The following is a 57671-nucleotide window of genomic DNA, read 5'->3' on the forward strand; positions in this document are numbered from 1 at the left end:
GAAGAAACCTCACGGCGCACTTCTGTGGTCGTATTTGGTGTTTCTTCACGTTCTACTTGAACCTGAGTTGGAATGTCTTGTTGAGTTTCTGCACTATCAAGCGATTTAAACTCAGCAGGCTGTTGTTCTTGAGTGGTTGTCTCAACTTTTTCCTGTTCTTCTTCTTTAGGGGGTTCTTTTTTAACACATGCAGTTAAAAGAAGACCTGTTGCAATCACGCCACAAATTAAAAGTTTCTTATTCATACTTGCACAAATCTATGCTTAATCGAGGTGCAACCATTATAGCAGCAAATATAAGATTGAAAATCCTAGTCATGCCACCTAATTTTTTATCGAAAATGCTGATAGAATAGCCAATTGTTTATTGTTCTATGAATTGCGGCGGATTGACTTTGCTTTATAGGTACAGAGTAAAGTAAAATTGCCCAACATTGTAGGCCGATTTAGGCTCGATTGTACGAGAAACTCAATGACCCATTTTATTTTCGTGACTGGTGGTGTGGTTTCATCACTAGGTAAAGGTATTTCAGCTGCTTCAGTTGCTGCACTTTTAGAAGCCCGTGGTTTAAAAGTGACCATGGTAAAAATGGATCCATACATTAATGTCGATCCGGGAACAATGAGTCCCTTCCAGCATGGTGAAGTTTTTGTCACAGAGGATGGTGCCGAAACTGACCTAGATTTGGGTTATTACGAACGTTTCCTACGTCGTGCGAAAATGACCAAATTGAACAATTTTACCAGTGGCCGAGTTTACCAAGATGTTTTAAATAAAGAACGTCGTGGTGATTATCTTGGTGGTACGGTACAAGTGATTCCACATATTACCGACAATATTAAAGAACGCGTATTAGCCGCAGGTGAAGGCTATGACGTCGCCATTGTTGAAATTGGCGGTACTGTGGGTGATATCGAATCACTTCCTTTTATGGAATCTGTACGTCAGTTGATGGTTGAGCTGGGTCATAAGCGCACGATGTTGATGCATCTGACATTGCTTCCTTATATTAAATCTGCTGCTGAACTTAAGACCAAGCCAACTCAACATTCTGTAAAAGAGTTGTTGTCTATTGGTATTCAGCCAGATATTTTGATCTGTCGTACTGAACACGATGTCGACGCAGACACTAAACGTAAAATCGCATTGTTTACCAATGTTGAAGCACGTGCGGTTGTGGTGTGTAAAGATGCAAAAACCATTTACCAGATTCCACGTGATTTCTATGAGCAAAACGTTGACGATTTAATCTGTGAACGTTTTGGATTTAATGAATTACCTGAAGCAGATCTAACTGATTGGGATCAGGTGTGTGAAGCATTATTTAACCCTGAATACACGGTTCGTGTAGCAATGGTGGGTAAATATGTTGAGCTTCCAGATGCTTATAAATCGGTCAATGAAGCTTTATTGCATGCGGGTATTCAAAATCGTGTGAAAGTTCAGATTGACTATGTTGATGCTGAAAAATTTGAAGATTTAGACGCGTCTGTATTGGACAGCGCTGATGCAATATTAGTTCCTGGTGGTTTTGGTGAGCGTGGAACTGAAGGCAAAATGAAAGCCATTCAATATGCACGTGAAAAACAAGTTCCATTTTTAGGGATTTGTTTGGGTATGCAACTTGCAGTGGTGGAATATGCCCGCCATGTAGCAGGTATGGCCGATGCAACTTCAACTGAGTTTAATCGCACCACTAAATTTCCAGTGATTGGATTGATTACCGAGTGGTTAGATGAACGTGGTGAATTACAGCAACGTAGTCTTGAGTCGGATTTGGGTGGAACGATGCGTTTAGGCGCACAAAAATCCGAGTTGGTCGAAGGCACCAAAACACGTGAAGTGTATGGTAAAGCTGAAATTACTGAACGTCATCGCCATCGTTATGAAATGAATAACCGTTTCATTGAGCCACTTGAAAAAGCAGGTATGAAAATTTCGGGTTATTCAACCGCACAACATTTGGTAGAAACAGTGGAAATTCCTGAACATCCTTGGTTTATTGCTGTACAATTCCATCCGGAGTTTACAAGTTCACCTCGCGATGGACATCCATTATTTGCAAGCTTTATTGATGCTGCGAAAAAACAGTATCAAAAGAGCAAGTAATCGACGCATGAACTAGGAAGTTTAAATGTCACAATTAAAACCACAAGAAATTGTACGTTTAGGCGATATACAAATGGCAAATCATTTGCCATTTGTATTATTCGGCGGTATGAACGTATTAGAATCAAAAGACTTAGCCTTTGAAATTGCAGAAACCTATATCGATATCTGCAAACGTCTTGATATTCCTTATGTATTTAAAGCCAGCTTTGATAAAGCCAATCGTTCTAGCCTGCATTCATTTCGTGGTCCAGGACTAGAGAAAGGCATTGAATGGTTAGGTGAAATTAAAAAACAGTTTAATGTGCCGATTATTACCGATGTGCATGAACCATATCAGGCTGCACCAGTTGCTGAAGTCGCTGATATTATCCAGTTGCCTGCATTTTTAAGTCGTCAAACTGATCTGGTTGAAGCGATGGCAAAAACTCAAGCCATTATTAATATTAAAAAAGCCCAGTTTCTTGCCCCACATGAAATGCGTCATATTCTGCATAAATGTCTTGAAGCAGGAAATGACAAATTGATTTTGTGTGAACGTGGTTCGGCGTTTGGTTATAACAATCTGGTTGTCGATATGTTGGGCTTTGACATCATGAAAGACATGAATGTCCCTGTATTTTTCGATGTCACCCACGCTTTGCAAACCCCAGGTGGTCGTTCTGATTCTGCGGGTGGTCGTCGTGCACAAATCACGACTTTAGCACGTGCAGGCATGGCAACAGGTTTGGCTGGTTTGTTTTTGGAAGCGCATCCTGATCCAGACGTTGCCAAATGTGATGGGCCATCAGCTTTACATTTATCGCAACTAGAGCCATTTTTAGCACAAATTAAAGAATTGGATACCTTAGTAAAAGGTTTCAAAAAATTAGACACCCACTAAGTTTTTTACATCTAGATCGATTGATGACAATCATATTTTTATTATCGTTTAAGCTGTAAATCACTTATTTCATATTCATTTAACCGAGGAATTGTTCATGAGCCAAATCGTTGACATTCGTGCACGTGAAATTTTGGACTCTCGTGGTAACCCAACCATCGAGGCTGATGTCATTTTAGAATCTGGCGTTGTTGGCCGTGCATGTGCACCATCTGGTGCTTCAACTGGTTCTCGTGAAGCTTTAGAACTACGTGACGGTGATAAAGCACGTTATTTAGGCAAAGGCGTTAAAACTGCGGTGAATAACGTAAATACGATTATCCGTGACGCTTTAGTGGGTAAATCAGTATTTGAACAAAAAGACATCGATAACACGATGATCACGCTTGATGGTACTGAAAACAAAGAAAAATTAGGTGCTAACGCAACTTTAGCAGTTTCTTTGGCTGCTGCACGTGCGGCTGCTACTGAAAAGAAAATTCCTCTTTTCCAATATATCGCAGATTTACGTGGTCAAACCACTTTGACTATGCCTGTACCTATGATGAACATCATTAATGGTGGTTCACATGCAGACAACAACGTTGATATTCAAGAGTTTATGATTGAGCCAGTGGGTTTCACTTCATTTGCTGAAGCGTTACGTGCGGGCGCTGAAATCTTCCATTCCTTAAAATCAGTTTTAAACAAAAAAGGTTTAAACACTGCTGTAGGTGATGAAGGTGGTTTTGCGCCGAACTTGCGTTCAAATGAAGAAGCCATCACGGTGATTCTTGAAGCAATTGGTCAAACGGGTTACAAAGCAGGTTCTGACATTATGCTTGCACTTGACTGTGCATCGTCTGAATTCTACAAAAATGGTCAATATATTCTTGCAGGGGAAGGCAATAAAGCATTCACAAGCAACCAATTTTCTGATTATTTAGCAGGTCTTGTAAATCAATATCCAATTATCTCAATCGAAGATGGTTTAGATGAATCTGACTGGGAAGGTTGGAGCTATTTAACTTCGATTTTGGGTGATAAAATCCAATTGGTGGGTGACGATTTATTCGTTACTAATCCAAAGATTTTACAACGTGGTATTGATGAGAAAGTGGGTAATTCGATCCTGATCAAATATAACCAAATTGGTACTTTGACTGAAACTTTAGATGCGATCTATCTTGCTAAAGCGAATGGCTATAGTACCGTGATTTCACATCGTTCTGGTGAAACAGAAGATTCAACCATTGCTGATTTGGCAGTGGGTACCGCAGCTGGTCAAATCAAGACTGGTTCACTTTGCCGTTCTGACCGTGTAGCAAAATATAACCAATTACTTCGTATTGAAGAATTGACTCATGCTGCATATCGCGGTAAAGCTGAGTTCAAGGGTTTAAACTAATCTTTGGATGCTATGTTAGAAGTATTTAAATCGACTTCGAGCAAATTGATACTGTTACTCGCCATCGTTTTGGTGGCGAGTTTTCAGTACAGTTTCTGGTGGGGAGAAGGTGGTTACTTTGCTCACCAAACTTTACGTCAGCAAATTACACAACAAGCTGAAATAAACGAAGAATTGAAAGAAAGAAACCGTATTTTAGCGGCAGAAGTGTTTGATCTTAAAAATGGTAGTGAAGCCATTGAGGAACATGCGCGTTTGGATTTAGGTCTGATTAAGCCTCGTGAGACTTTTGTACAAATGAGTACCATCAGTACCCATTACAAACCGATTTATATTGATCCAAATGCCAAAGTCGACATGGAAACCAATGAAACCCCGCCAAATCCAGATGTCCCAGATTAAATTGTGGGCAGTGATTCCTGCTGCGGGTTCAGGAAGTCGTTTTTCTAAAACTGAGCTTAAACAATATCAAACGATTCAAGATCGAACGGTACTTGAGCATACGATTGATCGATTGAATGCATTACCTTTACAAGGTTATGTATTGGCGATTGGTGCACAAGATACAGTGGCTAAAAATTTAAACTTCGCTGCATCTGAAAAAGCACATTTTTGTCTGGGCGGTGCTGAGCGTGTGCATTCCGTTTTAAATGCTTTGTGTTATTTGGCTCAGATTGCATCGGATGATGATTATGTCTTGGTGCATGATGCTGCACGTCCATGTGTAAGTGCTGAAAATTTAAAAGAATTGGCAGATTACTGTGTTGAGCGTGATACTGCTGCTATCTTGGCAATTCCTGTACGTGACACTTTAAAGTTTGCCACAGATCAACATATTCAAAACACGGTGAGTCGTGATCATTTATGGCAAGCCCAAACACCACAAATGGCGAAACTGGGTGTGCTTCGTGATGCCATTGAAAAAGCATTAAATGAGGGCATCAATATCACAGATGAGGCCAGTGCACTTGAGCATGCGGGTATTTCAGTCGATGTGGTACAAGGACGCTCAGATAATATCAAAATCACTTATACAGATGACCTAGAATTGGCACGTTTGATACTGGCATCACAACACGTCTTGTAAGCTATCTAAATAAGAAACTGAATTGTAATCATGATTGACAAGCGTTCACACAACACGGCTTGTCATCTGCTTTATTCAGAATTAATTTAAAAATATTCTATATTTAAACTTTAACCACTTTATTGCCTTTTACTTATTAAAATATAGAACAACTGATTCCATTCAATTGATAAAAAAGCAGGCCTTGTATGCATATTATCGTGTTAGGTGCAGGCGTTATTGGAACTACTTCAGCATATTATTTGAAACAGGCAGGGCATGAAGTCACGGTGATTGACCGACAGCCGGGCGTAGCTTTGGAAACCAGCTTTGCCAACGCAGGACAAATTTCACCTGGCTATGCCTCACCGTGGGCTGCGCCGGGTGTGCCACTAAAAGCATTTAAATGGATGTTTCAGCATCACGCACCATTAACGATTAAAATCACAGGGGATATGTACCAGTATCACTGGATGGTACGGATGCTGGCGGAGTGTAATATCCATCGTTATCAAATTAATAAAGAACGCATGGTCAGAATTTCAGAATATAGCCGTGACTGTTTGGATGAGTTACGTCATGAAACAGGCATCCATTTTGATGAGCGCCAGTTGGGAACATTACAACTCTTTAGAAAACAACAACAATTGGATTCGGCCGAAAAAGATACTCAAGTCCTGAAAGAAGAAGGTGTACCTTATCAGTTGTTGGATAAACAGGGCGTGATTCAGGCTGAGCCTGCATTAGCCAAAGCAACCGTTGATTTTGTTGGTGGGTTGCGTTTACCTAATGATCAAACAGGTGATTGTCAAAAATTCACTGTAGAGCTGGCAGAACTTGCGCAAAAGCAAGGCGTACAGTTTTTGTTTAACCACAGCATAGATTATCTTAAAAAAGACGTTAATCAAATTAGTGCAGTTGTTTTACAAAATGGTCAGAGAATCAAAGGCGATGCCTATGTCATGGCTCTCGGAAGTTATAGTCATGAAATGCTAAAACAGATTGGGATTTTTGCGCCTGTTTATCCACTGAAAGGCTATTCGATTACCACGCCCATCATTGATGCAGCTATGTCTCCAGTCTCGACCATTTTAGATGAGAGTTATAAAATCGCTTTAACCCGTTTTGACGATCGTATTCGCGTAGGTGGCATGGCGGAAATTAATGGTTTTGATCGCTCTTTGGATACTTCTCGTGAAGATACGCTCAAGATGGTTTTACATCAATTATTTCCGTATGCCAGTGATTTGGATCAGGCAAGTTTCTGGACAGGACTGCGACCTGCAACACCAGATGGCACACCCATTGTAGGCAAAACTAAATATTCCAATTTATTTACCAATACTGGGCACGGCACACTTGGCTGGACGATGTCTTGTGGTTCTGCCAAACTTTTAGCCGATTTGATCTCAAATCGAATGCCACAGATTCAGGCAGATGATTTAAGTATTGAACGTTATGAAAAACATGCGCATATTTAGATCCTTTAAATTTTGGTCAGACAATCAAAAGTTCAAATCTTGATGTTGAGCTTTATGATCAATTTAGATTCGAGTTTTTACAACGTCAATCCAGCATCTATTCCATAAACTCGCGCTGATTTGGGGAAAAAAGCATGCGTGACTGCGTGATTCATCTAGCTAAAATAAGTTTTGTCATAGTGACAATGATAAGTTCAGGCTGTCAGTTGGTTCAATTACGTGAAAATCAACTGAGTCAGTCCTTAAATAACAAGATGACGAGTATATTAACCAGTCAGCATTTAAGTTCGGCAACGGCGAACATTATTTACTTGACGAATTTTAATCAAAAAAAATGTTTGGCGGAATTTGATCAGTGCTTAAAAGCAGTCGATGGCATTCACTCGCATGATAAAGATGCCTACCATGCGGCGTTAAGTGAGCTTTATTTAGCAAAAGCGCTTGAATTAGAGTCACAATGTCAGCTGACAAAAGCATCTCAATGTAGTGATCGAGAATTGCGCTATCTTGATCAAAGTTTAAGACATAGTTATCATTATTTATTTGCCTCAATAAATACACCTTCACATCGTGCTTTTGATTATCGTCAGAATCAGGTTCGTATTTTTTACAATGTTGCACTTTCAAGATTATTGTCTCGATATTATGAGCTTCATCCACAAATCTACATTCCTGATAGCATTTCGATTGCAGGTCACCAATACAAAATTGATACTTCACAGTTTCCACATCTAAAAAATCATCGTATTGCGAAACTAAAATCTAGCTATAATATGAATTTTTCAGGTTTTCATACCGTAAACCGTACAGATGGTTTAGGTGCGGAGTTTGTGATTGAATTTGCAGAACAGTATAAAAATAACGGTTTTATTTTAGATCCAGTCTCGTTTTATCAAAACTCACTTTCTCCTAATATTCATGCTCCCAAAGTATTGCCATTGAGCGCTTTGATGGTGCCTGAAGATGAGCGTATTGCTTACGATACTCAAAATACTAACTTTAAAATTCGCTTGATCGATCCTTATCTCTATCATCAAGTAGAGGTGAATCAGGCAGATTATACGTTAACAGCAAATTATTCTGCGCCATTTGGCTATTGGCTCGCGCAAAATCATTTGGGTAAAGCAGGTTATTGGACATTGCTTAATAAAGAAAATGACTTGTTAATGCCACATTTATACATGCTGGAACCATACAATCCAAATAAAAAAGTGATTGTTTTTATTCATGGTTTAGCCAGCAGTCCAGAGGCTTGGGTTTCTTTAACCAATGATATTATGGGTGATCAGGAGCTTCGTGATCACTATCAAGTCTGGCAGATTTTTTATTCAACCAATATGCCGATTTTTGAAAGTCGCTATCAGATTTATACCTTATTGACCCAAGCCTTTCAAAATATTGAGATAAATAATCCTCCTGTACAACATGCTGTGCTGATCGGGCACAGTATGGGCGGCGTGATCAGTCGATTACTGGTGAGTAATCAAGATATTTCGAATGCCGCGATTGCCAAAATGTCCAAATCACAATCTGCTATGTTAAATCGGCATCCAGTGATTCGTGAGCGATTTGTCTTTAAAGCAATTCCGAATTTTTCTCGTGCGATTTTTATTGCGGCTCCACATCGTGGAACAAATTATGCAGATCGTTGGTTCACCCGTTTAGCACGGAATATCATTAAAATTCCCAACGAATTTTTTGAAAATGTACAATCGGATTCTTTACTGGATAAAACCAAAACAGTACGGCATCGAGGTTTAATTGAAAATGGAGCAAGTAATCTCAGTGAAAACTCAGATTTTATGCTTCTCACTCAGAATGTAATGCCTGCACAGTCAGTCAAGTATCATTCTATTATGGGTAATGTAGCGCATTCAGAATTACCTTCATTTATGAATGACGGCATCGTGCCGTATCGCAGTTCACATCTAGAAGGTGCTAGCTCAGAAAAAATTATTCGCGGTGATCATTATGTACAAATGACCACTTCTGCAATCAATGAAATGCGACGGATTTTATTACTGCATTTAGAGCAAGACTAAATTTTAAATATATGCAAGTGCTCGTTGAAAGGTTGCATCATCGATACATTTTTGACTAAATTGTTTAATCAATGACTGATCCACCGTTGAATCATTCACTGGATGACTCCATTTGTACATCTGTTCAAAGAGCCAGACAAAGTGTTCAATATTAGGTGAAGCTGAGTCCTCTACAAAATGTCGAATAATGGATTCAATGGCATAATACTGATGGACATGAACCTGTGGTGAACATTCAAAACGGATAATATTAAATTCGCTTAATAACTGCCAAACGGGTTCAAAATTTTCTAAAGTTTCCAACTCTTTTTGCGCTTTAATCACGGCGGCAGTCAGTGCTGTTAAGCTATTTGGATATTTAAGTGCCCATTCTTCAGTCACGGCTAAAATTTTATCGGCAATAGCAGGAATAATGTCGCGACTTGATGCGACAATTTGACTAACACCTTCTATTTCACCTTGTGTGTTCCAAGGTTCTCCAACGCAGAAACCTTCAATATGACCAGATGAAAGCGCTTCTACCAAATAAGGCGGTGGCAGCGTTTTCAACATAATGTCATGTGCCAAGTTTTCATCAGCTAAAGCCAGCCATTCGCGTAGACAATAATGATGAATCGAGTGCTTAAATACATGTGCTAAGGAGACAGATCGTTGTTGATGTATATGCTTTACTAACTTTTGCGCCGTGATTTGAGCAGAATCAGTGCTCTGAATAGAAAGGGTATAACTTAAACTTTGACTTAAACTGATATATGCACGATTAATACTTAAAACCAAAGGCGTTTTGAGTGGTATGCCAATTTGATCATCCGCAATAGCAGCGGCAGGCAACATGGCTGATAAACAATGTGCTGCATCCAATACCCCAAAAGCAAGACGATCCCGTAAACTCGCCCATGACGCTTCTTTAACCAGTGTTACATCTAAGCCAAACTCTTCAAAAAAACCGCGTTGTTTGGCCCAAAGTAGTGCAATACAGTCCAAAAGAGGAATATAACCGAGCTGGATTTTAGTTTTTTCAAGCGGGTTCATTCAATCCTCCTTCAATGGGTGGTGAAGTAATTGTTGCGCATCAATCAACCGTCGTGCCATATCGCCCATCGTAATACGATGACTCATGGCATTTTTCCTGAGTAACTGAAAAGCAGTATCTTCAGCAAGATGATGTAATTGCATTAATAATACTTTGGCTTTTTCAATATCTTTGCGATCTGCCAATTTAAGTTTGGTTTCTTTAAGATCACTTTCAAGCTGCTTATGTTTTTTATATTGTTCGATCGAAATTTCTAAAATAGTGTCTAAACGAGCAGGATCAATACCATCTACAATATATGCGGTTACACCTGCTGCAATCGCCTGTTTGATCGTATCTTTATGGGTATTTTTGGTAAATAGAACAGTAGGCAAATCAAAATGACTGACGCAATTCTCGATCAAATCACGATGTGGATGATCCATGTCTAGAAGAATCACATCGGCTTGTAATTGTTCAAGTTGGAAGTCGTTTAAGTGTTCAAGTGTTAAACAGGCAACCACATCAAAATCATGCGCACGTAAATTCTGCTGAACAAATTCAGCACGTTCAAAATCATCATCAATCAGTGCAATTTTTAGTTTTGACATAAGATATCGAATATGAGGATTGATCGCTTAACATATTGTAAGCGAAATAGATTAAAAAATTGTTAGCAAAATCGATGCCATACATAAAAGAAGCGATTTAAAAACAATTTTATATAGTTTTTAAATCAGTTTGACCTTTTATAGCGCAAAACAGAATCATTTTGATGCAATAATCTGAGACACAATCTACTTAATGAAATTATTAAGCTTTTGAGTTTAACGTAATTCATAGTTTAAAAATTTAAATTTTGTTTATATATTTCAAATTCTTAAAACTATTTATACTTTTATTTTAAAAATTGGCACAACACTTGCTGTATCTTTAATGAGTCAAAGACGACTCAAATTGAAAATTTGTAAGACGGCCAACGACGTCCGTTCTGATCGATTGCCAATGCAGCGTTAGCTGTACAGCCCATATTACGTTCAGTTCAGGAGAGAAGGCGATGTCTTCAAATTTAGATTTAACAGCAAAAAAAGCGACTAAAATAAATCTATTCAATTTTAGTGTTCCAGCGATGCGAGCCTTCCATATGAGTTGGCTCGCTTTTTTTGTCTGCTTTTTTGCGTGGTTCGCTTGCGCACCGCTTATGCCAGTCATTGCAGGTGAATTTCATCTGACCAAAGACCAGATTGCCAATATTAATATTGCCGCTGTCGCAATTACGATTTTAGTGCGCTTAATTGTGGGGCCTTTATGTGATAAATACGGGCCACGTAAAACCTATACCGCTTTGTTATTGATCGGTAGTATTCCTGTGTTTGGGGTTGCCGCATCCAATAGTTATGAATCCTTTTTATTCTTTCGCTTACTGATTGGTGCCATTGGCGCAAGTTTCGTCATCACTCAATACCATACCAGTATTATGTTTGCACCGAATGTTGTTGGTACGGCCAATGCGGCTTCTGCGGGTTGGGGAAATGCAGGCGGCGGTGCAACTCAAGCGATTATGCCATTATTGCTCTCGGCTTTAGTGATGTTCGGCGTCGAGCAAGCAATGGGCTGGAGAATTGCCCTGTTGGTACCTGGCATTATGATGGTGATCGTCGGTATTTTGTATTGGAAACTTACACAAGATGCACCCCAAGGTAATTTTGCCGAACTGCGTGCGCAAGGTGTTCAAATTGGAAGTGATAAAAAAGGCGGTGTGGCAATTTTGATGCATGCAGCACGTAACTATCGGGTCTGGATTTTGTTTGGTGCCTACGCTGCTTGTTTCGGTATTGAAATTTTCATTCATAACATTATCGCGATGTATTACGTCAATAACTTTAGCTTTAGTCTAAAAGAGGCTGGTTTTGCCGCAGGGATCTTTGGTTTGCTGGCTTTATTTGCACGTGCTTTGGGTGGGATTGTCTCAGATAAAGTTGCCCTTAGAAAAGGTCTGGATGGTCGTACTAAAGTGTTATTTGTGATGATTTTAGGTGAAGGGTTATTTCTGATTTTATTCTCTCAAATGAATAGTGCAATGCTGGCGATTATCGCGATGACAGTATTTGCTTTATTTACACATATGGCTTGTGGTGCAACCTATGCGTTAGTGCCGTTTATAGATCGTGACGCTTTAGGTGGTGTAGCTGGAATTATTGGTGCAGGTGGCAATGTGGGTGCGGTTGCAGCAGGTTTTCTACTTAAAGGAATGTTGGATATTCAAACCTGTTTGATGGTGCTGGGTGGCTTGGTGGTTATTGCCGCAGGGTTTGTGATGCTGATTCGTTTCTCGACTGAGCATAAGGTCAAAGAACAACGCCTATTTGAACAGGCCGTTCTTGAACGTAACAACCTTGCTTCTTAAAGCATTTCAAACAAATTTGACATCATTCTCAGGAGACAGCCCATGAAACTCGTTATGATTGGTCACGGTATGGTCGGCCACAAATTCATCGAAGCCATTTTAGAAAAAGCAGATGACGAATTAGAAATTACTATTCTTGCTGAAGAACCACGTATTGCCTATGACCGTGTACATTTGACTGAATACTTCTCAGGAAAATCAGCGAAAGACTTATCATTGGCACGTTTTGACTTTGCTGATGCACATGGTATCGATTTACGACTCAATACTAAAGCTGTTGCTATTGATGCTGCTGAACAAACCATTACAACCAATTTGGGTGATGTGATTCACTACGATAAATTGGTTTTAGCAACTGGCTCATACGCTTTTGTACCGCCAATTTCGGGCAATGATCGTCAAAACTGTTTTGTTTATCGTACCATTGAAGATTTGGATGCGATTCGTGCTGCAAGCTTAAATGCCAAATCAGGCGTGGTAATCGGTGGTGGTTTGCTGGGTTTAGAAGCTGCCAAAGCCTTACGAGATTTAAACTTGGAAACCCATGTGGTCGAGTTTGCACCGCGTTTGATGGCGGTACAAATTGATGACTTAGGTGGCAAGGTTCTACGTCGTAAGATTGAAAATCTTGGGGTAAAAGTCCATACCCAAAAAGCCACTCAATGTATTGAAGATGGTACAACACATCATCACATCATGAAGTTTGCCGATGGGAGCGAGCTTGAAACCGATATTATTTTATTTTCTGCGGGGATTCGTCCGCGTGATGAACTGGCGCGTTTAAGTGGATTGGCGATTGGCGAACGTGGCGGGATCAAAATCAATGATTATTGTCAAACCTCAGATGACAATATTTATGCGATTGGTGAATGTGCGCTTTGGGACAATAAAATCTTTGGTTTAGTTGCACCGGGCTATGACATGGCACGCATTGCAGCAAAACATATTCTGGCGGAAGAAACTCATTGCTTTGCTGGTGCAGATATGAGCACCAAGTTGAAGTTAATGGGCGTCGATGTGGCATCGGTGGGTGACGCACATGGCATGACGCCTAATTCACTCAGCTATTTTTATGCTGACGAAGATGCCTTGATTTATAAAAAAATCGTGGTTGATGCAGATAAAAGCAAATTGTTGGGCGCAGTTTTAGTTGGTGACGCCAATGAATACAATGATCTGCTGCAAATGATGCTGAATGGTTTAACACTTCCAGAAATGCCTGAAAGTTTGATCATGCCGGGTTTTGCCGATTCAGGTGCAAAAGCAGGTGGGAGTGGTGTGGATTTATTGCCAGATAGCGCCACCATCTGTTCATGTAACAACGTCTCTAAAGCCGATATTTGTCAGGCAATTGCTGATGGTTCAACGTCTTTAGGTGCTTTGAAAAAATGTACCAAAGCTGCAACAGCTTGTGGGGGATGTGCGCCGCTAGTGACTCAAGTGTTAAAGTCTGAGTTACAGCGTCAAGGCGTAACCGTCAATAACCACATTTGTGAACATTTTCCATACTCGCGCCAAGAGTTGTATCACTTGGTTCGTGTCAATGAAATTAAAACCTTTGATGATCTCATTCAACAACATGGTCATGGTTTAGGCTGCGATATTTGTAAACCGACTGCTGCAAATATTTTAGCATCGTGCTGGAATGACTTTGTACTAAAACCAAGTCATGCGGGTCTACAGGACAGTAATGATTACTACTTGGGTAATATTCAAAAAGATGGTTCTTATTCTGTCGTACCACGTATGGCAGGCGGTGAAGTCACACCAGATGGTTTAATCGCCGTCGGTCAAATCGCCAAAAAATACAATCTGTATACCAAAATCACAGGCGGTCAACGTGTTGATTTATTTGGTGCGCAAATTCATCAATTACCGTTTATTTGGGAAGAACTCAATGCCGCAGGTTTTGAGTCAGGTCATGCTTACGGCAAATCATTACGTACCGTGAAATCATGTGTGGGTAGTACATGGTGTCGTTATGGTGTAGATGATTCTGTGGGTTTGGCGATTGAACTGGAAAATCGTTATAAAGGCTTACGTTCTCCACATAAGCTAAAAATGGCAGTTTCAGGTTGTACCCGTGAATGTGCTGAGGCGCAGGGCAAAGATGTGGGTGTCATTGCCACAGAAAAAGGTTGGAACTTGTATGTGTGTGGGAATGGTGGAATGAAACCACGCCATGCCGAATTATTGGCTTCTGATCTTGATACCGAAACCCTGATTCGTTATATCGACCGTTTCTTTATGTTCTATATCCAAACCGCAGATCGTTTACAACGTACCAGTGTATGGCGTGACAATATGGAAGGTGGTCTGGATTATCTCAAATCAGTGATTGTCAATGATTCATTAGGATTGGCTGAAGAGCTTGAACGCCGTATGAGCCACGTCGTAGGAACTTATCAGGATGAATGGCGTACTGCAGTTGAAGACCCTGAAATCCGTAAACGCTTCCAAACTTATATTAATGCCAGTGCAGATCAACAAGCCGATCCACATATTCAATTTACTAACGTTCGCGATCAGATTCGCCCTTTGAATGATGCAGAGCGTTCAGAAGATCGTATTCCAATGGTTGAAGCATAAGGAGAATAGAAATGACAAATCTAAAAGACATGAATATGCTTCCAGAAAATCAATGGGTCGATGTATGCAATCTGGATGACATTACACCTAATACAGGGGTAGGTGCCCTTGTTGAAGGTCAATCGGTAGCGCTATTTCGTGTAGGTCATGAAAAGCGGATCTATGCACTCAGCAACAAAGACCCATTCAGCCAAGCCAATGTCATGTGTCGTGGCATTATTGGTGACTTACAAGGTGAGCGGGTGATTGCATCGCCGATTTACAAACAACATTTTAGTTTAGCGACAGGACGCTGTCTGGAAGATAAAGACCAGAAACTTCTGGTTTTTCCTACTAAAATTGAAAGTGGTCGGGTTTGGGTCGGCACAGTTCCACAAAAAACCTATATTACCAATAATGGTATTTCTCAAGACAAACTGAAATTGGTATTGATTGGGAATGGTTTAGCAGGAATGCGTTGTCTCGAAGATTTATTGGACATGGCACCAGAGCGCTATGAAGTGACCGTGATTGGTGAAGAACCATGGGGAAATTATAACCGTATTATGCTATCGCCAGTGTTATCAGGCGAGAAAACTATCGAAGATATTATGCTGCATCCGCATGCATGGTATAGCGATAAGGGTATTAAATTTATTGCTCAGGATCCTGCGGTCAAGATTGATCGTACCCGAAAAGTCGTCCACACTGAGAAAGGTGAGCGTATTGATTATGATCGTTTGATCATTGCCACAGGTTCGAAACCTTTTATTCCGCCTGTTCAAGGGGCAGATTTGAACGGTGTGATCAGTTTCCGTGATATTTATGATGTAAATACCATGATTAAATATTGCGAAACCAAGAAAAATGCAGTGGTGATTGGTGGTGGACTGTTAGGGCTTGAAGCCGCTTATGGTTTGAAACAACGTGGCATGAATGTGACCGTATTACATTTGATGGATCGAATTATGGATCGTCAATTGGATAAACGTGCTAGTGAAATGTTACGTCATAGCATCGAACAAAAAGGGATCCAGATCATCACGCAAGCCAACACTGAAGCTTTACTTGGCAAGGATGGTCATGTCAATCAGGTTCGTTTAAAAGACGGAACAATTCTTGATGCAGATTTGGTGATTTTTGCGGTGGGGATTCGCCCCAATATTGCTTTGGCGCAAAGTGCGGGACTACGTTGTCATCGCGGGATTTTAGTCAATGACACCATGCAAACCTTTGACCCAAGTATTTATGCGGTAGGTGAATGTATCGAGCATCGTGGTCAAACTTTTGGTTTGGTGGAACCACTTTGGGGACAAGCATTTATTTGTGCAACTCATTTGGCTGAACATGGTAGTTTGACATTCAAATCGCCAACTGTTCCAACGCAGTTAAAAGTCAGTGGTGTGGATGTGTTCTCGGCAGGTCGTATTGATTTAGAACAGAGCGATGCATCTGCAATAAGCAAGGAAGATTATGAAGACATCATTTTGAATGATGATAAACGTCAAATTTATAAGCGTATTATCATCCAAAAAGACAAGGTAATTGGAGCAGTTCTGTTTGGTGACACCGAAGATGGCATGTGGTATGCCGAGTTGATTGCAGATCAAACACCTGTTTCTACCTTTAGAAACAAGCTGTTATTTGGTAAGGATTTTGCAATGAAAAAGGTGAGTTGATTCATCTTGGCTTAGGATCAATGGCTTCTAAGCCAAAATTAGTGTGTATGTGGTATAGGTAAATTGGGTAAAAGGAGCAGTCATGAACAGTATTCAAAATTTAGAACACAGTCGCTCCGATCAAGCAGAAACTATTATTACAAAAACAACATGTCCCTATTGCGGTGTTGGCTGCGGTGTAGATGTCAATGTCCAACATAAAGCGCATGGCACTATGGTAAAAGTGGCAGGTGATATCGATCACCCTTCAAATTTTGGACGTCTTTGCATTAAAGGCAGCAATCTGGCCGATACATTGGGTTTAGAAACTCGTGTATTGGAGCCTATGTTGGGTCGTAAAGATCATCGTCAAGTCACGACTTGGGAGGCCGCAATTGAGAAAATCGCCACACAGTTCCAACACTGTATAGATCAATATGGGCGTGACAGTATTGCCTTCTATGTCTCAGGGCAGTTACTGACAGAAGATTATTATGTGGTGAATAAATTCGTTAAAGGCTATTTAGGCACCGCCAATATTGATACCAATTCGCGCTTATGTATGTCTTCCGCCGTAGCTGCACATAAACGTGCTTTTGGTGAAGATATCGTTCCCGCTAGTTATAAAGACTTTGAACATACCGATATGGTGGTTTTAGTGGGTTCCAATACGGCATGGTGTCATCCCGTACTTTATCAACGCATCATGCAAGCCAAAAGTAAAAATCCAGATTTATTTGTAGTGGTCGTCGATCCTCGTTTTACCAGTACTTGTGAGCAAGCGGATTTACATTTGCCGATTTTACCCGGTCAGGATGTAGCGTTATTTAATGGTTTATTTCAGTATTTATATCAAAATAATCATATAGATCATGAGTTTGTTGAAAAAAATACCGAAGGTCTGGAAGCACTGTTAGCTGCCAGTGAAAGCGAACAAGATATTCATGAACTAGTAAAACGTACAGGAATTTCAGCAGAAAAATTACAATTATTTTTTGATAAGTTTGCCCAGACTGAAAAAGTGATGACGCTATTTTCAATGGGTGTCAATCAATCTTCTCAAGGGGTGAATAAAGCCAATAGCATTATCAATTGTCATTTACTCACTGGAAAAATTGGAAAATTAGGTGCAGCGCCGTTTTCAATGACAGGTCAACCCAATGCCATGGGCGGGCGTGAAGTGGGTGGTCTTGCAAATATGTTGGCGGCGCATCTGGATATTGATAACCCATCACATCAAAATTTAGTACAAAGCTTTTGGAAGAGTCCAACCATTGCAACACAAACGGGTTTAAAAGCGGTTGATTTATTTCAGGCCATAGAAAGTGGAAAGATCAAAGCCGTTTGGATTATGGCAACCAATCCAGTGGTAAGTTTACCTGATGCAGACCAAGTTAAACGTGCATTAGAAAAATGTGAGTTTGTGGTAATTTCTGATATTTGTGCCCAAACCGATACCACAGCATATGCAGATGTTTTGCTTCCTGCCTTAGGATGGGGCGAAAAAGATGGTACCGTCACCAATTCGGAACGCCGTATTTCACGGCAACGTGCATTTTTAGATTCACCTAAACAAGCTAAAGCGGATTGGTGGGCAGTCTGCGAAGTAGCCAAGAAACTCGGCTTTAATGGTTTTGATTTTAGCAATGCCTGTGACATTTTTAATGAACATGCCGCTTTGTCAGCTTATCAAAATGCCAGTATCGAACAACGTGATCAAGTTGAACATTTTCGTTATTTCAACTTAAAAGGTTTAATGAATTTAAGTGTAGAGGAATATCACCAACTGCCACCCACACAATGGCCAGTATGGGAAAAAGCTCAAAATTTTGCTGTTGAGCAATTATTTGATCGAGGTGATTTTAGCCATAAAAACAAAAAATCCAAACTGATCGCAACCCTTGCTATTGATCCTGTCCATACGATTTCAGAAGATTATCCTTTAATTTTGAATACAGGTCGTATTCGTGACCAATGGCATACCATGACCCGCACAGGTTTATCTGCCAATCTCACCACGCACCGTGCTGAACCATTTTGTGAAATCCATCCCAATGACGCCCTAAAATTTGGTATTCAAGATAAAGCCTTAGTTGAAGTCCGTTCAGAATGGGGCAGTTGCGTATTACGTGTAACACTTGATCAAGGTGTACGCCGTGGTCAAATTTTTGCACCGATTCATTGGACAGAACAAGTGGCTTCGGATGCCCGTATTGGTAAAGTCGTCAATCCAGTGGTCGATGCAATCTCTGGTGAGCCTGAATTTAAACATACCCCAGTTGCAATTCAAACATTTCATACTACTTGGCAGGGCGTGTTATACATCCGTGAAGGTGTTGAGCAACATATTCAGACTTCTTTACAACAATGCGCATGGTGGGCAAAAATTAAAACAGCAAAAGCCTTTCGTTATGAAATTGCGGCTCGTCAAAGTTTTGATCAAACGCAAAATAATTTAAAAAACTTTTTACCGTTCATTGATGAAACATATGAATGGTTAAGCCTTGAAGATCGATCATCACAACTTAGTCATAGTGTTATTTTGCAAGATGGCATCTTAATTGCTAGTTTATATATCGCACCAGCAGATTTGTTACCTGATCGGGATTGGGTGGCAGGTTTGTTTAAGCGTGAGCGTTTGAGTGCATTACACCGTAAGGCTTTATTGGCGGGTACGCCAATTTCAGCTACCAATAGCGATGGACCATTGGTATGTAGTTGCTTTAAAGTCGGTAAAAACAAGATTATTGAAGCCATTAAAACGCAAAATATTACTCATGAAAAACAAGTCACCGCCTGTTTAAAAGCGGGTGGAAACTGTGGTTCATGTTTACCTGAAATTCGTGGTTTGATTAAAAGTTGTCAGCAGGAGGCTGAAATATGAAAAAATATCCTCTTACAGACTTGGTCATTTTGGCGGGTGGTCAGGCAAGACGCATGAATGGCGTCAATAAGTTATTGCAAACTTTTGATGATCAAATGCAGCTTTTAAAAATCTACAACACGTTTAAAGATCAGGTGGGCGAAGTCTGGATTAACAGCCACCGAGATACTCGACTATATCAGCAGATTATTCCAAATATTCAATGCTATGCAGATGATCAGGCTGGTTTTTTAGGGCCATTGATGGGAATGAAAAGTGCGTGGTCGCATGTACAGGCGAATTATGTATTGTTTATTCCTTGCGATGTAACTTATATTCCCACTAAAGTACTGCAAACACTGCATGATACCTTACTTCAGGATCAACATGCTTTGATATCTTATGTGAATATCAATGGAGATGCGCTTTATCCGTTTTGTTTGATGAAACGAGAAAGTTGCACAGTTTTGCAACAGCATTTACTTGAAAATCAACTGAGTTTAAATAAATGTCGAAAAGATTTACATGCGCAGGTTGCATATTTCCGTAAACATCGATTATTTTTTCATAGTATTAATTCATTGGATGAATTACAGCAATATAAGCAATTGAATTATCTGGCATAACAATGGAATACTGTATTACTTATAGCGGTTTAAGTGACACAAAGTATAAACCTGATTTGTTAATCAATCATGAGATAATCAATGCGTTCACACGATGACAAGAGTATAAATACATGAATGGAATCGTTTCGTTAAACCCATCGATTTTTCAGGATCAATATGGGCGCAATAAACGGAAACTTCGAATTTCCGTTACGGATCGTTGCAATTTCAAATGTATGTATTGTATGCCTGAACATCCAGAGTGGATGAAAAAACAAGATTTACTGAGTTTCGAAGCACTCTATCAATTCTGTGATTTTATGGTGCAAAACGGAATCGAAAAAATCCGTATCACAGGGGGAGAACCCCTTATGCGTTTAGGGGTGGTTCACTTTATCCGTGATTTGCAAAAGCTCAGAGTTAAAGGTTTAAAACGAATTTCAATCACGACCAATGCGCACTACCTGAAGAAATATGCACATGAATTAAAACTAGCAGGTCTGGATGATCTCAATATCAGTCTGGACAGTCTTGATCCTGAACAATTCTTATTTCTAACCAAGAAAAAATTAAAACCCGTGTTAGATGGAATTGCAGCGGTACAAGACGTGGGTTTACCATTTAAAATTAATACTGTGTTGATGAAAGGTAAAAATGATGACCAAATTTTACCGATGGTCAACTGGGCAAAGCAGCATAAGATTCCACTTCGATTTATTGAATTTATGCCGTTAGATGGTGATCAAAACTGGACACAAGCCGATGTGGTTACCGAGCAGGATATTCTTAATACCTTATCCAGTCAGTTTCAAATTCAAGAATTACAACAAGAACATGAACCCGCCAGATTATATCGCCTAAATGATGAATATGATGTCGGAATTATTTCCACCATTAGCCATTCTTTTTGTGGTGAATGTGATCGTATCCGTCTAACGGCTCAAGGGGAGCTATATAACTGCTTATTTGCAAGGCAGGGTCTTATGCTTAAACCTTTACTGGATCAATTGGTTACTGAAAAGGATGAAGTGATCAGGCAGGTAGCGAATCAAGCGTTGTATCAGCAAACTTCAACTTATATCTGGCATAAAGCCAAAGGTTTTCATAGCCTCAACCAGCAAACACAAAATCAACAACCCCGCAAAATTAGTATGCACATGTTAGGAGGATAACCATGTCGGGTATTCAGGTCACAATTGACGCTTATGGTGCGATTGAGCGCCAACTTCCTCCGCAATTAGTATTGGATTATCCAACTGAAATTTTGGTCGGCGATGTGCTAGATCAAATTAGCCAGCAATACCCACAAGCAGAAAAGGCTTTGGAACGATGTGCCTGTGCAATTGGTGAGGATATTATTCCGCGTCAAACCACGTTAAAACATGATTGTACGTTAGTGCTTTTATCACCTGTGGCTGGAGGTTAAGATGAAAGAGTTTCAGCGGGTACAGTCACAAGATTTAAGTTTGGACAGTTTTGATTCGATTAGCGAGTTTCCTGAATGTGGCGGAATTGGTATTTTTCAGGGAACTGTACGTAATCATCATGAAGGGCAAGCAGTAACTGCCTTAAAATATACATCTTATACACCAGTTGCGGAAAAGATGATCCGTCAGATTGAGCAGGATATTATCCAAAAATACGGGGTGGCTTATGTGAGAGTCATTCACAGAATTGGTGCTTTGGATATTGGAGGAACAGCCATTATCGCAGTGGCCTACGCAGCGCATCGCCGTGAAGCCTTTCAAGCCTGTGAAGAAGCCGTAGAGCGAGTCAAACATGAAGTCCCCATCTGGAAGGAGGAGTTTTATACAGATGGGAGCAGTCAATTTATAGAAGGGTGTTGTATCCGTAAAGATCATGACTCAGTCGAGCATAATCATAACCATTCAGCGCATCATAAACATCATCAGCATTCACATTGACAACATTAGCATTAACGTTATTTACGGAAATTTAAATGAAAAACGTAGGCATGAAACCTGAAAGTTATCGAATTGCCGAAGCTCAAGCGATCCTATATGCACCACCACATTGTATTGAGTTATTACGTCAGGGAAATACTGAAAAGGGCGATGCATTGAAAACAGGTCGTATCGCAGGGATTTTAGCAGCAAAACGTACCGATGAATTGATTCCGCTATGTCATCCGTTACCTATTTATCGTGCCGAAGTTGAATATGAGTTACATGAAAACTTTGTAGAAATTTTAACAACGGTTGAAACCATCGGACCGACTGGGGTCGAAATGGAAGCATTAACGGCCGCTAGTATCGCAGGTTTAACGTTATACGATATGCTCAAACCACATTGTGAACCCGAAGATCTGGTGCTAGATCAATGTAAGTTACTGAAGAAAAAAGGCGGAAAATCACATTTCAAACGGACATTACGTCAGCCTGTTTCTGCTGCTGTGATTGTATTGTCTGATACCGTCGCTGCGGGTAAAAAACCTGATACCGCTGGCAAATCTGTTTTTGATACATTGACAGAGGCAGGATTTACTCCAGTTCATTACCAAATTTTGCCCGATGAGTCTGATCAGCTCAAAGATTTGGTTTTAGAATTAAGCAAATCTTATGCGTGTATTATTACAGTGGGGGGTACAGGCATTGGAAAACGAGATATTACCGTAGATACCTTAGAACCTCTGCTCGAACGTAGACTGGATGGATTAATGGAAGCAGCCCGTGCCTTTGGTCAGCGCCGTACTCCTTATGCTGCAATGTCTCGTGGCGTTGCAGGATTTATCGATCGTTCTTTGGTCATGACTTTACCGGGAAGTCGTGGTGGCGCTTCAGAATCTATGGCAGCACTTTTACCCGCAATTGTGCATATTTTTGATGTTTGCCGTGATTTACCACATCCTGGAGGTTATGAGTAATGTCGGCATGTGGCTATGAACAAGGTTTGATCACAATAGATGAGGCAATTCAATATATTTTGCATACGCCCAAAACTTTGCCTAAAGAATCTATTGCGCTAAAAAATAGCCTAAGCAGATATTTGGCTGAAGCCGTTTATTCTCCTGTGAATTTGCCCAGTTTTGATCAAAGCGCAGTCGATGGTTATGCTTTATGTTCAAATCAAACCGATGCAAAAGATCAGAGTTTTAAACTGATTGGTGAAGTTCGGGCAGGTGAGGAAAGCAGCTTAGCTTTGTCTGAGGGACAGGCATCTCGTATATTTACGGGTGGAAAAATTCCTGAAGGCACCACGACTATTGCTCGACAGGAAATTGTAAAAAAGATTGATGATCAAAATATCCAGATTGTAGAAAGTCTGCAAGCAGAAGTTGATATTCGCCGTAAAGGGGAAGAGGTTAAGCAAGGGCAATGTTTGGCGGATACTGGGCAGTATATGAATATCGGGAGTCTTGCTGCGCTCAGTATGGCGGGTGTTCAGAGTGTAACGGTATTTCAGCAACCAAAAGTTGCAGTGGTGGTTACAGGTGATGAGATTGCTCAATCACCAAATAGCCTAAGTAATGCTCAAGTCTTTGATGCCAATGGGCCTTTATTGGAAAATTGGCTTAAACAATATGGGATAGATGCACATTTGATTCATGTTGAAGATCAAGCAAGCTCTGTGACAGCGCTGTTTGAACGTTTGAAGTCTGAATATGATGTGATCATTACCACAGGTGGTGTCTCAGTCGGGGATTATGACTTTGTACGTCCATGTTCAATGGACGTCGGCTTTGAGCAAATTTTTTGGAAAGTCAAACAGAAACCAGGTAAACCACTTTTTTTTGCTAAATATGAACATCAACAAAAAAACTGCTACTTACTGGGCTTGCCGGGAAATCCTGCTGCGGTCTATGTGTGTATGCAGATCTATGGAAAACTATTGTTAGATGCCTTACAAAATAAACGTGAATCACCATCAGGATTTACAGCGCGGATTACACATGACCTAAAAGCAGATCACCGTGAGCGTTTTTTACGCATGCTTGCAACTTTTAATCAAAGCACACTTGAAGTCAGTGCTTTAAGCAAGCAACAATCACACATGCTAAGCAATCTGATGCAAACCAACTGCTTAGTGCGTATTCCAGCAGCGAAACAGATACAAGCAGGTGAGTTGGTAGATGGTCTATTTATTTAAAAATAAAGGTTAATCATGTTAAAACAATTTGGTCTATTTTGCTGCTTATGCACCACGGCATCCTTCACTTTGGCGGGTGAAGTAAACGTGTATGCAGCACCAAGTTTAACAAATGCACTTACTGATATTATAAAACTATATCAACAGCAATATCCTGACAGTAAAGTGACTCCCGTATTTGCAGATCCAGTGACAATGGCAAAACAAATGCAACAAGCAAGTCGTGCTGATCTTTATATATCAACGGATAAAAATAGCGTGCAGGCTTTAAATCAAAACAAGCTAGTGACCAAAAAGCGTGCCAAATACTTGATGAGTGATCAATTAGTTGCGATCACTTCTGTCAATATGGATATCCCATTTGGTCAGTCTAAACAGTTTAATTTTGCTCAAGTATTCAAAGGGAATCTGTGTACGGCTCAACTAGATACGAGTGCTTTGGGACTTTATACCAGACAAAGTTTGACTTATTTAGGCTGGCTTTCAAATTTACAGCAACGGATTAGTCAGAATACGGACAATACAAGCCTTTTAAATGCCGTTCAAAATGGAAAATGTGAGGTTGGCATTACTTTTCAGACAGATGCTCTAACTAGCAAAAAAGTAAAAATGATAGGGATTTTCCCTGCAAAATCACATGATCCCATTGATTACTATATAACTTTGACGACGCAGGGTGAAAAGAATAAAACCGCAACACAATTTGAGCGTTTTATTTTTACCAGTCCCAAAGTAAGAGCTTTATTGCTCAACTACGGTTTTAGCAACAAAAAATAGTCTGGTGAATTGATCGAACATATGATCATGACTAGCTATTTTTATGTAATGAGTCGTATGATTAAGGACAAGCTAAATATATTGGGGAGCAGTGATGAAATGGGATGATATTGGTGAACAGCCATGTTCAATCGCTCGAACGTTATCCATTATGGGTGATCGTTGGACGATGCTTATTTTGCGTAACTGCTTTTTAGGGACTCGCCGTTTTGATGATTTTCAGTCACATTTAGGGGTGACCCGACACGTATTATCAGAACGCTTAAAACGTTTAGTTGAACACGATATATTAGTCAAAACTCCTTATGTTGATCGACAGGAACGTTTTGAATATCGGTTGACTGAAAAAGGAATGGAGCTTTATCCTGTTCTCTTGTCTATGGCAAATTGGGCCGATAAATGGATGGATGATGGAGCAGGTGCGCCGATGTTATATCATCATAAAAATTGCGGGAAAATCTTTAAACCTATTTTGACATGTTCAGAATGTGGCGAAGAAATTCAAGCTAAACAAGTTTTGGCTAAACCAAGTCCATTATATGTTGATTACCTACGACAAGCCCAAAAGAAGAAGGCTTAACATCAGACTGGTTAAGAGCGGGCATTGTTCATCGCTTTTTCTAAAATAGCAAATATATCTGGGTGCATGCACTGTGCAACATTAAATCTTAAAAATTGCTGGAATCGATCTGATTGACTAAATGAGCTTCCTAAAGCCAGTATCACACCATTTTCATTGCAATCATCAGCCATTTTTTTTATATCAACATCAGCAGGTAATTCACACCAGAGAAAAATACCTGCTTTAGGTATGACCCATGGCTTTATTTCTAGTTTCTCAAGCATTTCGATGGTGATTCGCATGGATTCTGATAACTTAATTTTGAGTTGTTCCATATGCTTACGATAACCACCATCTGTTAACGCTTTATATAAAATTTGTGCTGAGAAATGACTATGACTGAAACTGGTGGCAACTTTTAAATCAACTAAATGATCAATCCATTCCGCTTTTGCCACTATATAGCCACAACGTACTGAAGCTGATAACGTTTTAGAAAAACTGCCAATATAGATACTGTGTTTAAGACCATCTAAAGCACTAAATCGTGGAGAATGCGCTGTTTCAAAATCCGAAAATATATCATCTTCAATCACAATCATATTGGCTTGTTCAATTAAAGAAGCCAGTTGATGTGCAGTTGGTTGAGATAGAGTGGCGCCAGTTGGGTTGTGAATACCCGAGTTAGTGATATAAAGGCGCGGATGATGTTGCTCAATCGCCTGCTTAAAAGCCTCTATATTAGGGCCTTGAGGCGTATAGGGAATACCAATAATTTTAACCTGATGGACTTTGAGTAAAGCCCGAAAATTAAAATAACAAGGGTCATCAACCAATACCACATCATCTGGCTTTAATAAAAATCGACAAATCAAGTCGATCGAATATGAACCAGAGTCGGTTAATAAAACTTGATCAGGTGTAACTTCAATACCTTTGCTATATAAGCGCCTTGCCAATAATTCACGTAATCCTAATAGACCTAAAGGTGAGGAATAATTTACAAGCTCATAGATTGGGCTTTTAGATGCATCCCGAATGGCTTTGCGTAAACTTTCATGGGGCATCCAATCGTCAGGTAACCAACCACATCCCAATTTTATCAAGTTAGGTGGAGCTTCCAGTAGCCGACGCGAGATCCATATCGGATCCAGATTTTTTTCTCGAACAGGTTCAATATTTGAAAGAATAAGCGGTTCAAGTGGCGCACAGACATAAAAACCAGCACCCGCCCGAGATTCAATAATGCCCATGGATGCCATACGTTCATAAGCTTCAACAATCGTTGACACTGAATAATGAAGCTGTTTGGCTAAAGTTCTGACTGATGGTAAACGCATACCGGGTGTCAAGCGACGACTTTTTAATTGCGTATCAATGTAATCAATTACCTGTTCAATTTTGGTCATGGCTTATCACACTTTCACATTTTGGCTGTACTGGAATTTTATCCAATACAGTTACTTAAAATTGTATTGGATTGTCTATATGCAAAAACATAACACAGAATTATAAATACAGTCATGAAAATAAGAGTAAATAGGATATGAATCCGCAAGTTTTGGCTTGGTGCAGTGGTTTAGTTGGCGTTATTATTTTTTCTGGCTCATTGCCTGCGACCCGTATTGCTGTTATGGATATGAATCCGTGGTTCTTAACAGGCAGTCGCGCTGTGATTGCGGGTGTGATTGCTGTCATTTTATTAAAATATCTCAAGGTCAATCGACCCGATCGACAGGATCGTATCGGACTTGTCTATGTGGCTTTAGGTGTGGTGATTGGTTTTCCATTATTCACTGCACTGGCATTGCAATATATCAATGCATCCTACTCAATTGTTTTTGTGGGATTATTGCCTTTAAGTACCGCAATTTTTGCTGTGATTCGCGGTGGCGAAAAACCCAAAGCTATTTTTTGGGTTTTTTCATTATTGGGAAGTACATTGGTACTCCTTTATATCTTTTTGCAAGCTACGCCAAACTCTGAATATCACTCTAACCAGTTGCTTGGTATTTTATTTATGTTTGTAGCAATTATTCTCTGTGGATTAGGGTATGCAGAAGGAGCAAAGTTATCTCGAAAAATAGGCGGTTGGCAGGTGATCTGTTGGGCTTTGGCGATTGCTTTACCCGTCATGTTCATCATTATGATTTTGAGTTATTCAGCCGAAACCCTTAATCATCTTTCTTTTTCAGCGCTGTTTTCATTACTTTATGTATCGCTATTTAGTATGCTCATCGGATTTTTCTTTTGGTATTATGGTTTGGCTCATGGTGGGATCGCAACCGTGGGTCAATTACAACTGTTACAACCTTTATTTGGACTGGGGTTAGCGGCATTGTTATTACATGAATCTATCAGTTGGATCATGCTTATCATTACGCTTGGCATCATTGTTTGTGTGGCATTTGCCAAAAAGTTTGCCTGAACAGAGCTAGCAAGTTATAAACAATTTGCAGGTTTAGGTATGCCAGCCAAGCGACTTAGATGGCGGGCAACCAAACCTGTATGAAATCGTTGTTGCAGCATGGCATTATCAATTTCAGGGCCAACCGTTTTCATTAAGTATTTAATCAAAGGACGAGTGGCAGGGGAATGCCCAAACTGTTGATAAAACTGGCGTACAGCGTGTAAAACCTGAAAATGCCAATCTGTTAATTCTAAATCCAAAGAGCCCGCGAGTTGTTGGGCAACTTGATTATTCCAAATTGTATAATCGAGCAGATGTCCATCTTGATCAAGTTCTAACTGCATAAAATAGCCTAAGCAAAAATCAATTATTTAAGAGAAATACAACGTTGAAACTGTAAAACTAAATCCGCAAATTGCGCATAGTCTAATATAGTCAAATTGGAAACTAAATCAGGATTTAACAATACTTGTTCAGTCTCTAGGCAATAACATGAAGAAAAATGTTCTATATCTGTTTGATTTAAAATGGCAACAGCTTCACCTAAAAAAACAACATGGTCATGCGGACTATATATCTGCTTAAGTTTGGCTAAAATACTGTGTGTTGCAGCGGCAGAAGATTGAATTAAATAGAGTGTACGATTCATTGTGCCATTTCCTTACCAATACAAAACATAGTTAAAAGATTGAATAAACTCTGCATTAAATTCAATAAATTCAATGCCCTGTTGGCTTTTCCTAACTAACGGATGATCCTGCAATCTGGACTCAATCAAAATGGGACTAAGATCATAAAATTCAAAACTTTCAACCATATTGGAAGCGGGTTTAAAGGCATGTTTGAGTTGATCAAATACAACATTTGAATTTAACAGACTTAAAGCAGCATCTTGTAAAAGTACTTTTACTGGGCTGCCAAATGTCGCTAAAACCATCGTCGCCGATAGGCTTTCATTAATCTGTAAAGCACCTAAGTTTGCCTGTGTTAAAATCACGAGTACAGTTTTCACACAATATACCTTTTAAAAGCAACACTCTAACAATACAAAACGTGTTTAAAATTGAACAATACGTGCAGATGATTGTAAGGCATCAGCAAGTTCACCAAGTCCAACCAATTCAAAACCCTGTGCGAGGTTGGAGTTAGATAATTGATGCCGTTTCGCATTTTCTTGATCTGTAATCCCGCGGTTCAGTGCGGCGCTTACACAAACGGGCAAACGAATCGATAGTTTTTGCCATTCATGGGTTAAATGGCGTTGATCATCGGGAAACCATTGCAAACTGTTTGCAACTTGCACAGCATCTTGGTAAAAGAAAACATGAAGTGTTTCACCTTTTGTGTGGAGTGCTTGAGCTAATTCAAAAGCATGCCATGCATGAATAGATGTAGGAGCAGAAGTAATTAACAGTAATGTACTCATTGAAATTTCACTTTGGTCATGAGTCTGGTCAGGAATTGAGTCATACACATCGTAATAAGTAGGTAAGTATACAATGATTTTGGTGACAGGTGGTTTAGGCTTTCTCGGTTCACATATTGCTTTGAGTCTGATGGCACAAGGTCAAGAGGTTATTTTAGTCGATAATCTGGCCAATGCATCCTTACAAACATTAGAACGGCTGGAATATATTTCAGGAATGTATGTTCCCTTTGTAAAAGTGGATGTACGAAATACACCTGCACTAAATAAAGTATTTGAGCAATATTCGATAGATGCTGTGATTCATACTGCGGGTTTTAAATCTTTGGAAGAGTCCAGATTGAAACCGCTTGAATATTATAATGATAATGTTAGTTGTATTATGAGTTTGCTGCGTTCGATGCAACGTACAGGTGTACGTAGATTTGTTCATCTTTCAAGTGCCGCAGTCTACGGCAAAAGTGGAACAGCATTAACTGAAGATGAATTCTTTAATTTCAGTTACGATAATCCTTATATCAAGTCGCAGCAAATGATTGAGGAAATCATTCGGGACACCATCAAGACGGATAATGAATGGAAAGTTGCCATACTCCGTCTAAGCAATGTGGTTGGTGCATTTGAACATGGGGTTCTGGGTGAAAATGTAGCACCATTACCGAAGAATATTGTGCCTTTGGCATTGCAAGTGGCTGCCATGCAGCGAGATTCTTTGGAACTATATAAAAATGTCGAGACACAGGACAAAAAGGTAGAGCGAAGTTTTATTCATGTACTGGATGTTTGTGAAGCAGTATTTGCAAGTTTATATTGGTTAAATCATCAGGATCATTGTTGTGAAAGTTTCAATATTGGTCATAAACATCTGACTTCAATTGAAGCTTTAATTAAGGTGATCAGTGAAGTCACCCATGCTCCGATCGAAACGCATGACGCTTCATATACTTATGATGAACTTGCACAGTTAGGTGTTGATATTTCAAAAGCAGAAAAAACACTCAACTGGAAACCAAAACGCAATTTAGAAAAGATGATCGAAGATGAATGGCGGTTTTATCAAAATACATTAAAAGGTCAATAAGAAAATGATTCTTATTTACAAAAATGCGAAGGTTGATTACTATCTTGCCACCAGCCAAGCAATGTAAACGTAATTGCTCCAGCCCGTATTGTCTTAAACAACATGAAAGAGGTTTTTATGCAAACTCGAATTGAACATGACACCATGGGTGACGTTGAAGTCCCAAATGATGCACTTTGGGGTGCCCAGACGCAACGTAGTTTGCAAAACTTTAAAATTGGTCAGGAACGATTACCACGCGCGATGATTCGTGCAATGGGTTTAGTCAAAAAAGCAGCTGCAATTACCAATGCAGAATTAGGACAACTTCCTCAAGATTTGAGTCAATATATTGTGGGCGCTGCTGAAGAGGTGATTGCAGGGCAGTGGGATTCTCAATTTCCCTTAGTGGTTTGGCAGACAGGTTCTGGTACGCAAAGTAATATGAACTGTAATGAAGTGATCGCCAATATTGCCAATCAAAAATTGGGGAATGCACTGGGTTCTCAGTCACCTGTCCATCCGAATGATCATGTCAATCGTGCGCAATCGACCAATGATTCATTTCCAACAGCAATTCATGTGGCAGCTTCTCTGCAAATCAATGAACTGTTAATTCCAGCAGTAAAAAGTTTAAGAGAGACGCTTCAAAACAAATCAGATGAATTTGCTGATATCGTAAAAATTGGTCGTACTCACTTACAGGATGCGACGCCTTTGACTTTGGGGCAGGAATTTAGTGGTTATGTTTCTCAGCTGGATCATGGCTTGAAACGGTTACAACAAGCACTCGAAGGTCTTTATGAGCTTCCTCTTGGTGGTACGGCTGTTGGGACAGGTTTAAATGCGCATCCTGATTATGCGGTTAAAGCTGCTGCGCAATTAGCGAATTTGACTGGTCTGCCGTTTGTGACTGCTCCGAATAAGTTTGAAGCTCTGGCGGGTCGTGATGCCGCTGTATTTGCATCAGGGGCATTAAAAACTCTGGCTGCAAGCTTAAATAAAATTGCTAACGATATTCGCTGGTTAGCCAGTGGCCCGCGTTGTGGTTTTGGTGAAATTCGCATTCCTGAAAATGAGCCTGGTTCAAGTATCATGCCAGGTAAGGTCAATCCTACTCAAAGTGAAGCCATGACCATGGTGGTGGCGCAAGTATTAGGTAACGATACCACCATCAATGTTGCGGGTGCGTCAGGTAACTTTGAACTAAACGTCTTTATGCCTGTGATTGCCTTTAACTTATTACAGTCGATTCAGCTATTGGGCGATGCATGTAATAGTTTCAATGAGCATTGCGCAGTGGGCATTGAGCCAAATAAAGAAAAAATTGATTATTTCTTACACAACTCTTTGATGCTCGTGACCGCTTTAAACCCTGTTATTGGTTATGAAAATTCTGCAAAAGTGGCTAAAACTGCTTATAAGGAAAATAAAACCCTGAAACAGGTTGCTGTAGAGCTAGGCTTAGTGACTGCACAGCAGTTTGACGATGTCGTGAAACCTGAACAAATGGTATTTCCTAACGCGAAATAAGTTGAAATAAACACATCAGCAGTTTGTATCTGATCTCGATGTGCGTACAATATATGCCTCTTGATATTAACTGCTGATGAAATTTACTATGATCGATGTCTATTTAACAGATGTTCAAAAACATATTCAATTTAATGACTATCCAAGTGAACAACCTGTTAAATTCCTCATTAATCTCAAAAAAATCTTTCCAAGTACCGCAGAATTATTGTTACCTGTTTTACCTGAAGATAATAATCTGGAAGATGTCACATGGGAATCGACTTCGACAGACTTCGAAACTTTTAAAAAGTTGTTGGAAGCTTGGGGTATTATCGAGCTACGTTTAAATGCTATTACTGCATTTAAAGATAAAGAATTTGCCAATCAACTGGTTAAAAAAGCACAGATTAGACGTAAACAAGTCTCTATAAAACAAGCCCAGCTTTCACTGGTTGATCTTGATTACATTTTTATTCATGAGGTACATAGTTTGCTGGATGCAGAACTGATTGAAATCGGTGAAAGCTTTTATTTACCCACATTGCGCCAACTTTGGAAAAATGAAGTTTCTGAACAGGTTTTATTTAGTAAATTTTAATTATTATTAATAAATCAAAGCATTATTGAATTTTTTCTAATGAAATAATACGACGAAATGGTATAAAAAGTGCTATAAAGAAAGTGAAACATGGTTTTCACTTTCTTAAAATTTTGTTGTATCTCATTAGGAAAATATACAATGTCAAATACTTTTCTTCCTTTATTGCAAAATCGTCGTACGATTTACGCGATTGGTAAAAATCTCTCTCAAACACCAGAACAACTGACTGATTTAATTCAGGAAGCAATTCGTCAAAGCCCATCATCTTTTAATTCCCAATCATCGCGTGCCGTTATTTTGTTGAATGATGAACATGAAAAATTTTGGAATTTTGTCAAAGAAAAATTACGTGAATATGCAACTGATGATGCAGCCGCAGCTAAAACTGATGCAAAAATGGATAGCTTTGCTGCGGGCGTTGGCACAGTTTTATTTTTTGAGGATCAAGACGTAATCAAAGGCTTACAAGAGCAGTTTGCATTGTATGCAGATAATTTTCCAGTTTGGTCTGAACATTCAACGGCAATGGCACAACTCGCAGTGTGGACAGCTTTGGCTGCTGAGAATGTTGGGGCTTCTTTGCAGCACTACAATCCGATTGTAGATGATAAAGTACATGCGGAATGGGAAGTTCCAAGCAGTTGGAAACTTCGCGCTCAATTGGTATTTGGTTCGATCGAAGCGCCAGCAGGTGAAAAATCATATATTGATGATGCAGCACGTTTCAAAGTATTTAAATAAAACCTTTAGTGAACCGAATTTAGAATTATCTAAATTCGGTTCATAATTTATAAGTTAGTCCTGAAAGACCTGACACTGATCCAGCATATTAAATTTAGAATCAATTACACTGGTTTTGATATCCAGTAATGACAGAAGGGTTGGGAATAAATTATCCTGACTTAAGTTATGATTTTTCTGAGACTTTAGGCATTCAACCTGATTATTTTGTGTAGATTTCCAATCATTTGAAAACCACATTAACATTGGAATATGTGTTTGCTGTGATGGTGCAAGCGCGTAAACCGTACCATGCAGATAAATCCCATTTTCACCAGTCGATTCCCCATGATCGGATAAATACCAAAGCGCTGTCTGATAATGTTTGTTTTTATCAAGACTTTGAATTATTTTACTTAAAATATGGTCAGTATAAACAATGGTATTATCGTAACTATTGATGAGCATCTGGCGATCACAAGTTTGAATTGCACTGGTTTTACAAGTCGGCTGAAATGGAGAAAACTCAGGCGTGGTGCGGTTATAATAAGCAGGGCCATGACTACCACGCTGATGCAACACGATCAACTGTGGGGTTTTATCTTGATGTGGGATGGATGCCAAGTAGCGTTGTAAGCTCATGAGCAAGACATCATCCAGACAAAAACCATCACCGCGACAATATTGCTTCTTGAGTTTTTTACTAATTTTAATGTTATTAACTCGATCACAAGCACCTTTACAACCAGAATCATTATCAATCCACGTCACTTTATAGCCTGCACGTTGCGCGATATCGAGTAAACCTTCACGATGAACCGCTAGATTTGCATCATATTGTTCTTTAGTCATGCCTGAAAACATGCAGGGGACGGACACTGCTGTAGCTGTACCACAGGAAGTTACCTGACTAAAATTAAGTAGATTTTCTATTTGTGCTAATTGGGGAGTGGTATTACGCGTATAACCATTGAGTGAAAAACTTTCTGCACGTGCGGCTTCACCGACCACTAAAACCATTAATTTGGGTTTTAACGTTTCAGTTTGCGATACAATGATTTTTGCATCTTCACCAAATCTAACCAAAGGTAAGTTTTTTTTATGTAAATGATGAAAATATTTATAACTTGAAGTCAAAATATTATCAGGGGAAATTAACTGGCGAATATCTTTATGTTGCCGAAAAATATTAGTAAAATTTAAATAGTTACTTAATACTAAAACCAATAATATGATAAAAGAAACAATAACATAAGATGATTTTTGAATTAGATTCTTTTTTAAAGAAGGGTATTCAATAGGTATCAAACAAACTACTAAAATCGGTAAAATAACCATTCCTATACTCCAGAGCGAGAAAGGAAGGGTCATCAGTTGTTTGGTTTCAGCCAAATCTGTCTGCATGACATTTTGAATTTGTTCAGGAGAGATATAAGCTCCTAATTCATTACTAAAATAAGCACTGAGCCCACCTAATAAAATCAACACAATAGCAATGGGTTTTGCTGTCCATTTCCAGCCAAAAAACTGAAGATACAGGTTGTAATAAGCGCTCAAACAGACGGCTACGATGCCTAGCCATACACAAGCCAACCAGCTAGTAAAACCTGAGAAAGAATGAACCTGTTGGTAAAAACGAAAATTTAAAGCGAGTGCCAACCACAAGGCTATGATTAAATTAAAGCAGGCAAGTGAGATTTTGGGGAGAGATGCTTTAATTCGGTGTAGAAAATGCAACATAAATCAGCACCAAATGTGAATCATGCAATTTAGGAAATACATCTTAAAATTTTCTTAATTTAACTCGATCAAAACGGATATAGCACGATAAATAGGGTACAAATTAAAACGAGATAATATTAAATAGCCTAAGCAAATAAATTGATAATCTCTTGTTTTAAAAACTCATATCTTAAATTTTCCTGTAAATCATAATTAAAAAACATTCCAATATTTATCAGTGGAAAATGAAAAGGCAATTCATGAATATTCAAGTTTTTTGCATAAAACAAATGCTCCAAAAGAGTCTTAGGCAAGGTCAACATAGCCAATGGATTTTGCTTAAGAATTTGTAAAGCAGTGGAATAATGCTGGCAACGTAAAAAGATGTGTCTCGAAATATTATTTTGGCTCAAATAGACATCTTCAAGTAATACACCCGTACGTCTCGACGAAACCCCTATATGCAGCGCAGATTGATACGATTGTTTAGTCACTTCAAGTTGTTGGGTACAAATCACATAACGGTCTGTGACTAAGCGCTGAAACCCAATGTGTTGCGCAAGATTATTTTCAAGGTCAATTACAAAATCTAGTTGTTGGGTCGAAAGATCATTTTGTATGGTTTTTCGATTCAGTTTAATACTACTGAACTGAATGTCTGGAGCAATACGTTGAAAATGATCGATTAATTTGGGAAAAATTAAGGGTTCAATTTCGTCATGAATTGCTATTTTAAGAGTCTTGATGAGACTTGGGTCAAAATTCTGTTTTTGTTGACTAATACTTTGAATTGAAAGTAACGCAGCCTTAATAACAGGGTAAACCCGCTCAGCAAAAGGCGTCGGTAGCATTTTATTGCCATGACGCACAAAAATTTCATCGTTTAATTGTAATCTTAGACGTTGTAATGCATGGCTTGCCGCTGATTGGCTAACAGATAGACTCGATGCTGCATGAGAAATACTTTTTTGTTCAAAAATTGCAACAAACAGTGGATATAAATTGATATCAATGCGATGAAATAACCCAAGATCTAAAAAAGAATTGTGAGGATTAGAGTTATGAATAGGATTCATAGTTTGATATTCAATAAAATCATTTCATGCATAATAAATTTGAGCGTATGTTCAAGTAAAGCGAAATAACACACTCATTTTAAGGAATCATCATGTTTGAGCTATCCGAACGTGCACAGGATTTTATTTCAAAAACAAAAAACTTTATTGAAAATGAAATTGAGCCCATTGAGGCTGATTTTTGGCATGAAGTACATACTCTTAATCCAGATGGGAACTGGAAAAATTGGACGTGGCCTGCACAGCTTGAAATATTAAAAGATAAAGCCAAGCAAGCGGGTTTATGGAATATGTTTCTACCTGACCCTGAACTTGGTGTGGGGCTCTCTGTACAAGAATATGCCCATATTGCCGAGCTTTCAGGACGTAGCTTACTTGCTCCGACAGTATTTAACTGTAATGCGCCAGATAGTGGCAATATGGAAGTTTTATGGCGTTACGGTTCTGAGCAACAAAAACAGCAATGGTTAATGCCTTTACTCGCAGGAAAAATTCGTTCAGTCTTTTGTATGACTGAGCCAGCGGTTGCTTCTAGTGATGCGACCAATATGCAAGCGACTGCGGTGGTTGATGGCGATGAAATTGTTTTAAATGGTCGTAAATGGTGGTCATCAGGTTTGGGTGATCCAAATGCCAAAATCATTATTTTTATGGCGCATACGCCTGATGAAAATAAAGATCGTCATCATCAGCATTCCATGGTACTGGTTCCAGTCGATACCAAAGGCGTTACAATAGAGCGGATGCTACCGGTATTTAGTGATTATGACGCACCACATGGCCACGGCGAAATTAGTTTTGATGATGTACGTGTGCCTGTTGAAAATTTTATTGGTGGGGCTGGGCAAGGCTTTGAAATTGCGCAGGGGCGTTTAGGACCAGGACGTATCCATCATTGTATGCGTTGTATTGGCGCAGCAGAAAAATCACTGGAATTAATGATCGACCGTGGTATGTCGCGTAAAGCTTTTGGCAAAGAATTATTAAAACTGGGTGGTAATCTAGAGCGGGTCGCAGAAGCTCGTGTTGCGATTGATCAGGCAAGACTATTAACCTTATATGCTGCCTATAAAATGGATACATTAGGAAATATGGCGGCATTGACTGAAATTTCAGCGATTAAAGTGGTTGCACCAAGTGTGCTTGAAAAAGTCGTCGATATGGCAATGCAACTGCATGGCGGTGCAGGAGTTTCGAAAGATACACCTTTGACTGGATTCTTTGCTCAGGCACGTAGCTTGCGTTTAGCAGATGGCCCTGATGAAGTGCATAAGGGCATGATTGCTAAACTTGAACTGGCAAAACGTGGTTATAGCACGAGAAAAAAAGCATAAAGTTAGATTTAATATTAAAGGAAGATATATGTCGATCATTGATATTGGCGGTCAGGTTCGAGAGGGTGAGGAGCTGAATGTTTTGGCCGTTGAAAACTGGCTTAAACAACAAGGCATTGTATTGGCTGACGAAGCTAAAGTTACTCAATATACCGGAGGCGCTTCGAATTGGACCTATCGTTTGCAATATGACAATCTAGATCTAATTTTACGCCGACCGCCTGTAGGAACTAAAGCCAAGTCAGCCCATGATATGGCGCGTGAATATTTAGTACAAAAAAACTTAGCGCAGTCTTATCCCGTTGTCCCTGAAATGATTGCTCTTTGTCAGGACGAGTCTGTCATTGGCTGTGATTTCTATGTGATGAAACGTATCGAAGGGATTATTCCCCGTGCGAAACTGCCACCTGAGTTAAACTTTTCTGAGCAGGATGTTCATGCGTTATGTATTAACGTATTGGATAAATTAATTGAATTACATCAAGTGCCTTATCAAAACACACCACTTGCTGAAATTGGTAAAGGTGAAGGATATTGTCGTAGACAAGTTGAAGGCTGGGATAAACGCTATGAAAAAGCAAAAACAATCAATGTGCCTTCTTTTCATTATGTAAGAAAGTGGTTGTTTGATCACATTCCTCAAGATTCAACCACTTGTATTATTCATAATGACTGGCGCTTTGATAATGTGATTCTTAATCCTGAACAGCCGACTCAGGTGATTGGGGTACTCGATTGGGAAATGGCAACACTCGGTGATCCGCTGATGGATTTGGGCAGTGCTTTGGCGTATTGGGTCGAAGATAGCGATAATATGATTTTTAAATCGACTCGCCGACAACCGACCAATCTAAAAGGCATGTTCACGCGAAAACAAGTGGTCGACTATTATCTACAAAAAACAGGTTTAACTACTGAAAACTGGACCTTTTATGAAGTATTTGGTGTATTTCGATTAGCCGTGATTGCACAACAAATTTATTATCGTTACTTCCATAAGCAAACCCGAAATCCTGCATTTAAAGATTTTTGGATCGTGATTCATGCTTTGCATATTCGTGCCTTAAAGTTGATTGCACAGCAAAAAATACAAGATTCAGAAATTGCCCAGAAATATTTAGATAAAGTGCAAAGGGTGTTAAAAAAATGACCACCATCTATTTAGTACGTCATGGTCAGGCTTCTTTTGGCAAAAGCAATTATGATGAACTATCTCAAAACGGCGAAGCTCAAGCCACCTTACTAGGTCGTTATTTTAAAGATATTTTAAAAGAGCAGCCATACGTTGTTGCGGGTACGATGCAACGTCATTTGCAAACGGCACAAGGCGCACTCAAAGAAAGTTTTCCAGAAACAACCATCCATACCGATGCGGGTTGGAATGAATTTAATCATCAACAAGTGTTTGCGCAGTATGAACCGCGTTTTAAGCAACCCGAATTACTCAAGGCTGATGTAGCCAAAGAAGCTAACCCACGTGCGTATTTAGTTAAAATCTTTGAAGGCGCAATTACTCGTTGGACAGACGGTGAATTTCATCATGAATATGATGAGTCTTGGCCGGATTTTAAGCAGCGTGTAGAAACAGCATTGCAAAAATTATGTGATGAGCTTGCGCAAACGAAACCCAGATACGCTGTCGTTTTTACTTCAGGCGGAGTTATTTCTGTCGCTGTTGGAAAAATCATGGAGTTGAGCATCAATCATACTTTTGCATTGAATTGGGCGATTGCCAATACCAGTTTAACGACCTTGAGATTGGTTGGAAATGAACCGCAACTTCTAAGTTTAAACGAACATCATTTTATTAAAGTAGTTAACCCAGATCTGCTGACATGGATATAAAAGGATTTTATCATGGCAAAAACGATTTTAATCACGGGAGCAAGCTCTGGACTTGGAGCAGGCATGGCAAGAGAATTTGCAAAGAAAGGCTATAATCTTGCGATCTGTGCCCGGCGTTTAGAGCGCTTACAGGAACTTCAAACGGAACTGCAAAGCGAATATGGCATCAAAGTGATTGCAAAAATTTTAGATGTCACAGATTACGATCAGGTATTTGAAGTTTTTAAAGCGTTTAAACAAGAATTTGGTCAATTAGATCGAATTATTGTCAATGCAGGTGTGGGCAATGGACGGCGTATTGGTAAAGGCAACTTTGAAATTAATCGAGCCACTGCTGAAACCAATTTTATTTCTGCACTTGCGCAGTGTGAAGCTGCTGTTGAAATTTTCCGTCAACAAAAATCAGGGCATTTGGTGGTGATTTCATCCATGAGCGCGATGCGGGGGTTACCAAAACACCTTTCAACTTATGCAGCCAGTAAGGCAGCAGTGGCTCACTTGGCTGAAGGCATCCGTGCTGAATTGATTGATACGCCCATTAAAGTTTCTACCATTTTCCCCGGATATATTCGTACCGAGTTAAATGAAGGCGCTAAACATTTGCCATTTGAAGTCGATGAAAAAACGGGATCACGTCTTTTGGTTAAAGCTATTGAAAAAGAACCTGTGAAAGCTTATGTCCCACAATGGCCGTGGTTGCCAATGGGGATTGCCATGAAAGTATTGCCATTAAGACTGGTCAATAAATTAGGCTAGAAATCTCTAGGAGATAGCATTAAATTTTATGCTATCTCCTGTTTTTTTAGATTATTTGAATAATTTTCGATATTGAATAAAACCAGTTTGATCTGCAATACGATCATATAACATCCGCGCCTGTTCGTTATTTTCCTGTGTCAACCAATAAACACGCGAACAATGATTTTTTTCGGCCTCTGCATAAACGGCTTCAATCAGCTTGCGCCCTAAGCCAGACGCTCGATGTTTGGGATCAACAAACAAGTCCTGTAAATAACAATAATTTTCAATCGTCCATGTGCTACGATGAAAAATATAATGTACCAATCCAATCAATTGTTTTTCTTCATTTTCTATAACTAAACAATATACAGGTTCTTGCGCATCCTGAAATCTGTCAAACGTGGTTTTGGTTATCTCATCACTGATCGCCGCCTTGTAAAATACCTGATAACCTTTCCACAGCTGAAGCCATTCATTGAAATCATTTTTTGTTACTGGACGTATGTTCATTATCTTCTCTCAATAAGTATCTTTTGTTGTGATTTAAGTTTTGGATTTCACTTAAAATAATCATCCTTGTATCAAAGCAAGCATTTCAACAATATTCAAATTTTTCTTAACGCATTCATTGCACAAATTTTAAATTGCCAATTTTTTATTTTTAAGATGTTTTGAAAATAAACTTTATATTTTGTAAATTTATTGATTGTATTTCTTGAACAAATAGGATTTTCCACAAATAAAGCCTATAATTTAAACATAATTTTAACCACAAGAGATTTAAAACATGCTTTTAAAATTTGCGACGCGTTTCATGGGGATTTTGGTGGCAGTACTTATCGTATTTGCTCTAGGGATTCACTTTTTATTTCCTGCAAAGCTCAGTATTGATTTGTGGATCATTGTTGTTCCTCTAATTTTGGGTGTGCCAATTGTCTTCTCGGTTTTACTTGCTAAAGATGATGAATTAAACCCTGAATTAGTTAACTAATTCTTTATTTACTCAAATTATTTTCAAGAGCCCATTTTACAATGGGCTTTTTATATTGTTGTATATTTTCAATTAGAGTTAGTTTATGTAAATCATATAATTATGCAAAATAATAAAATTCAAGTCTTTAAAAATTTACTTTGATGATCATTACAAGGCAAAATATCTAAAAATTTATTTAAGCGCCCTAAAAAGATAGTATGAATAACTTTGAGTTCGAAATAGAGTCACATCCACTTCAACCATTTTTACCAAGCAATGCAAAACTACTGATGTTAGGTAGCTTTCCACCACCCAAAGAACGCTGGAAAATGAATTTTTATTACCCAAATTATCAAAATGACATGTGGCGGATCTTTGGTTATTTGTTCTTTGATGATAAAAATTATTTTTTAGATCTCAAAAATAAAAATTTTAAGCAGCAGCAAATCCATGATTTTTTAATTGAAAAGGGGATTGCCATTTTTGATACTGCTGTTCAAGTTCAACGCTTAAAAGGTAATGCTTCTGATAAGTTTTTACAGATTGTGACACCGACCAATTTACAGGATTTACTTGAGCAAATTCCTTTGTGCAATACGCTGATGACAACGGGTGATAAAGCCACGGATACATTGATGCTGTCTTTACCTAAAAATACCGAAAAGCCACAGATAGGGCAATCTACTCAAACTTATTTTGTAGGTCGGTGGCTTGATTTGTATCGTATGCCGTCATCGTCCAGAGCTTATCCTTTAGCGCTCGAAAAAAAAGCAGAAGCTTATCGTGTACTCTTTGAAAATATTGGTTTAATTTAAAGAAAAATCAAAGAGAAAAAAAATGAATATCGATGTTCCAAGTCCAATAGATTTAAAAAAATATCAGGACGCAAAACAGTGGGAGTTAACGGCAAATCTTAAGCGACCGTGGCGTTATGATTTTTTTGATTATTATGCACAAAAAATTGCGCAAGGTACTGATGCTCAGTTAAAAGTTTTAGAGCTAGGATCAGGGCCAGGATTTTTAGGTAAGTATTTATTAGAACGTTTACCTAATATTCAATATACAGCCTTTGATTTTTCAGAAGTCATGCATACGCTAGCTTTGCAAAAGCTTAGCCCAAATGAATCTCAACGAGCGACTTACTTGTTGGGTGATTTCAAGCAAGCAAACTGGCAAAAGAGCCTAGACCAATTTGACTATATTATTATTCATCAGGCTTTACATGAATTAAGACATAAAAGCCATGCATTAGACTTCCATAAGGCAGTAATCAGTTTACTCAAACCGAAAGCAACTTATTTTATGTGTGATCATCTTTTTGCTGAAGATGCGATGCAAAATAATGAGCTGTATATGTCTAAAACTGAACATTTATCAGTCTTAAAACAGGCAGGCTTTATTTCCATTGATATTCAATTAGAAATACAGGGCTTATGCCTATTTGAATGTAAAGTCTAATCACATCATCCATTCAATAGGTAAGCAAGCCATAAATTTCATTACAAGACGTTGAAATTTTGTGGTTTTAGTGTCATGAGCGTATTTTATAGTTTCACCATTCTCAAGATATTCTGTCCAGATCACATTGCCTTGTTGATCCAGACTCAACTCATAGCATGTTAATGGCAAAAATTTGTCAAGATCATCAGTAATATTTTGTTGAAGTTCTTCAGATTCAACAACCAATCCAACTTCAGTATTAATATGCGCAGAACGTGGATCAAAGTTGAATGAACCGATAAACACTTTGCCTTCGATATCAAAAAATTTTGCGTGTAAGCTTGAATTACTTTTTCCTTTAGCAGGTATCACTCGACCAGTTAGTTTTTCATACCATGTTGGTTTTTTTCTCGGAATAATGGATTTTAACTCGTAAAGTTTGACGCCACTTTCCAGTAAAGCTTGACGATATTTACTATAGAAAGCATGGACAATGGCAACATCATTTGCAATGAATGAATTGGTTAAAATGCGTATTTTTATGCCTTGTCGACTTTGCTTACTTAAAAAAGCTGTACCTGAGCGAGTGGGTACAAAATAAGCAGAAACCAATTCTAGATGATTTGAAGGGTAGCCCATAAGCTGAGCAATTTGATGATAAATTAATTCATCCTGTCTCGATTCACCTAAAATTTTCTGTGGAACATCTGCAACGAAATAAGCTTTCTTCCATCGTAATGAATAATTTTTTAATATATTATCTAATTCACTTTGAGCTTCATAAATTTTCTTTTCAACTGGCGTATCAATTTCATTGAATTGCTTAAAAAGCTGTTTTAGTTTTGATTCATCATTCGATTTTGTAGCCCCGACAAAATGTCGAATAGGTAGACTTAACGAGAAATTCCAGAAGTTTTGAAATACATCGACCGCATGAGTGACAGCAGTTCCATAAAAAAGAATATCCAGATCAAAAAATTGAAATTCGTTACCAGCTTCAAAATATTCGCCACTAATATTACGCCCGCCTGTGACAGCAATACAATCATCAGCAATGATCAGTTTATTGTGCATTCGATGATTAATTGCTTTTGCTCTAAATAAGTAATCTAGTACACGTAACTTTCTGAATTTGTAAGGATTAAATAGGCGAATTTCAAAAGCTGGGTTGTCTGAAAGTGCCCGTAAAATAGGATCGAGTCCATTTCCGTTTTGATCATCGATCAGTAACCGAATCTTAATCCCTCGGTTTGCTGCCTTGTATAACTCATTCAACATGAGCTGACCAATAAAATCGTTATTCCATATATAATATTGTAAATCGAGAGTTCGCTTGGCGTTCCGAATCAAAAAAATTCGTGATGCAATACTAACAAAAGCATCATCTAAAGCGACATAAGCGGTTAAACCTTGTTCTATTTTTTTTACCGCATCTTGATCATTTAACCAGTCAAAGTTCATAAGTCTGTATCTCTCAAAATATTTCTTATCATATTCAATCCGTCATAAATTTTTATTACAAACATTTGTCTCCTGTTATTTGGTTTTCTATTTTAGAAAAACGCTATTTTCAGATGGTGAGGATATATCTATATGATATTGATATTTCACATGTAAGATCAGATATTTAGTTGTTTTTTTGTAGTCATTTAATAGTTATATCTAAAATTTTATTGTCCATTTGCTTTATTGTTTGAATTAATAGATATACTATACTGGGGTATAGTATAAAAGATGCAAAAGAGAGGGCTTATGCCTAAGCAAATTGAAGACAAAAAGAAAATTATACTTCGCCTTCGCAAAATTCAGGGTCAAGTTCAGGCCATTGAACGTGCACTCGAAAATGACACTTCATGTAACGCAATTCTTCAACAAATTTGTGCAACACGTGGTGCGATGAATGGTCTAATGAATGAAGTGCTGGAAATCCATTTCAAAGACACTCTAGTTGAGGGAGAGACGACAGAACAACAGCGTTATGAAGAATTAGCTGAGATTACCAAAATTCTGAAATCTTATTTAAAGTAAATACAAAAGGAGAGAAAGCATGAAATCACGTGCTGCTGTTGCATTTGGTCCAGGTCAACCCTTACAGATTGTAGAAGTGGATGTCGCTCCACCCAAGGCAGGTGAAGTCCTGATCAAAATCAGTCATACAGGAGTTTGTCATACCGATGCATTTACTTTATCGGGTGATGATCCTGAAGGTGTATTTCCTGCCATATTAGGGCATGAAGGTGCTGGTGTTGTGGTTGAAGTCGGTGAGGGCGTTACCAGTGTCAAACCCGGCGATCATGTGATTCCACTTTATACAGCTGAATGCGGCGAGTGTTTATTTTGTAAGTCAGGCAAAACGAACCTATGTGTTGCTGTTCGTGCTACACAAGGTAAAGGTGTTATGCCAGATGGTACGACACGTTTTTCTTATAATGGCGAGCCCATTTATCACTATATGGGATGTTCAACCTTCAGTGAATATACAGTGGTTGCCGAAGTTTCTTTGGCAAAAATTAATCCTGAAGCGAATCATGAACAAGTTTGCTTACTTGGATGTGGTGTCACCACAGGAATTGGTGCAGTGCACAATACTGCTAAAGTGCAGGAAGGTGACAGCGTTGCAGTATTTGGTCTAGGGGGGATTGGACTGGCGGTGGTACAAGGTGCACGTCAGGCTAAAGCAGGTCGCATTATCGTAATCGATATGAATCCAGACAAGTTTGAACTGGCGAAACAATTCGGCGCAACAGATTTTCTTAATCCTAAAGATTATGACAAGCCTATTCAGCAGGTGATTGTAGAAATGACAGGTTGGGGAGTCGATCACTCCTTTGAATGTATTGGCAATGTCAATGTGATGCGTTCGGCACTTGAATGTGCGCATCGTGGTTGGGGACAATCTGTGATTATTGGTGTCGCGGGCGCAGGTCAAGAAATTTCAACACGTCCATTTCAGTTAGTCACAGGGCGTAAATGGTTAGGAACAGCTTTTGGTGGTGTAAAAGGCCGTAGCCAATTACCAGGTATGGTTGAAGATGCGATGAAAGGCGACATTCAGCTTGAACCATTTGTGACCCATACCATGCCACTTGATGAAATCAACCTTGCTTTTGATTTGATGCATGAAGGTAAGTCAATCCGTAGTGTGATTCACTATTAACCAAGCTCGTGTATTTCTGATCTGAACCGACACAACGAATACACATAAACAAGAGCGTCGTCACGACGCTCTTTGTTCATTTAAAAGAGCTGCAATCTTGACTTCATGGATGATTCCACATTGTTTTACAAAATAATCGTCATGAGATACTAATATAATTGCGCCATTAAAACTTTGAATTGCTTTTGCTAGCAGTTCTCTAGACTCTATATCAAGATGGTTTTCTGGTTCATCCAATAGTAAAAGAACAAATGAATTTAATGGATGAGCCATAGCAATTAAAGCGACTTTTAATTGTTCACCACCACTCAATTCGGCTAATGGCTGTAATACTTTATCTCCACGCAATCGTAATTGCCCCAGCAAATTTCTCCAAAACTCTGCGGTTTGATCTGGGTTTAAAGCCATTAAATTTTCAAGTGCTGACAGCCGTTGATCTAAAAAGCTAAAGTTTTGATCTAGATACAAGCTACGACTTAAACTTAAAGAATCATGATTTTCATTTGAAAAATCTCTAGATAAAATTCTAAGCAAAGTAGATTTTCCACTTCCATTTTCACCTACCAAATGAATTTTTTCTTTGGACTGTAAAGAAAGATTGAAGTGAGCATTTTGTAAATAGGGATGAGGCGTGTTTGCTAATCTCAAAATTTCACCTGATTTTTGAACATCAGATGAAAATTCAAATTGCTGCGATTTAACGGTTTCTAGTCGCTGTTTTTTATTACAAAGCGATAACTGTTCCTGATGTAACTGACGCTGTTGTTGTCGAATAAGTTGCCCCGATTGTTGAGTTGCCTGCTCTCGTTTAAAATCCAAAATGACTTTCGCTTGTGATCCTGTTTTGCGTCTTTTGTTTGCGCTAGCCTGTCTTTTTTGATTCTTCATCAAAGTTTGATGTTGTTGAACAACCTGTTGCTTGAGTTGACGTTTTTCTTGCTCAATATCGTGTTCAAGAGCGTGACGTTGTAAGGCTGATTGTTTTGCATAATGGGTGTAGTTTCCAGAAAAATGGGAAAGACCAAACTCATTAAATTCCAAGATATGCTGCATTTCATCTAATAACAAACGGTCATGACTAATAATTAAAGATCCCATGGTATGCGCTTTTAAACATGAAATTAACCATTGTCTACTGATACAATCCAGATGATTACTGGGCTCATCCAATAAAAGATAATGATCCTTCAAGGCAAATAAGCGACATAAAGCCAGTTTGGTTTTCTGCCCTTCACTCAATAAATGTACAGAAAAGTTAAGATCAAGGGGTAATCCTGCCTGTTCTAATTGCTGTTGCCATTCGTGAGGTAAGTGCCATTTATCTTCGACCAGATCGTAATCCTGAAATGAAGCTGTATTATTTTCGATCCGTTTAAAAGCATCAACTAAATCTTCAATATCCAATACTTGAGCAATGGTATTACCCCTTAGTCGGTTGAATTGAGATAGATATGCGACAGGACATTGCCAATGAATCTGTCCAATAAAGCTAAATTTGGAAACTTGCGCCAAACACTGCATTAAGAGTGATTTACCTTGACCATTACGACCAATGAGGCCGGTGCATTGCTGTATGGGAAGATTAAAGTGAAGTTGATCAAAAATATTTTTGGAATGAATGTCTAAGCTAAGCTGCTGAATAATACATGCCTGTTGGGTCATAAGACCTCCTCATACAACAGGATGTACAAAATAGAAAATAAATAAAAATAGGTAAAACGACAAAGTAGAAGTCTATTTTGTACATCAATTACAAAAAAGTGAAATTGATAAAAATAGGACTTACTTCATTGGCAGAAACTCGATTGAGCAAAAAGGGGGAATGCTCATCTTAATGCTTTGTATATTTATTCGTCAATAAATAAATTATGAAAAACACTTGTCAATTTCCCAAACACAGAGTATGTTTGGAACCAAGATATGTTTTATTTAATTGAAGTAGCAATGTTAAAACAACCTATGATCAACAACGCTTATAATTACTTTTGGCAATTTAAATAGTTGCCTGAACGCATTCGGGCAGCAAAATGGTTGCCCTTCAAGTTAATACCTGATCGGCAACCCCGATCAGGTTTTTTTTATATCTATTTCATACCTTTATTTTGGAGATGTGCCGTGTATAACTTGATGACTTCATATTTTAGCAATGTTTATTGGTTTTACTTTAGTCAAAACCTACAACTGAATAGACCCACATCGCTCAAATAAATGATCGGACTGAAAATAGAGTCAGTCCAAAGGAAATAGTTAAATGAATGCGCTCAATAAAACTTTAATTGCACAAAATACTTCAAAAGAAATTTCACTGAGTTTACCCTCTGAATTAAAAGCGGAATATCCGCTATCTTCTACTTTTGCCAAACAAATTACAGAACATCGTCAAACCATCCAAAATATACTTTTAGGCAAAGATTCACGATTAATGGTGATCACTGGGCCGTGTTCCATTCATGACCCTGTATCTGCATTAGAATACGCAGCAAAATTGATCAAATTACAAGAACAGGTTAAAGATCAAATTTTTCTGGTCATGCGCGCTTATATTGAAAAACCACGCACAACAGTCGGTTGGAAAGGCTTTTTGTATGATCCGAATCTTGATGGATCATCAGATTTGCAATTGGGTTTGGAAAAATCACGCGCTTTATATTTACAGATCATTGAAATGGGTTTACCGATTGCCAGTGAAATTCTAAGCCCTATGGCAACAGCTTATTTTGATGATCTTTTGGCTTGGGGAGCAATTGGAGCACGTACTAGTGAATCACAGATTCATCGTGAAATTTCCAGTCATATGCCGTACGCAATTGGTTTTAAAAATGGTACCGATGGTTCAATCCAGATTGCACTAGATGCGATTCAATCGGCGGAAAATGAACATCAATTTTTGGGAATGAATCAGCAGGGATTACCTGCAATATTACAAAGCAAAGGTAATCCATTGGCACATTTGATTTTACGTGGTGCCAATCATGGCCCGAATTATGATCTCAGTTCGATCGAGAAAATTAAAGCCGACTATAGCAGCAAATACCAAGGTGATTTGCCTCCATTGGTGATAGATTGTAGCCATGGCAACAGTTCAAAAGATCCGATGAAACAACCTGAAGTATTAAAGCAAATCATTGCAGAGCGAACTGTTAGCAACGTTCGTGGTGTTATGCTAGAGAGTCATTTGGTCGACGGTCAACAAAAAATTTCATGCAATATGACCTATGGCCAGTCAGTCACAGATGGTTGCTTGGGTTGGGATAAAACTGAAGCTTTATTGTTAGAGATGGCTGATCAACTGAGTCAAAGCACATTACGTCAATCTGCTTAAATACTGAAGAACCATCTCCCTTATAATTGTGGGAGATGGGTGATTTTACTTATAACCCAGCTTCGTATTCAGTATTGGAGAGAAGTTGCTCTACATCTGCGATATTGTCTGGTTTAATTTTATAAATCCAGCCTTTACCATAAGGATCATCGTTAATAAAATCAGGATCATCTTCAAGCGATGTATTGACTTCAATCACAGTACCAGAGACTGGTGCATGAATATCTGATGCGGTTTTAACCGATTCGACTACACCTGCTTGAGCACCCGCAGTGAGATGACTTCCAACTTCAGGAACTTCAACATAGACAAGATCACCAAGTGCATCCTGAGCATGATCACTAATCCCAGTGACTACAAGATCACCCTCAATTTTCGCCCATTCATGCGTACTCGCATATTTCAATTCAGAAGGATGATTCATTGCAGCTCCTTAACATCCAAAGTTTGCTTATTTTGAAAGTGGTTATACAGGTTTTTAAATAAAAATAAAAGCTTATAAATACGGGTCTTTGCGCCAGTTACTTGGGCTTCGTCCACTCCAGCGTTTAAACGCTCGGCTAAAATTTGCAACATCGGAGTAACCCAGTTCATCAGCAATTTGCTCAAGACTATAATCTGTTCTTGAAAGTAGGGAGGTTGCATGGCGATACCGAACTTCATCGACCAAAGTTGAGAAAGAAGTTCCTTCGGCTGCAAGCTGACGTTTTAAAGTCCGATCAGACATATGTAAACGTTCAGCAACGCTTTCAATGCTTAAATAATGCTGTTCAGAATGAGTTAAAATATCGCGGACACGCATAGCCAAACGACGGCGTTCACCTAATGCAGATAGTTCAGATTCACATTGATTAATCGCAATCTGACTCGCAATCGGGTCGGCATTCACCATTTTTAATCCCAAATATTGCTTATCAAAACTAGATATGAGATGCGGTTGTTCAAAACGCATATCGATATTCATTTTATTCAAATATTTATCGAAACCTTCAGGTTTTTGAAAATCCAGATCTACTTCACCTGTTAATTCTTCATTACCCGTCAACGCTTTAGCCATGCTCATGATGCCAATGGTCAATGCCAGAATAATTTCAGTTCGCAAGGGTTCAAGATCAAAATCACACTGTAATTGTAATGTTGCTTTCGGCCCAAAATTAGAGAAGTAAAGCTGTAAAAAGGGCATACGTAATTGAATAAAACGCGTTGCTAAAGCCAAAGCATCGGTAATATCATGCGCAGTCATAATGGCATAACCAATAAATCCATGAATGGAAATACGCATCTGATTGCCAAGATGATAACCCAACGTCGTTTCACCTGTTAAACGCAAAGCATGTTTAACCAATTCATTGGCAACATGAATAGGAATCCGATATTCGGGATCGGCCAATTGCTCGCTGGTTAAATGAAATGGAGCAAATAGGGTTTGATCGTTATATCCCCAACGTGACACGACGTCTAATAGCAATAAGCCATAAACGCCTGGTATTCCTTGTTCTTGACGAGCTGAATTAATTTTCATTCGCTATCCGTGGCTTTACATTTGCTTCGTTTAAACTGTTACATCTTGGCATGAAATTTAAAATAAAAATACTGAAATTGTTGGACAAAATTTCATGCCTATCATTTATACATTTTTCCTAAAAACGACAATTTTAGTGGTCGAGATCAGTAATACATCACCGTTTTGATTCAATGCTTGTGTGATATAGCTCACAATACCACGATCATTTTTAGTTTTTGAAGGCACAATTGCAGTAATCTCAACTTCAACATGGATTTTATTGCCAGGACGAGTAGGACGGGGCCAACGTAAACTTGATTCTGAACCAATTAAGCCACCTTGAATAGGAAAGCATTCTGTCCATAATCGCATGGTGACAGCCGCAGTATGCCAACCACTAGCGGCTAATCCCTGAAAAATCGGACTTCCTTTTGCAGATTCTTCATCTAGATGAAAAGGTTGGGGATCATATTGACCTGCAAATTGTTTAATTTCGTCGATACTCATTTCATATTCACGGCTAATGAAACGATCCCCAACGTTTAAATCTTCCAGATACAGCATTATTATTTGTCCTCAACTTCATGTTGTTCAACTAAAAAACCGCCCGTTTGACGTTTCCATAACTGGGCGTATAAACCATCTTGTTCAATCAATTGTTCATGCGTACCTTGTTCCACAATTCGACCTTCATCCAAAACAATTAAGCGATCCATTTGGGCAATGGTGGATAGTCGATGTGCAATCGCAATCACAGTTTTATCTTGCATCAGTGCATCAAGGCTAGATTGAATCGCAGCTTCGACTTCTGAATCCAGTGCACTGGTGGCTTCATCCAAGATTAAAATAGGGGCATCTTTTAAAAATACTCGTGCAATCGCAATACGTTGGCGCTGACCACCTGAAAGCTTGACACCGCGTTCGCCTACATAAGCTTCGTAACCTTTACGACCACGCATATCGGTTAATTGTGGGATAAAATCCTCAGCTTGTGCCTTTTTCACAGCTTCATAGATTTCTTGCCACGTCGCATCAGGTTTGCCATATTTAATATTTTCAGCCACGGTACGATGCAAAAGTGAAGTATCTTGAGTGACCAACGCGATATTGGCTCTTAAGCTATCTTGGGTTACATCTTCAATGTTTTGTCCATCAATCAAAATACGACCTTGGTTGAGGGTATAAAAATGTAAAAGCAATTGAATTAGTGTTGATTTTCCTGCACCTGAACGACCGACGACACCAATTTTTTCACCTGGGCGGATATTAAGATTAAAATGATCGATGACGTTCTTTTTATTGTAGGCAAAACAGACATCCTCAAATTTAATATTGCCTTGGCTCACGATTAAAGGTTTGGCATCTGATTTATCTTGAATATTCACTGGCTTGCCAAGCGTTTGCATCCCGTCTTGGATGGTACCGACATTTTCAAATAGCATGGATGTTTGCCACATCATAAATTCTGACATGCTATTGAGCTTTAAAATCATGGCAGTGGTAGCGGCAATAACCCCCAAACCCGCCTGACCATTCAGCCATAACCATACAGCAGTTCCAATCACGCCAATAAATAATACTGCGCTTAATAGGGTAGTAATGACTTCAAATAAAGTACCTAAACGCATTTGGCGAAACACAGTTTCCATGAATTCAATCATGGATTCTTTGGCATATTGACTTTCACGACCTGCATGTGCAAAGAGTTTTACGGTTTGAATATTGGTATAAGCATCGGTGACTCGTCCTGTCATTACCGCACGTGCGTCGGCTTGTTCTTCTGAAACCTTGCTCAGACGAGGAACAAAAAGCCATGTACTTAAAATAAATAAGCCGAGCCATATCGACAATGGAATCAGTAAAATTGGCGAAACTGCGCCCAGTACTGCACTAATGGTTATAAAATAGACAATGACATAAACCAATATATCGCCTAAAATCATCCAGAACTCACGTACAGCCAGAGCAGTTTGCATGACTTTGGAAGATAAACGTCCTGCAAAGTCGTTATGAAAAAAATCGAGTCCTTGTTGTAATAACAAGTTATGAAAACGCCAGCGTAATCGCATCGGAAAACTACTAAATAAAATTTGATGTTTTACGATGGACTGCAAACAAACAAATAAAATATTGGCAAAAAGTATAAGCGTTAAAATAATCAGATGTTGCGTATGATTTTCCAGAAAATTACTGGGTTGACTTTGGCTAAGCCAATCGACCAAATGACCAATTTGTGAAAACAGTAAAGCTTCAAAACTGGCTGCGCCTGCTGCACATAGAATCAATAAAAGCAGGAAAGGACGAACGCCTTTGGTCGATTGCCATACAAATGCAAAAAAGGAAGTAGGCAATGGCTCGTTTAAATTTGTTTCAGGATAGGGATTAACCAGTTTTTCGAACCATTGCAGCAGCATAATAGTCTCTTAATTTTTTTGCGTAAAATTCTCAACGATTATACCCGATGATAAAGATTTCACATCAGCACCTGAAGGTGCTTGATAAATTCTTAATCCAAATTCTGGAATAATTGCGAGTAAATGATCAAAGATATCTGATTGTATCGCTTCATAGGCAGTCCATACAGTGGTATTTGTGAATGCATAGATTTCAAGTGGCAAACCATCACTGGTCGGTTGTAATTGACGTACCATTAAGGACTGATTCTGCGCAATTCCAGAATGTTGTTTTAAATAAAACTCGATGTAGGCGCGAAATGTACCAAGATTGGTTAAACGACGCTGGTTATATACGGTCTGATTGCTCAGCTGATGATTAAAATTTTCCAGTTCAGATTGCTTGGTGTCTAAATATTGATCTAGTAATAAAAAATTCTTTAACTTCTCTTGTTCATGTTCAGTCATAAAATGAACACTGCTTTGGTCAATAAATAATGCTCGCTTAATGCGTCGAGCACCAGCTTCACTCATACCACGCCAGTTTATAAAAGTATCAGTAACTAGCTTATTGGTTGGAATGGTGGTGTATGTTTTGTCAAAATTCTGTACGGTCACCGTATGTAATGACATATCAATGACATCGCCATCCGCATTGAGTGATGGCATCGAAATCCAGTCGCCAATACGTACCATATCGTAGGATGAAATCTGAACACTGGCGACCAATGAAAGAATGGTATTTTGAAAGACCAACATTAAGATGGTTGCCATTGCACCAAAACCCGCCAGCAAGGTAAATACATCTTTTTTGAGGAATGTACCTAAAACCATCAAAGCGCAGACGATGAAAATCATCAACTTAACCAGCTGTAAATAACCTTTAATTGGTTTATTTTTAGCGTTGGGATTGCGTTGATAAACCAGATTAAAGATGTTCAGCATTTCGCTGATCGCAAGGGCAATGGTTAAAAAGATAAAGGCTTGCGATGCCATCTGTACAAAAATAATTATTTTTTCAGATAGATGGGGAACAGTGGTAATGCCATTCATAATGACAATCGCAGGAACAATATTGGCAATACGACGAATCACACTATGCTGTGCAAAAATGGACTGGTTTGCGGATTTAATTTTGCTGATGAGTTTGCGAATACCACGAACAACCACTTGTTTCGCAACAAAATTGGCAATTATCGCTAAAAAAATAAGGATACCGAGTGACGTCAACATCTCAAGCCATGGATATTGGTTAATCCAGTTTTCGACATCACGGAAAAGCTTTAAGAAATCCAAACCTTTACACCTTTGTACAAATGAATAATTGTGTAGAGTGTAAAGGCTTGGCTTTGTAACATTGTATAAAGATACTTTTTTTATACGATTTAAATCAGACTTTTTACAATAATAAAATCAAATATTTAACTCAGTAGATTTACCACATTAAATCGTCTGGAATAACATAAGCCGCGTATGGATCTTCCTCATCGGTGGTTTGCTCATTGCTTTGAGCATGATTGACCAGAATGAATCCTTCCATCTTTTGATTAATTTTATCAGCCAGGGCTTTAGGCAAATAGGCGTAGCTTTCCTGATCCTTTGCAATCACTAAACTACCAGACACTAAGGCATTATAAATAGTCTGAGAGATATAGACCTTTTTGACTTTGTTGTCGTCAATAAACTGGTAGGCGATATCACCTTCAAATTCTTTGATTTTATGTTGAGAAATCATCTGAATAATAGCTGCTTTTAATGCTTTTTCTTCTAACAGACGCTGTTTTTCCTGATTGAGTGCTTGATCCTTTTCAAGCTTGTCGAGCTTATTCTTTTCAATATTCGCTTTTAACTCGGCTTCATTACTTTGACCCGTGCGGTGTTCGTGTTGAGTTTGTTTATTCAACTTTTTTGCTTTTTTATTATCGACTAAACCTGCTTTAAGCAGTTGTGCCTGTAGTGCATTTTTAACCATAACTATTTCCAAAACTATTGATGCAAAGAAGAATGACGAAGATAAATGAACCAGTAAGCGATACTGAGAATCAAACTTAAAGTTGCAGGAACTAAAAAGGCCTGAATAGAGAGTAGCGGATGGATCAGCGTGGCAGCGACTCCACCCAAAAAGAATCCGATTAAAATCAGCAAATGCAAAGTAATACGGCGTTTATCTAGCGGTAAACCTCGTGCTTTATAACCAAGAGCCAAACCAATATCGGTGAGAACTCCCGATAAATGTGTGGTACGAATAATTGTACCTTTGTAATGACTCACCATCGCATTTTGTATTCCCATGGCTGCACATGCCCAAAGTAGCCCATAACGAGGGAAATATGGAAGTAGCAACCACGAAATAAAAATAAATAAAGCGACTAGACTTAGTGGAATACCATAGCGACGACCTAACTGGAACTGACTATTTCCAAGTATAAAGCCACTATAAAATGAACCAAGTACGAAGCAAATAATAACAAAAACCAGATAAATAATATTATGGACTTTCCAGTCTACCAAATCCATTGCCAACATACTGACATTGCCGGTCATGTGAGAAATGGATTGATGCAACACCGTAATCAATGATAACACGTTAATCATTCCAGCATTCATCGCGAGTAAAAATGCTGCAAATTGCACCCAATTTGGTAAACTTTGAAAAGGCATAAGACCTCAACCTGAGCGATAGTTATTTTTTTGATGCAATATCAACCGCTGCTGTAAATATCACATCTGTTGATGAATTCAGTGCAGTTTCGCTTGAATCCTGTAATACACTAATCACCATGCCAATCGCAACGACTTGCATAGCGACATCAGAAGGAATACCGAATAAACCACAGGCTACTGGAATTAATAATAATGAACCGCCAGCAACACCTGAAGCACCGCATGCTGATACTGTAGCAACAATAGATAGAATAATCATAGTAAGAATATCAACATGAATACCTAAAGTATGCACGGCTGCCAGCGTTAATACCGTAATTGTCACTGCCGCTCCGGCCATATTAATCGTGGCACCAAGCGGGATAGCAACACTAGCGGTTGCCTCATTTACCCCTAAACGTTTGGCCAAATCTAGATTGACTGGAATATTGGCTGCTGAGCTTCGAGTAAAAAATGCAGTGATGCCACTTTCTCTTAAACATTTCAGCACGAGAGGGTACGGATTTGAACGAATCACGATTGCCACTAAAATTGGGTTGATGACCAAAGCGACAAAAACCATAGTCCCTAATAAAACCGCAATTAATTGAGCATAATTTTTTAAAGTTGCCAAACCTGCATCGGCAAATGTCACTGCAACAAGACCAAAAATACCCAACGGCGCAAAACTAATCACCACTTGAATAATTTGATTCACCGCTAACGATATATCTGTCAAAACTTGTTTAGTTGTATCTGAACTATGTCGTAAAGCAATACCCAAGCCAACAGCCCAACCCAAGATGCCAATAAAGTTTGCTTCAGCAATCGCTTGCACTGGATTTGCTACGAAACTCAGCAGTAGATTTTTTAAAATCTCACTCAGGCTACTTGCAGGCTGTAGCTCGGTTTGAGCATCGGCATTGAGATACAAAAAACTTGGGAAAAAATGACTGGCCACAATGGCACATAAGGCAGCTAAAATCATGCCAACAGCGTATAAAATTAGTATAGGTCTTAGATTGGCATTATGACCCACTTTAAAATTGGCAATAGAGCTCATGACCAACACAAAAACTAAAATGGGAGCAACCGACTTTAATGCTTTAATAAATAACTCGCCAAGTAAACTTAAATAAGGCGTAAAACTTGGGAAAAATACAGCTACAAAAAAACCTAAAATAATGGCAATCAATATCTTGGTAACAAGACTCAGACGAGAAAAAATCGATAACATAAACAAGCCTTAGCGACATACAGCTAAATCAGCAAAAAAAGTATTTTATACAGAATGACCTTGAAGCTTAAGTTTTTTTTAAAAGAGTTCAAAAATATACTGAATTTAAAGACAGTAATATACTGATATACAATAAAAAAACTAAATTATTACGGGACAATAAAGACGATAAAGTGTGCCTAAAACTTCAACCATTTTTTGGTCTTTGATCGAGTAAAAAATCTGCTTGCCTGCACGACGGGTATCGACCACTTCACTTTTACGTAACATCATTAACTGTTGCGAAAGTGTGGGTTGCGTAATGTGGGTTCGTTCTTCAATCTGAGATACGTTGAGTTCTTCTTGTGCAAGATGGCACAAAATTAGTAAGCGGTCTGTATTCGCCAGAGACTTTAGAATAGTGACAACCTTATCGGCTGAATTTCTCATCTGCTCGATTTGGAACTCTTTTTGCATCATTTTACCCTCAATTTTACCGCGGGCATTAGTATAGAACGAATGCATCCAAATGACGTGAAATAAAATCTTAACATAATTAATTTTACAGGAATTTTATAAAAATAATAACGCTACTAAATCATAATTAGAGCAAATTATGAGTGAATGTAGAAAATCTAAAAAGATGTCATTTGAAAAAAAAGTTGTGCTTTTCTAGAACTTATTTATAATAAGAAATATTCATACAGACCTGTATGTATAACTTTATAATAATTTTAGATTGTTAAGTTTGATAAAACAAAGAGAGGGTACAAGCATGAAAATCAACATCATTATGTTTTCTAAGATTAGTACATAAATCTCCACGTATATGTACTAATAAATAAGAAGGCATAATTTAATTATGCACATTCAACTTTTTAAATAAATTTATTTTATTGATAAAGTTGCTTAGGTTTCAGACGCAAGCGTGAAATAAAACAATGATAAAAATAAAATAAGAATATCAATCACGCTTTATTTCTTTACATTTGTCTTTCAAATTCAATCAAACGTTCAACGCGCGCCCAATACTCATCAATATC

General features: G+C 38.7%; 56 protein-coding genes and 1 pseudogene (1 of these 57 running past the window's edge). 35 read left to right on the forward strand and 22 right to left on the reverse strand.

Translation table 11 applies throughout. The features are described from left to right. Window positions 1-245: pseudogene (locus JR005_RS14950) on the reverse strand (internalin); the annotation flags it as partial. A gap of 226 nt (window positions 246-471) precedes the next feature. Here JR005_RS14950 and JR005_RS11305 point away from each other — a divergent pair. From JR005_RS11305 to JR005_RS11335, 7 genes are all read left to right on the forward strand, one after another. Then, the gene (locus JR005_RS11305) at window positions 472-2109 is read left to right on the forward strand and encodes a CTP synthase (protein ID WP_004987889.1); all 1638 of its coding nucleotides are present in this window, start codon (window positions 472-474) and stop codon (window positions 2107-2109) included. Between the two features lie 25 nt (window positions 2110-2134). After that, window positions 2135-2992, forward strand: coding sequence for a 3-deoxy-8-phosphooctulonate synthase (kdsA, locus tag JR005_RS11310; RefSeq protein ID WP_004998050.1), 858 nt, complete (start codon window positions 2135-2137; stop codon window positions 2990-2992). Window positions 2993-3089: 97 nt separating this feature from the next. Continuing rightward, window positions 3090-4379 (forward strand): phosphopyruvate hydratase, encoded by a 1290-nt coding sequence (gene eno, locus JR005_RS11315; protein WP_004987883.1) that lies wholly within the window; start codon window positions 3090-3092, stop codon window positions 4377-4379. Between the two features lie 12 nt (window positions 4380-4391). Then, window positions 4392-4781, forward strand: coding sequence for a cell division protein FtsB (gene ftsB, locus JR005_RS11320; RefSeq protein ID WP_004987880.1), 390 nt, complete (start codon window positions 4392-4394; stop codon window positions 4779-4781). Continuing rightward, entirely contained in the window at window positions 4747-5466 is a 720-nt protein-coding gene (ispD, locus tag JR005_RS11325; RefSeq protein ID WP_218665068.1) for a 2-C-methyl-D-erythritol 4-phosphate cytidylyltransferase, read from the forward strand. Before ftsB ends, ispD begins: the two co-directional genes overlap by 35 nt. Window positions 5467-5654: 188 nt before the next feature. Then, complete coding sequence (locus JR005_RS11330) at window positions 5655-6926, forward strand: D-amino acid dehydrogenase (protein ID WP_218665069.1); 1272 nt, start codon at window positions 5655-5657, stop codon at window positions 6924-6926. A gap of 134 nt (window positions 6927-7060) precedes the next feature. Then, window positions 7061-8968 carry an esterase/lipase family protein gene (locus tag JR005_RS11335; protein WP_218665070.1) on the forward strand — a complete coding sequence of 636 codons (1908 nt, stop codon included), beginning with the start codon at window positions 7061-7063 and terminating at the stop codon, window positions 8966-8968. Between the two features lie 3 nt (window positions 8969-8971). Here JR005_RS11335 and JR005_RS11340 read toward each other — a convergent pair whose 3' ends face one another. Both JR005_RS11340 and JR005_RS11345 read right to left on the reverse strand, forming a co-directional pair. Beyond that, window positions 8972-10000: an ABC transporter substrate-binding protein gene (locus tag JR005_RS11340; protein WP_218665071.1), complete on the reverse strand. Its 1029-nt coding sequence runs from the start codon at window positions 9998-10000 to the stop codon at window positions 8972-8974. After that, window positions 10001-10591 carry an ANTAR domain-containing response regulator gene (locus JR005_RS11345; RefSeq protein WP_004998042.1) on the reverse strand — a complete coding sequence of 197 codons (591 nt, stop codon included), beginning with the start codon at window positions 10589-10591 and terminating at the stop codon, window positions 10001-10003. It lies immediately after the preceding gene. 446 nt (window positions 10592-11037) lie between these two features. On the opposite strand from JR005_RS11345, the gene JR005_RS11350 reads away from it, so the two are divergent. The 12 genes from JR005_RS11350 (at window position 11038) to JR005_RS11405 (ending at window position 25548) form a co-directional block, all read left to right on the forward strand. Beyond that, complete coding sequence (locus JR005_RS11350) at window positions 11038-12387, forward strand: MFS transporter (RefSeq protein WP_004987861.1); 1350 nt, start codon at window positions 11038-11040, stop codon at window positions 12385-12387. 42 nt (window positions 12388-12429) lie between these two features. Further along, window positions 12430-14976: a nitrite reductase large subunit NirB gene (gene nirB / locus JR005_RS11355; protein ID WP_218665072.1), complete on the forward strand. Its 2547-nt coding sequence runs from the start codon at window positions 12430-12432 to the stop codon at window positions 14974-14976. An 11-nt stretch (window positions 14977-14987) separates the two neighbouring features. After that, window positions 14988-16634 (forward strand): nitrite reductase small subunit NirD, encoded by a 1647-nt coding sequence (nirD, locus tag JR005_RS11360; protein WP_218665073.1) that lies wholly within the window; start codon window positions 14988-14990, stop codon window positions 16632-16634. Window positions 16635-16716: 82 nt separating this feature from the next. Beyond that, entirely contained in the window at window positions 16717-19497 is a 2781-nt protein-coding gene (locus JR005_RS11365; RefSeq protein WP_218665074.1) for a nitrate reductase, read from the forward strand. Continuing rightward, on the forward strand, window positions 19494-20102 hold the full coding sequence (gene mobA / locus JR005_RS11370) for a molybdenum cofactor guanylyltransferase (RefSeq protein WP_218665075.1): 609 nt from the start codon (window positions 19494-19496) through the stop codon (window positions 20100-20102). Before JR005_RS11365 ends, mobA begins: the two co-directional genes overlap by 4 nt. Before the next feature lie 113 nt (window positions 20103-20215). After that, a complete protein-coding gene (gene moaA / locus JR005_RS11375; protein WP_218665076.1) occupies window positions 20216-21256 on the forward strand; it encodes a GTP 3',8-cyclase MoaA in 1041 nt (346 codons plus the stop codon). A gap of 2 nt (window positions 21257-21258) precedes the next feature. Continuing rightward, a complete protein-coding gene (locus JR005_RS11380) occupies window positions 21259-21510 on the forward strand; it encodes a MoaD/ThiS family protein (protein ID WP_004987846.1) in 252 nt (83 codons plus the stop codon). Between the two features lies 1 nt (window position 21511). Continuing rightward, window positions 21512-22009 (forward strand): molybdenum cofactor biosynthesis protein MoaE, encoded by a 498-nt coding sequence (locus JR005_RS11385; protein ID WP_218665077.1) that lies wholly within the window; start codon window positions 21512-21514, stop codon window positions 22007-22009. Between the two features lie 35 nt (window positions 22010-22044). Then, window positions 22045-22968: a bifunctional molybdenum cofactor biosynthesis protein MoaC/MoaB gene (gene moaCB / locus JR005_RS11390; RefSeq protein WP_218665078.1), complete on the forward strand. Its 924-nt coding sequence runs from the start codon at window positions 22045-22047 to the stop codon at window positions 22966-22968. After that, window positions 22968-24191, forward strand: a complete 1224-nt coding sequence (locus JR005_RS11395; RefSeq protein ID WP_218665079.1) for a molybdopterin molybdotransferase MoeA — start codon at window positions 22968-22970, stop codon at window positions 24189-24191. Before moaCB ends, JR005_RS11395 begins: the two co-directional genes overlap by 1 nt. A gap of 15 nt (window positions 24192-24206) precedes the next feature. Next, the gene (modA, locus tag JR005_RS11400) at window positions 24207-24968 is read left to right on the forward strand and encodes a molybdate ABC transporter substrate-binding protein (RefSeq protein ID WP_218665080.1); all 762 of its coding nucleotides are present in this window, start codon (window positions 24207-24209) and stop codon (window positions 24966-24968) included. Window positions 24969-25062: 94 nt separating this feature from the next. Next, window positions 25063-25548, forward strand: coding sequence for a winged helix-turn-helix transcriptional regulator (locus tag JR005_RS11405; RefSeq protein WP_004987835.1), 486 nt, complete (start codon window positions 25063-25065; stop codon window positions 25546-25548). Between the two features lie 11 nt (window positions 25549-25559). Here JR005_RS11405 and JR005_RS11410 read toward each other — a convergent pair whose 3' ends face one another. Further along, complete coding sequence (locus tag JR005_RS11410) at window positions 25560-26939, reverse strand: PLP-dependent aminotransferase family protein (protein ID WP_218665081.1); 1380 nt, start codon at window positions 26937-26939, stop codon at window positions 25560-25562. A 137-nt stretch (window positions 26940-27076) separates the two neighbouring features. Here JR005_RS11410 and JR005_RS11415 point away from each other — a divergent pair, with 137 nt between their 5' ends. Continuing rightward, window positions 27077-27958, forward strand: coding sequence for a DMT family transporter (locus JR005_RS11415; protein WP_218665082.1), 882 nt, complete (start codon window positions 27077-27079; stop codon window positions 27956-27958). Window positions 27959-27972: 14 nt separating this feature from the next. Here JR005_RS11415 and JR005_RS11420 read toward each other — a convergent pair whose 3' ends face one another. Together JR005_RS11420 and JR005_RS11425 are read right to left on the reverse strand one after the other, a co-directional pair. Further along, window positions 27973-28284 carry a TusE/DsrC/DsvC family sulfur relay protein gene (locus tag JR005_RS11420; RefSeq protein ID WP_218665083.1) on the reverse strand — a complete coding sequence of 104 codons (312 nt, stop codon included), beginning with the start codon at window positions 28282-28284 and terminating at the stop codon, window positions 27973-27975. 23 nt (window positions 28285-28307) lie between these two features. Next, window positions 28308-28589, reverse strand: a complete 282-nt coding sequence (locus JR005_RS11425; protein ID WP_218665084.1) for a hypothetical protein — start codon at window positions 28587-28589, stop codon at window positions 28308-28310. Window positions 28590-28691: 102 nt separating this feature from the next. Between JR005_RS11425 and JR005_RS15295 the strand changes: the two genes are divergently transcribed. Continuing rightward, on the forward strand, window positions 28692-28808 hold the full coding sequence (locus tag JR005_RS15295) for a DUF1659 domain-containing protein (protein WP_126624419.1): 117 nt from the start codon (window positions 28692-28694) through the stop codon (window positions 28806-28808). Window positions 28809-28997: 189 nt separating this feature from the next. Here the strand turns inward: JR005_RS15295 and tusD are convergent, their stop codons facing one another. Next, window positions 28998-29366, reverse strand: coding sequence for a sulfurtransferase complex subunit TusD (tusD, locus tag JR005_RS11435; protein WP_004987820.1), 369 nt, complete (start codon window positions 29364-29366; stop codon window positions 28998-29000). Between the two features lie 73 nt (window positions 29367-29439). On the opposite strand from tusD, the gene galE reads away from it, so the two are divergent. The 4 genes from galE to JR005_RS11455 all read left to right on the forward strand — a co-directional run bounded on the left by galE (window position 29440) and on the right by JR005_RS11455 (window position 33283). Continuing rightward, entirely contained in the window at window positions 29440-30447 is a 1008-nt protein-coding gene (gene galE / locus JR005_RS11440) for a UDP-glucose 4-epimerase GalE (protein WP_151731764.1), read from the forward strand. Between the two features lie 117 nt (window positions 30448-30564). Further along, entirely contained in the window at window positions 30565-31959 is a 1395-nt protein-coding gene (fumC, locus tag JR005_RS11445) for a class II fumarate hydratase (RefSeq protein WP_151731765.1), read from the forward strand. A gap of 88 nt (window positions 31960-32047) precedes the next feature. Next, entirely contained in the window at window positions 32048-32539 is a 492-nt protein-coding gene (locus JR005_RS11450) for a hypothetical protein (protein ID WP_004987815.1), read from the forward strand. A gap of 141 nt (window positions 32540-32680) precedes the next feature. Beyond that, entirely contained in the window at window positions 32681-33283 is a 603-nt protein-coding gene (locus tag JR005_RS11455; RefSeq protein ID WP_004987813.1) for a nitroreductase family protein, read from the forward strand. A 54-nt stretch (window positions 33284-33337) separates the two neighbouring features. Here the strand turns inward: JR005_RS11455 and JR005_RS11460 are convergent, their stop codons facing one another. Beyond that, window positions 33338-35002, reverse strand: coding sequence for a phosphoethanolamine transferase (locus JR005_RS11460; protein ID WP_218665085.1), 1665 nt, complete (start codon window positions 35000-35002; stop codon window positions 33338-33340). Window positions 35003-35130: 128 nt separating this feature from the next. Next, window positions 35131-36060 carry a LysR family transcriptional regulator gene (locus JR005_RS11465; RefSeq protein ID WP_218665086.1) on the reverse strand — a complete coding sequence of 310 codons (930 nt, stop codon included), beginning with the start codon at window positions 36058-36060 and terminating at the stop codon, window positions 35131-35133. Between the two features lie 92 nt (window positions 36061-36152). Between JR005_RS11465 and JR005_RS11470 the strand changes: the two genes are divergently transcribed. The 4 genes from JR005_RS11470 to JR005_RS11485 are packed head-to-tail and all read left to right on the forward strand — an operon-like array spanning window position 36153 to window position 39995. Then, entirely contained in the window at window positions 36153-37394 is a 1242-nt protein-coding gene (locus JR005_RS11470) for an acyl-CoA dehydrogenase family protein (RefSeq protein ID WP_218665087.1), read from the forward strand. A gap of 28 nt (window positions 37395-37422) precedes the next feature. Beyond that, on the forward strand, window positions 37423-38544 hold the full coding sequence (locus tag JR005_RS11475) for a phosphotransferase family protein (RefSeq protein WP_126624418.1): 1122 nt from the start codon (window positions 37423-37425) through the stop codon (window positions 38542-38544). After that, the gene (locus JR005_RS11480) at window positions 38541-39239 is read left to right on the forward strand and encodes a histidine phosphatase family protein (RefSeq protein WP_218665088.1); all 699 of its coding nucleotides are present in this window, start codon (window positions 38541-38543) and stop codon (window positions 39237-39239) included. The genes JR005_RS11475 and JR005_RS11480 overlap by 4 nt, the downstream gene beginning before the upstream one ends. A gap of 12 nt (window positions 39240-39251) precedes the next feature. Next, on the forward strand, window positions 39252-39995 hold the full coding sequence (locus JR005_RS11485) for an SDR family oxidoreductase (RefSeq protein ID WP_004987794.1): 744 nt from the start codon (window positions 39252-39254) through the stop codon (window positions 39993-39995). A gap of 51 nt (window positions 39996-40046) precedes the next feature. Here JR005_RS11485 and JR005_RS11490 read toward each other — a convergent pair whose 3' ends face one another. Further along, window positions 40047-40490 carry a GNAT family N-acetyltransferase gene (locus JR005_RS11490; RefSeq protein WP_004987793.1) on the reverse strand — a complete coding sequence of 148 codons (444 nt, stop codon included), beginning with the start codon at window positions 40488-40490 and terminating at the stop codon, window positions 40047-40049. 277 nt (window positions 40491-40767) lie between these two features. On the opposite strand from JR005_RS11490, the gene JR005_RS11495 reads away from it, so the two are divergent. The 3 genes from JR005_RS11495 (at window position 40768) to JR005_RS11505 (ending at window position 42411) form a co-directional block, all read left to right on the forward strand. Continuing rightward, entirely contained in the window at window positions 40768-40971 is a 204-nt protein-coding gene (locus JR005_RS11495; RefSeq protein WP_004987792.1) for a hypothetical protein, read from the forward strand. A gap of 200 nt (window positions 40972-41171) precedes the next feature. Next, entirely contained in the window at window positions 41172-41768 is a 597-nt protein-coding gene (locus JR005_RS11500; protein ID WP_004987791.1) for a uracil-DNA glycosylase family protein, read from the forward strand. A gap of 22 nt (window positions 41769-41790) precedes the next feature. Next, entirely contained in the window at window positions 41791-42411 is a 621-nt protein-coding gene (locus JR005_RS11505) for a class I SAM-dependent methyltransferase (protein WP_218665089.1), read from the forward strand. Here JR005_RS11505 and JR005_RS11510 read toward each other — a convergent pair whose 3' ends face one another. Next, window positions 42412-43854, reverse strand: coding sequence for a phospholipase D family protein (locus tag JR005_RS11510; RefSeq protein WP_218665090.1), 1443 nt, complete (start codon window positions 43852-43854; stop codon window positions 42412-42414). It lies immediately after the preceding gene. A gap of 291 nt (window positions 43855-44145) precedes the next feature. On the opposite strand from JR005_RS11510, the gene JR005_RS11515 reads away from it, so the two are divergent. Both JR005_RS11515 and JR005_RS11520 read left to right on the forward strand, forming a co-directional pair. Next, the gene (locus JR005_RS11515) at window positions 44146-44421 is read left to right on the forward strand and encodes a metal/formaldehyde-sensitive transcriptional repressor (protein WP_004987776.1); all 276 of its coding nucleotides are present in this window, start codon (window positions 44146-44148) and stop codon (window positions 44419-44421) included. 19 nt (window positions 44422-44440) lie between these two features. Then, on the forward strand, window positions 44441-45550 hold the full coding sequence (locus tag JR005_RS11520; RefSeq protein ID WP_218665091.1) for an S-(hydroxymethyl)glutathione dehydrogenase/class III alcohol dehydrogenase: 1110 nt from the start codon (window positions 44441-44443) through the stop codon (window positions 45548-45550). A gap of 60 nt (window positions 45551-45610) precedes the next feature. On the opposite strand, the gene JR005_RS11525 is transcribed toward JR005_RS11520, so the two are convergent. Next, complete coding sequence (locus JR005_RS11525; RefSeq protein WP_218665092.1) at window positions 45611-47212, reverse strand: ATP-binding cassette domain-containing protein; 1602 nt, start codon at window positions 47210-47212, stop codon at window positions 45611-45613. A gap of 589 nt (window positions 47213-47801) precedes the next feature. Between JR005_RS11525 and JR005_RS11530 the strand changes: the two genes are divergently transcribed. Then, the gene (locus JR005_RS11530) at window positions 47802-48872 is read left to right on the forward strand and encodes a 3-deoxy-7-phosphoheptulonate synthase (protein WP_218665093.1); all 1071 of its coding nucleotides are present in this window, start codon (window positions 47802-47804) and stop codon (window positions 48870-48872) included. Window positions 48873-48921: 49 nt separating this feature from the next. Here JR005_RS11530 and gcvH read toward each other — a convergent pair whose 3' ends face one another. From gcvH to JR005_RS11580, 10 genes are all read right to left on the reverse strand, one after another. After that, window positions 48922-49296: a glycine cleavage system protein GcvH gene (gene gcvH, locus JR005_RS11535; protein ID WP_004987771.1), complete on the reverse strand. Its 375-nt coding sequence runs from the start codon at window positions 49294-49296 to the stop codon at window positions 48922-48924. Window positions 49297-49368: 72 nt separating this feature from the next. Next, complete coding sequence (locus JR005_RS11540; protein ID WP_218665094.1) at window positions 49369-50394, reverse strand: AraC family transcriptional regulator; 1026 nt, start codon at window positions 50392-50394, stop codon at window positions 49369-49371. 105 nt (window positions 50395-50499) lie between these two features. Further along, window positions 50500-50940, reverse strand: a complete 441-nt coding sequence (locus JR005_RS11545; RefSeq protein ID WP_218665095.1) for a MaoC family dehydratase — start codon at window positions 50938-50940, stop codon at window positions 50500-50502. A gap of 2 nt (window positions 50941-50942) precedes the next feature. Then, complete coding sequence (locus tag JR005_RS11550) at window positions 50943-52787, reverse strand: ABC transporter ATP-binding protein (RefSeq protein WP_218665835.1); 1845 nt, start codon at window positions 52785-52787, stop codon at window positions 50943-50945. A gap of 12 nt (window positions 52788-52799) precedes the next feature. After that, window positions 52800-54065, reverse strand: a complete 1266-nt coding sequence (locus JR005_RS11555) for a mechanosensitive ion channel family protein (protein WP_218665096.1) — start codon at window positions 54063-54065, stop codon at window positions 52800-52802. A 139-nt stretch (window positions 54066-54204) separates the two neighbouring features. After that, window positions 54205-54741: a DUF2058 domain-containing protein gene (locus JR005_RS11560; RefSeq protein WP_004987765.1), complete on the reverse strand. Its 537-nt coding sequence runs from the start codon at window positions 54739-54741 to the stop codon at window positions 54205-54207. Window positions 54742-54755: 14 nt separating this feature from the next. Beyond that, window positions 54756-55430 (reverse strand): YoaK family protein, encoded by a 675-nt coding sequence (locus JR005_RS11565; protein WP_218665097.1) that lies wholly within the window; start codon window positions 55428-55430, stop codon window positions 54756-54758. Between the two features lie 22 nt (window positions 55431-55452). Then, a complete protein-coding gene (sstT, locus tag JR005_RS11570; protein WP_004987761.1) occupies window positions 55453-56649 on the reverse strand; it encodes a serine/threonine transporter SstT in 1197 nt (398 codons plus the stop codon). Between the two features lie 141 nt (window positions 56650-56790). Then, entirely contained in the window at window positions 56791-57105 is a 315-nt protein-coding gene (locus tag JR005_RS11575; RefSeq protein ID WP_004997954.1) for an ArsR/SmtB family transcription factor, read from the reverse strand. Between the two features lie 506 nt (window positions 57106-57611). Further along, window positions 57612-57671, reverse strand: the 3' end of a protein-coding gene (locus tag JR005_RS11580) for a TetR/AcrR family transcriptional regulator (RefSeq protein WP_004997953.1). Its footprint extends 504 nt past the window's final position; 60 of the gene's 564 nt are visible here — the last part of the coding sequence; the start codon falls outside the window, past its right edge; the stop codon is at window positions 57612-57614.

Origin of the sequence: Acinetobacter sp. Colony158 (assembly GCF_019264745.1) — a bacterium.
Lineage (GTDB): Bacteria > Pseudomonadota > Gammaproteobacteria > Pseudomonadales > Moraxellaceae > Acinetobacter > Acinetobacter ursingii.

What these genes read in the sequence shown, in the direction of transcription:
- sstT (WP_004987761.1), bottom strand. Translation starts at nt 56,649, where the DNA reads ATGTTATCGATTTTTTCTCGTCTGAGTCTTGTTACCAAGATATTGATT.
- JR005_RS11335 (WP_218665070.1), top strand. Translation starts at nt 7,061, where the DNA reads ATGCGTGACTGCGTGATTCATCTAGCTAAAATAAGTTTTGTCATAGTG.
- JR005_RS15295 (WP_126624419.1), top strand. Translation starts at nt 28,692, where the DNA reads ATGATCCTGCAATCTGGACTCAATCAAAATGGGACTAAGATCATAAAA.
- JR005_RS11365 (WP_218665074.1), top strand. Translation starts at nt 16,717, where the DNA reads ATGAACAGTATTCAAAATTTAGAACACAGTCGCTCCGATCAAGCAGAA.
- fumC (WP_151731765.1), top strand. Translation starts at nt 30,565, where the DNA reads ATGCAAACTCGAATTGAACATGACACCATGGGTGACGTTGAAGTCCCA.
- JR005_RS11345 (WP_004998042.1), bottom strand. Translation starts at nt 10,591, where the DNA reads ATGTCAAAACTAAAAATTGCACTGATTGATGATGATTTTGAACGTGCT.
- JR005_RS11425 (WP_218665084.1), bottom strand. Translation starts at nt 28,589, where the DNA reads ATGAATCGTACACTCTATTTAATTCAATCTTCTGCCGCTGCAACACAC.
- ispD (WP_218665068.1), top strand. Translation starts at nt 4,747, where the DNA reads ATGAAACCCCGCCAAATCCAGATGTCCCAGATTAAATTGTGGGCAGTG.
- JR005_RS11395 (WP_218665079.1), top strand. Translation starts at nt 22,968, where the DNA reads ATGTCGGCATGTGGCTATGAACAAGGTTTGATCACAATAGATGAGGCA.
- JR005_RS11455 (WP_004987813.1), top strand. Translation starts at nt 32,681, where the DNA reads ATGTCAAATACTTTTCTTCCTTTATTGCAAAATCGTCGTACGATTTAC.
- ftsB (WP_004987880.1), top strand. Translation starts at nt 4,392, where the DNA reads ATGTTAGAAGTATTTAAATCGACTTCGAGCAAATTGATACTGTTACTC.
- JR005_RS11450 (WP_004987815.1), top strand. Translation starts at nt 32,048, where the DNA reads ATGATCGATGTCTATTTAACAGATGTTCAAAAACATATTCAATTTAAT.
- JR005_RS11470 (WP_218665087.1), top strand. Translation starts at nt 36,153, where the DNA reads ATGTTTGAGCTATCCGAACGTGCACAGGATTTTATTTCAAAAACAAAA.
- moaA (WP_218665076.1), top strand. Translation starts at nt 20,216, where the DNA reads ATGAATGGAATCGTTTCGTTAAACCCATCGATTTTTCAGGATCAATAT.
- JR005_RS11575 (WP_004997954.1), bottom strand. Translation starts at nt 57,105, where the DNA reads ATGCAAAAAGAGTTCCAAATCGAGCAGATGAGAAATTCAGCCGATAAG.
- JR005_RS11505 (WP_218665089.1), top strand. Translation starts at nt 41,791, where the DNA reads ATGAATATCGATGTTCCAAGTCCAATAGATTTAAAAAAATATCAGGAC.
- JR005_RS11495 (WP_004987792.1), top strand. Translation starts at nt 40,768, where the DNA reads ATGCTTTTAAAATTTGCGACGCGTTTCATGGGGATTTTGGTGGCAGTA.
- JR005_RS11515 (WP_004987776.1), top strand. Translation starts at nt 44,146, where the DNA reads ATGCCTAAGCAAATTGAAGACAAAAAGAAAATTATACTTCGCCTTCGC.
- JR005_RS11465 (WP_218665086.1), bottom strand. Translation starts at nt 36,060, where the DNA reads ATGAATCCTATTCATAACTCTAATCCTCACAATTCTTTTTTAGATCTT.
- JR005_RS11420 (WP_218665083.1), bottom strand. Translation starts at nt 28,284, where the DNA reads ATGCAGTTAGAACTTGATCAAGATGGACATCTGCTCGATTATACAATT.
- nirD (WP_218665073.1), top strand. Translation starts at nt 14,988, where the DNA reads ATGACAAATCTAAAAGACATGAATATGCTTCCAGAAAATCAATGGGTC.
- JR005_RS11540 (WP_218665094.1), bottom strand. Translation starts at nt 50,394, where the DNA reads ATGAAAATTAATTCAGCTCGTCAAGAACAAGGAATACCAGGCGTTTAT.
- JR005_RS11560 (WP_004987765.1), bottom strand. Translation starts at nt 54,741, where the DNA reads ATGGTTAAAAATGCACTACAGGCACAACTGCTTAAAGCAGGTTTAGTC.
- modA (WP_218665080.1), top strand. Translation starts at nt 24,207, where the DNA reads ATGTTAAAACAATTTGGTCTATTTTGCTGCTTATGCACCACGGCATCC.
- mobA (WP_218665075.1), top strand. Translation starts at nt 19,494, where the DNA reads ATGAAAAAATATCCTCTTACAGACTTGGTCATTTTGGCGGGTGGTCAG.
- JR005_RS11340 (WP_218665071.1), bottom strand. Translation starts at nt 10,000, where the DNA reads ATGAACCCGCTTGAAAAAACTAAAATCCAGCTCGGTTATATTCCTCTT.
- JR005_RS11330 (WP_218665069.1), top strand. Translation starts at nt 5,655, where the DNA reads ATGCATATTATCGTGTTAGGTGCAGGCGTTATTGGAACTACTTCAGCA.
- JR005_RS11305 (WP_004987889.1), top strand. Translation starts at nt 472, where the DNA reads ATGACCCATTTTATTTTCGTGACTGGTGGTGTGGTTTCATCACTAGGT.
- kdsA (WP_004998050.1), top strand. Translation starts at nt 2,135, where the DNA reads ATGTCACAATTAAAACCACAAGAAATTGTACGTTTAGGCGATATACAA.
- tusD (WP_004987820.1), bottom strand. Translation starts at nt 29,366, where the DNA reads ATGAGTACATTACTGTTAATTACTTCTGCTCCTACATCTATTCATGCA.
- JR005_RS11565 (WP_218665097.1), bottom strand. Translation starts at nt 55,430, where the DNA reads ATGCCTTTTCAAAGTTTACCAAATTGGGTGCAATTTGCAGCATTTTTA.
- JR005_RS11385 (WP_218665077.1), top strand. Translation starts at nt 21,512, where the DNA reads ATGAAAGAGTTTCAGCGGGTACAGTCACAAGATTTAAGTTTGGACAGT.
- nirB (WP_218665072.1), top strand. Translation starts at nt 12,430, where the DNA reads ATGAAACTCGTTATGATTGGTCACGGTATGGTCGGCCACAAATTCATC.
- JR005_RS11410 (WP_218665081.1), bottom strand. Translation starts at nt 26,939, where the DNA reads ATGACCAAAATTGAACAGGTAATTGATTACATTGATACGCAATTAAAA.
- JR005_RS11350 (WP_004987861.1), top strand. Translation starts at nt 11,038, where the DNA reads ATGTCTTCAAATTTAGATTTAACAGCAAAAAAAGCGACTAAAATAAAT.
- gcvH (WP_004987771.1), bottom strand. Translation starts at nt 49,296, where the DNA reads ATGAATCATCCTTCTGAATTGAAATATGCGAGTACGCATGAATGGGCG.
- JR005_RS11485 (WP_004987794.1), top strand. Translation starts at nt 39,252, where the DNA reads ATGGCAAAAACGATTTTAATCACGGGAGCAAGCTCTGGACTTGGAGCA.
- JR005_RS11500 (WP_004987791.1), top strand. Translation starts at nt 41,172, where the DNA reads ATGAATAACTTTGAGTTCGAAATAGAGTCACATCCACTTCAACCATTT.
- JR005_RS11530 (WP_218665093.1), top strand. Translation starts at nt 47,802, where the DNA reads ATGAATGCGCTCAATAAAACTTTAATTGCACAAAATACTTCAAAAGAA.
- JR005_RS11510 (WP_218665090.1), bottom strand. Translation starts at nt 43,854, where the DNA reads ATGAACTTTGACTGGTTAAATGATCAAGATGCGGTAAAAAAAATAGAA.
- JR005_RS11490 (WP_004987793.1), bottom strand. Translation starts at nt 40,490, where the DNA reads ATGAACATACGTCCAGTAACAAAAAATGATTTCAATGAATGGCTTCAG.
- JR005_RS11415 (WP_218665082.1), top strand. Translation starts at nt 27,077, where the DNA reads ATGAATCCGCAAGTTTTGGCTTGGTGCAGTGGTTTAGTTGGCGTTATT.
- JR005_RS11405 (WP_004987835.1), top strand. Translation starts at nt 25,063, where the DNA reads ATGAAATGGGATGATATTGGTGAACAGCCATGTTCAATCGCTCGAACG.
- galE (WP_151731764.1), top strand. Translation starts at nt 29,440, where the DNA reads ATGATTTTGGTGACAGGTGGTTTAGGCTTTCTCGGTTCACATATTGCT.
- eno (WP_004987883.1), top strand. Translation starts at nt 3,090, where the DNA reads ATGAGCCAAATCGTTGACATTCGTGCACGTGAAATTTTGGACTCTCGT.
- JR005_RS11520 (WP_218665091.1), top strand. Translation starts at nt 44,441, where the DNA reads ATGAAATCACGTGCTGCTGTTGCATTTGGTCCAGGTCAACCCTTACAG.
- JR005_RS11545 (WP_218665095.1), bottom strand. Translation starts at nt 50,940, where the DNA reads ATGCTGTATCTGGAAGATTTAAACGTTGGGGATCGTTTCATTAGCCGT.
- moaCB (WP_218665078.1), top strand. Translation starts at nt 22,045, where the DNA reads ATGAAAAACGTAGGCATGAAACCTGAAAGTTATCGAATTGCCGAAGCT.
- JR005_RS11475 (WP_126624418.1), top strand. Translation starts at nt 37,423, where the DNA reads ATGTCGATCATTGATATTGGCGGTCAGGTTCGAGAGGGTGAGGAGCTG.
- JR005_RS11460 (WP_218665085.1), bottom strand. Translation starts at nt 35,002, where the DNA reads ATGTTGCATTTTCTACACCGAATTAAAGCATCTCTCCCCAAAATCTCA.
- JR005_RS11525 (WP_218665092.1), bottom strand. Translation starts at nt 47,212, where the DNA reads ATGACCCAACAGGCATGTATTATTCAGCAGCTTAGCTTAGACATTCAT.
- JR005_RS11480 (WP_218665088.1), top strand. Translation starts at nt 38,541, where the DNA reads ATGACCACCATCTATTTAGTACGTCATGGTCAGGCTTCTTTTGGCAAA.
- JR005_RS11380 (WP_004987846.1), top strand. Translation starts at nt 21,259, where the DNA reads ATGTCGGGTATTCAGGTCACAATTGACGCTTATGGTGCGATTGAGCGC.